This window comes from Actinoplanes sandaracinus, from assembly GCF_030009775.1.
Classification (GTDB): Bacteria; Actinomycetota; Actinomycetes; order Mycobacteriales; family Micromonosporaceae; genus Actinoplanes; species Actinoplanes sandaracinus.
On record NZ_JASCTH010000048.1, the window covers coordinates 1 to 42,796 of the forward strand.

At 70.4% G+C, this 42,796-nt stretch carries 44 protein-coding genes and 3 pseudogenes; 21 read left to right on the forward strand and 26 right to left on the reverse strand.

What is annotated here, in order from left to right; all coding sequences use genetic code 11:
• Positions 1-195 precede the first annotated feature (195 nt).
• A pseudogene (locus QLQ12_RS43890) lies at positions 196-366 on the forward strand (ISL3 family transposase); the annotation flags it as partial.
• Positions 367-552: 186 nt separating this feature from the next.
• Here the strand turns inward: QLQ12_RS43890 and QLQ12_RS43895 are convergent.
• On the reverse strand, positions 553-984 hold the full coding sequence (locus tag QLQ12_RS43895) for a hypothetical protein (protein ID WP_282767014.1): 432 nt from the start codon (positions 982-984) through the stop codon (positions 553-555).
• Positions 985-1,281: 297 nt separating this feature from the next.
• Here QLQ12_RS43895 and QLQ12_RS43900 point away from each other — a divergent pair, with 297 nt between their 5' ends.
• Complete coding sequence (locus tag QLQ12_RS43900; protein WP_282767015.1) at positions 1,282-1,830, forward strand: hypothetical protein; 549 nt, start codon at positions 1,282-1,284, stop codon at positions 1,828-1,830.
• Positions 1,809-2,423: a hypothetical protein gene (locus tag QLQ12_RS43905; RefSeq protein ID WP_282767016.1), complete on the forward strand. Its 615-nt coding sequence runs from the start codon at positions 1,809-1,811 to the stop codon at positions 2,421-2,423. The genes QLQ12_RS43900 and QLQ12_RS43905 overlap by 22 nt, the downstream gene beginning before the upstream one ends.
• A 130-nt stretch (positions 2,424-2,553) precedes the next feature.
• Here the strand turns inward: QLQ12_RS43905 and QLQ12_RS43910 are convergent, their stop codons facing one another.
• Positions 2,554-3,456: an NAD-dependent epimerase/dehydratase family protein gene (locus QLQ12_RS43910; protein WP_282767017.1), complete on the reverse strand. Its 903-nt coding sequence runs from the start codon at positions 3,454-3,456 to the stop codon at positions 2,554-2,556.
• 96 nt (positions 3,457-3,552) lie between these two features.
• Here QLQ12_RS43910 and QLQ12_RS43915 point away from each other — a divergent pair, with 96 nt between their 5' ends.
• Both QLQ12_RS43915 and QLQ12_RS43920 read left to right on the forward strand, forming a co-directional pair.
• A complete protein-coding gene (locus QLQ12_RS43915; protein WP_282767018.1) occupies positions 3,553-4,452 on the forward strand; it encodes a LysR family transcriptional regulator in 900 nt (299 codons plus the stop codon).
• A 47-nt stretch (positions 4,453-4,499) separates the two neighbouring features.
• A complete protein-coding gene (locus QLQ12_RS43920; protein ID WP_282767019.1) occupies positions 4,500-5,114 on the forward strand; it encodes a hypothetical protein in 615 nt (204 codons plus the stop codon).
• Positions 5,115-5,360: 246 nt separating this feature from the next.
• Here the strand turns inward: QLQ12_RS43920 and QLQ12_RS43925 are convergent, their stop codons facing one another.
• The 3 genes from QLQ12_RS43925 to QLQ12_RS43935 all read right to left on the reverse strand — a co-directional run bounded on the left by QLQ12_RS43925 (position 5,361) and on the right by QLQ12_RS43935 (position 7,643).
• Positions 5,361-5,918 carry a hypothetical protein gene (locus QLQ12_RS43925; RefSeq protein ID WP_282767020.1) on the reverse strand — a complete coding sequence of 186 codons (558 nt, stop codon included), beginning with the start codon at positions 5,916-5,918 and terminating at the stop codon, positions 5,361-5,363.
• Positions 5,919-6,078: 160 nt separating this feature from the next.
• A complete protein-coding gene (locus QLQ12_RS43930) occupies positions 6,079-7,074 on the reverse strand; it encodes a hypothetical protein (protein ID WP_282767021.1) in 996 nt (331 codons plus the stop codon).
• 11 nt (positions 7,075-7,085) lie between these two features.
• Positions 7,086-7,643, reverse strand: a complete 558-nt coding sequence (locus QLQ12_RS43935; protein ID WP_282767022.1) for an RNA polymerase sigma factor — start codon at positions 7,641-7,643, stop codon at positions 7,086-7,088.
• A gap of 148 nt (positions 7,644-7,791) precedes the next feature.
• Here QLQ12_RS43935 and QLQ12_RS43940 point away from each other — a divergent pair, with 148 nt between their 5' ends.
• From QLQ12_RS43940 to QLQ12_RS43965, 6 genes are all read left to right on the forward strand, one after another.
• Complete coding sequence (locus tag QLQ12_RS43940) at positions 7,792-8,322, forward strand: hypothetical protein (RefSeq protein ID WP_282767023.1); 531 nt, start codon at positions 7,792-7,794, stop codon at positions 8,320-8,322.
• Positions 8,312-9,391, forward strand: coding sequence for a peptidoglycan-binding protein (locus QLQ12_RS43945; protein ID WP_282767024.1), 1,080 nt, complete (start codon positions 8,312-8,314; stop codon positions 9,389-9,391). Before QLQ12_RS43940 ends, QLQ12_RS43945 begins: the two co-directional genes overlap by 11 nt.
• On the forward strand, positions 9,388-10,080 hold the full coding sequence (locus QLQ12_RS43950; protein WP_282767025.1) for an ABC transporter ATP-binding protein: 693 nt from the start codon (positions 9,388-9,390) through the stop codon (positions 10,078-10,080). Before QLQ12_RS43945 ends, QLQ12_RS43950 begins: the two co-directional genes overlap by 4 nt.
• On the forward strand, positions 10,077-11,261 hold the full coding sequence (locus tag QLQ12_RS43955) for an ABC transporter permease (protein WP_282767026.1): 1,185 nt from the start codon (positions 10,077-10,079) through the stop codon (positions 11,259-11,261). The genes QLQ12_RS43950 and QLQ12_RS43955 overlap by 4 nt, the downstream gene beginning before the upstream one ends.
• A gap of 650 nt (positions 11,262-11,911) precedes the next feature.
• On the forward strand, positions 11,912-12,709 hold the full coding sequence (locus tag QLQ12_RS43960) for an AfsR/SARP family transcriptional regulator (protein ID WP_282767027.1): 798 nt from the start codon (positions 11,912-11,914) through the stop codon (positions 12,707-12,709).
• Between the two features lie 599 nt (positions 12,710-13,308).
• On the forward strand, positions 13,309-13,641 hold the full coding sequence (locus tag QLQ12_RS43965) for a hypothetical protein (RefSeq protein WP_282767028.1): 333 nt from the start codon (positions 13,309-13,311) through the stop codon (positions 13,639-13,641).
• A gap of 313 nt (positions 13,642-13,954) precedes the next feature.
• Here QLQ12_RS43965 and QLQ12_RS43970 read toward each other — a convergent pair whose 3' ends face one another.
• Entirely contained in the window at positions 13,955-17,473 is a 3,519-nt protein-coding gene (locus QLQ12_RS43970) for a hypothetical protein (protein WP_282767029.1), read from the reverse strand.
• A gap of 830 nt (positions 17,474-18,303) precedes the next feature.
• On the opposite strand from QLQ12_RS43970, the gene QLQ12_RS43975 reads away from it, so the two are divergent.
• Entirely contained in the window at positions 18,304-18,789 is a 486-nt protein-coding gene (locus QLQ12_RS43975; RefSeq protein ID WP_282767030.1) for a GNAT family N-acetyltransferase, read from the forward strand.
• Between the two features lie 141 nt (positions 18,790-18,930).
• Here QLQ12_RS43975 and QLQ12_RS43980 read toward each other — a convergent pair.
• From QLQ12_RS43980 to QLQ12_RS44000, 5 genes and pseudogenes are all read right to left on the reverse strand, one after another.
• Positions 18,931-19,749, reverse strand: a pseudogene (locus QLQ12_RS43980) (IS5 family transposase); the annotation flags it as partial.
• Positions 19,746-19,946 carry a hypothetical protein gene (locus QLQ12_RS43985; RefSeq protein ID WP_282767031.1) on the reverse strand — a complete coding sequence of 67 codons (201 nt, stop codon included), beginning with the start codon at positions 19,944-19,946 and terminating at the stop codon, positions 19,746-19,748. The gene QLQ12_RS43985 and the pseudogene QLQ12_RS43980, both read right to left, overlap by 4 nt.
• A complete protein-coding gene (locus tag QLQ12_RS43990) occupies positions 19,943-20,347 on the reverse strand; it encodes a hypothetical protein (protein ID WP_282767032.1) in 405 nt (134 codons plus the stop codon). Before QLQ12_RS43990 ends, QLQ12_RS43985 begins: the two co-directional genes overlap by 4 nt.
• A gap of 10 nt (positions 20,348-20,357) precedes the next feature.
• The gene (locus QLQ12_RS43995; protein WP_282767033.1) at positions 20,358-20,711 is read right to left on the reverse strand and encodes a DUF6192 family protein; all 354 of its coding nucleotides are present in this window, start codon (positions 20,709-20,711) and stop codon (positions 20,358-20,360) included.
• A gap of 112 nt (positions 20,712-20,823) precedes the next feature.
• The gene (locus tag QLQ12_RS44000) at positions 20,824-21,363 is read right to left on the reverse strand and encodes a hypothetical protein (protein ID WP_282767034.1); all 540 of its coding nucleotides are present in this window, start codon (positions 21,361-21,363) and stop codon (positions 20,824-20,826) included.
• A gap of 206 nt (positions 21,364-21,569) precedes the next feature.
• On the opposite strand from QLQ12_RS44000, the gene QLQ12_RS44005 reads away from it, so the two are divergent.
• Positions 21,570-21,920, forward strand: a complete 351-nt coding sequence (locus tag QLQ12_RS44005; protein ID WP_282767035.1) for a hypothetical protein — start codon at positions 21,570-21,572, stop codon at positions 21,918-21,920.
• A 111-nt stretch (positions 21,921-22,031) separates the two neighbouring features.
• Here QLQ12_RS44005 and QLQ12_RS44010 read toward each other — a convergent pair whose 3' ends face one another.
• The 5 genes from QLQ12_RS44010 to QLQ12_RS44035 form a co-directional block, all read right to left on the reverse strand.
• Positions 22,032-24,458, reverse strand: coding sequence for a tyrosine-type recombinase/integrase (locus tag QLQ12_RS44010; protein WP_282767036.1), 2,427 nt, complete (start codon positions 24,456-24,458; stop codon positions 22,032-22,034).
• Positions 24,455-24,784 (reverse strand): site-specific integrase, encoded by a 330-nt coding sequence (locus tag QLQ12_RS44015; protein ID WP_282767037.1) that lies wholly within the window; start codon positions 24,782-24,784, stop codon positions 24,455-24,457. Before QLQ12_RS44015 ends, QLQ12_RS44010 begins: the two co-directional genes overlap by 4 nt.
• Positions 24,781-25,500 (reverse strand): hypothetical protein, encoded by a 720-nt coding sequence (locus QLQ12_RS44020; RefSeq protein ID WP_282767038.1) that lies wholly within the window; start codon positions 25,498-25,500, stop codon positions 24,781-24,783. The genes QLQ12_RS44015 and QLQ12_RS44020 overlap by 4 nt, the downstream gene beginning before the upstream one ends.
• Positions 25,501-25,589: 89 nt before the next feature.
• On the reverse strand, positions 25,590-26,114 hold the full coding sequence (locus QLQ12_RS44025; protein ID WP_282767039.1) for a DUF6192 family protein: 525 nt from the start codon (positions 26,112-26,114) through the stop codon (positions 25,590-25,592).
• Between the two features lie 321 nt (positions 26,115-26,435).
• Entirely contained in the window at positions 26,436-27,437 is a 1,002-nt protein-coding gene (locus tag QLQ12_RS44035; RefSeq protein ID WP_282767040.1) for a hypothetical protein, read from the reverse strand.
• Positions 27,438-27,743: 306 nt separating this feature from the next.
• Between QLQ12_RS44035 and QLQ12_RS44040 the strand changes: the two genes are divergently transcribed.
• The gene (locus QLQ12_RS44040; RefSeq protein WP_282767041.1) at positions 27,744-27,887 is read left to right on the forward strand and encodes a hypothetical protein; all 144 of its coding nucleotides are present in this window, start codon (positions 27,744-27,746) and stop codon (positions 27,885-27,887) included.
• A 52-nt stretch (positions 27,888-27,939) separates the two neighbouring features.
• Here the strand turns inward: QLQ12_RS44040 and QLQ12_RS44045 are convergent, their stop codons facing one another.
• The 3 genes and pseudogenes from QLQ12_RS44045 to QLQ12_RS44055 all read right to left on the reverse strand — a co-directional run.
• The gene (locus QLQ12_RS44045) at positions 27,940-28,509 is read right to left on the reverse strand and encodes a hypothetical protein (RefSeq protein ID WP_282767042.1); all 570 of its coding nucleotides are present in this window, start codon (positions 28,507-28,509) and stop codon (positions 27,940-27,942) included.
• A complete protein-coding gene (locus QLQ12_RS44050; protein ID WP_282767043.1) occupies positions 28,506-29,216 on the reverse strand; it encodes a hypothetical protein in 711 nt (236 codons plus the stop codon). Before QLQ12_RS44050 ends, QLQ12_RS44045 begins: the two co-directional genes overlap by 4 nt.
• Before the next feature lie 8 nt (positions 29,217-29,224).
• Positions 29,225-29,476: pseudogene (locus tag QLQ12_RS44055) on the reverse strand (ATP-binding cassette domain-containing protein); the annotation flags it as partial.
• A gap of 137 nt (positions 29,477-29,613) precedes the next feature.
• Between QLQ12_RS44055 and QLQ12_RS44060 the strand changes: the two are divergent.
• The 3 genes from QLQ12_RS44060 to QLQ12_RS44070 all read left to right on the forward strand — a co-directional run bounded on the left by QLQ12_RS44060 (position 29,614) and on the right by QLQ12_RS44070 (position 31,193).
• Entirely contained in the window at positions 29,614-30,549 is a 936-nt protein-coding gene (locus tag QLQ12_RS44060) for a histidine kinase dimerization/phosphoacceptor domain-containing protein (protein WP_282767057.1), read from the forward strand.
• The gene (locus QLQ12_RS44065) at positions 30,501-30,662 is read left to right on the forward strand and encodes a response regulator transcription factor (RefSeq protein ID WP_282767044.1); all 162 of its coding nucleotides are present in this window, start codon (positions 30,501-30,503) and stop codon (positions 30,660-30,662) included. The genes QLQ12_RS44060 and QLQ12_RS44065 overlap by 49 nt, the downstream gene beginning before the upstream one ends.
• A 66-nt stretch (positions 30,663-30,728) precedes the next feature.
• Complete coding sequence (locus QLQ12_RS44070) at positions 30,729-31,193, forward strand: DIP1984 family protein (RefSeq protein WP_282767045.1); 465 nt, start codon at positions 30,729-30,731, stop codon at positions 31,191-31,193.
• A 287-nt stretch (positions 31,194-31,480) separates the two neighbouring features.
• Here QLQ12_RS44070 and QLQ12_RS44075 read toward each other — a convergent pair whose 3' ends face one another.
• Entirely contained in the window at positions 31,481-32,101 is a 621-nt protein-coding gene (locus QLQ12_RS44075) for a hypothetical protein (RefSeq protein ID WP_282767046.1), read from the reverse strand.
• A 171-nt stretch (positions 32,102-32,272) separates the two neighbouring features.
• Here QLQ12_RS44075 and QLQ12_RS44080 point away from each other — a divergent pair, with 171 nt between their 5' ends.
• From QLQ12_RS44080 to QLQ12_RS44090, 3 genes are all read left to right on the forward strand, one after another.
• Entirely contained in the window at positions 32,273-33,559 is a 1,287-nt protein-coding gene (locus tag QLQ12_RS44080) for a hypothetical protein (RefSeq protein WP_282767047.1), read from the forward strand.
• A gap of 320 nt (positions 33,560-33,879) precedes the next feature.
• Positions 33,880-34,560: a lytic polysaccharide monooxygenase auxiliary activity family 9 protein gene (locus QLQ12_RS44085; protein ID WP_282767048.1), complete on the forward strand. Its 681-nt coding sequence runs from the start codon at positions 33,880-33,882 to the stop codon at positions 34,558-34,560.
• A gap of 110 nt (positions 34,561-34,670) precedes the next feature.
• Entirely contained in the window at positions 34,671-35,249 is a 579-nt protein-coding gene (locus QLQ12_RS44090; RefSeq protein WP_282767049.1) for a hypothetical protein, read from the forward strand.
• Positions 35,250-35,334: 85 nt separating this feature from the next.
• On the opposite strand, the gene QLQ12_RS44095 is transcribed toward QLQ12_RS44090, so the two are convergent.
• Both QLQ12_RS44095 and QLQ12_RS44100 read right to left on the reverse strand, forming a co-directional pair.
• Positions 35,335-35,697: a PepSY domain-containing protein gene (locus tag QLQ12_RS44095; RefSeq protein WP_282767050.1), complete on the reverse strand. Its 363-nt coding sequence runs from the start codon at positions 35,695-35,697 to the stop codon at positions 35,335-35,337.
• 220 nt (positions 35,698-35,917) lie between these two features.
• The gene (locus QLQ12_RS44100; RefSeq protein ID WP_282767051.1) at positions 35,918-36,613 is read right to left on the reverse strand and encodes a response regulator transcription factor; all 696 of its coding nucleotides are present in this window, start codon (positions 36,611-36,613) and stop codon (positions 35,918-35,920) included.
• 88 nt (positions 36,614-36,701) lie between these two features.
• On the opposite strand from QLQ12_RS44100, the gene QLQ12_RS44105 reads away from it, so the two are divergent.
• A complete protein-coding gene (locus tag QLQ12_RS44105) occupies positions 36,702-38,039 on the forward strand; it encodes a sensor histidine kinase (RefSeq protein WP_282767052.1) in 1,338 nt (445 codons plus the stop codon).
• A gap of 116 nt (positions 38,040-38,155) precedes the next feature.
• Here QLQ12_RS44105 and QLQ12_RS44110 read toward each other — a convergent pair whose 3' ends face one another.
• From QLQ12_RS44110 to QLQ12_RS44125, 4 genes are all read right to left on the reverse strand, one after another.
• Positions 38,156-38,935, reverse strand: a complete 780-nt coding sequence (locus QLQ12_RS44110; protein WP_282767053.1) for an MBL fold metallo-hydrolase — start codon at positions 38,933-38,935, stop codon at positions 38,156-38,158.
• 154 nt (positions 38,936-39,089) lie between these two features.
• The gene (locus QLQ12_RS44115) at positions 39,090-39,683 is read right to left on the reverse strand and encodes a TetR/AcrR family transcriptional regulator (protein ID WP_282767054.1); all 594 of its coding nucleotides are present in this window, start codon (positions 39,681-39,683) and stop codon (positions 39,090-39,092) included.
• Between the two features lie 119 nt (positions 39,684-39,802).
• Positions 39,803-41,338 (reverse strand): methyl-accepting chemotaxis protein, encoded by a 1,536-nt coding sequence (locus tag QLQ12_RS44120; protein ID WP_282767055.1) that lies wholly within the window; start codon positions 41,336-41,338, stop codon positions 39,803-39,805.
• Between the two features lie 23 nt (positions 41,339-41,361).
• Positions 41,362-42,796: glycoside hydrolase family 26 protein (locus tag QLQ12_RS44125; RefSeq protein ID WP_282767056.1), on the reverse strand; the 1,435-nt coding region annotated here is incomplete at its 5' end.

The following is a 42,796-nucleotide window of genomic DNA, read 5'->3' on the forward strand; positions in this document are numbered from 1 at the left end:
CTGGTTCAGCGGCACCACGGAAGAAGCCCTCGACTTCGTCTGCGACGTCCTCATCAGCCCTATCATCAACGGGCCCCAGCGAAGCCCCGAGCCGTCAACCCCCGAAGGACTTATGAACTGAAGCACTAAGCCACCGTCAGTGCGGGAGGTGACCGGCTGGATCTGCCGCCACCCTGATCATCTTGTCCGGCAGGCTTCGCTACCGGCCTGGCCAAAGACCTGGAGGCCGTCACCGCCGGCCTGACGCTGCCGCATAGCTCCGGCCCGGTCGAAGGTAACGTCAATCGCCTCAAGATGATCAAGCAGCAGATGTACGGACGAGCGAGGTTCGACCTGCTCCGCGAACGAGTGTTACTCGCTTCGTGATGCTCAACAGCTGAGTCAGGTCGGCTGCCGGCCGACGAACTCGAAGACTTCGCGACGCAGAAACGCCAGGCTACACAGGGCCGCTGACTGCCTGTCAGAAAGATCGAAGGGTTCACACTTCGTGCGCCAGTACCCACACCAGGGGGTCGGGGCCGAACGGCGATCTTGTCGCGTTGCTGATCAGCGTCAGCTGAAGTAGATGTAGGCGCCCGGGCACGAGTACGGGCAGTGAAGTTCGGCCCGGTAGTACCCGGCGGAACCGACTGCACCCCAGAGGTCATGTTCTTCACCACGCCACCTGAGTTGACGGATCACCTCCGGTTGGCTCGACGCGGTCATGGTCCGGAGCACGATGAACGAGGACGCTGCCGGCCACGGCGCGAAGTCGGGGATGCCCCCCGTGACGAGATGGAAGGTGTCACCGGCGTTCAGCCAGATCCACGGGGTGACACAGCTCTGTTGCATCCCGACCTGGCACGATTGTCGGGCCGCCACCCCCGCTCCGCTCTCGCTCCCGGCCTTCACCGTGCTGGCCGGCGCCGCGACTGCCGATTGTGCTCCCAGCAGCGTGACGGCCAGCGTCGCCGCGGCTATCCCGATGATCTTCAGCCTGTTCACGGTTCCTCCATTTCCCGGGCAGGTGCCCACGCGACTTCGTGGAGTTCGTCATCAAGCGTCGGACGTCGATCTCCCGCCTTGGTGAGATTTAGACGAATTCGGACGCCAGTTTCAGGAACGGCGCTGGCGAGCCCGTTATGGATGGGCATGTTGTGAACGCGGCCCGATTCCTCGTTGGCACGTCGAGGCTGTCCGGGTTACCTCGGGCCAGTTGGCGCAATTGCACGCCGTCGGCCTCCGGTATGGCATGACCCTGCGGCATGATCATCGCCGTGCTTCCGTTCCGCTTCGATCACCGTGGATTCGCTGCTGGCTTCGGCCCTGGCCGAGGAGCGGTTGTGGGATCGCACGCACGCGATCGTCGACCTGGTGCCTCATCTCGATTCCGGACACCTGGACCGGGTCTTCGCGCTCGCCACGGAGCCGTCCGACGAGCATTGCCGCCAGATCCTGATCGGTGAGTTGCTGCCCCACCTGGATGCGCGACGCCTCGCCGCGGTCACCGACCTGGCCGTCACCCGAACCCGCCGAAGTTCGCGGCGCCGCTCTGGCGCTCGTGCAGGCGGCCCGCCCCGACGACTGGGCGCTGGCCCGCGTGCTGGAGGACGATTGATCGCGCATCTGAGTCCGGACGAGGGCCGGCAACTGCTGCCGGTGGTGACGGCCCTGGACCGCAACGCTCGCGCGGAGGTGTTGCCGGCGCTGACCGCCGTCCTGCCGGAGGTCGCCCCGGTCGCCTTGGACGCCCTGCGGCACGGCCGGAGAACGGGCCGTGGCCCGGCCGGACATCCGGAACCCGTGCGAGGCGGCCGCGTCAAATGTCCATGCGCAACCATACGGCTCTGACGATCGTCGCCCTGGCGTTGCTCGCCGGGGCCCTGGCCGCCTGCAGCCCGGCCGGGCGGGCCACACGCCCGCCCGGCCCGCCGGGCGGATCCGCGTGTGCGCTGCCGGCCGACGCGAACGCGCCGAACAGCGAGTGGGCCGCCTGTGCCCGCGTCGCCGCGGCCCTGTCCCAGCCGCCGGCGCGGGGCGAGACGGTGACGCTGAGCGTGGAGGTGACCGTCGCAGTCGATGCCGCCGCCCGGATCGAGATCGACCTGCCCGGCGGCTTCGCCTGGGCGGGCGCGCCGGCCGGCCTGACCCTGACCGACCATCCGGTGCCGAACCCCGCGGACGGCGGCTGCCTGCATCGGGCGGCCGGTACGATCACGCTCGGCGCCGGCCAGAGCGTGCGGCTCACCGGCACGGTCACCGCGGTCGCCACCGGCTTCGCGACGCTGCGGGCGCGTGCGGTGCTGCCCGGTGGCGGCGACGGGGCGAGCAGCGTGTTCGTCACGGTGGGGGAGACGCCGGAGGACTCCACCCTCGGCTACCGGCCCGGGACCGGTCACGCACGTGCCGTACCCCCGTCGGCCGGTCCGTCCGCCGGGTGCTGATGTCGCCCGCGGACGCCTTACCTACCAGCAGGCCGCGCTGACCGCGGCCGGCTGCACCAAGTGCTTCTTCGACAAGGCCACCGGCTTCGCCCCCTGATACGGAAGCGCCCCCACGGGCGGATCACTCCGGTCAGGCCGGGTCGTAGGCGCCAGCGGCGAACTCCTCGACCAGCGACCGGCGGGACGGCTTCCAGCCCAGCTCGCGGCGCGCCTTCTCGCCGGTGGCCTGCTGATCGAGCAGCAGGGCCTCGCCGAACCCGCCGAGCCGCTCGACCAGCGCGGCGGCATCCTCGGCCACCACGCGGCCGTCGAGACCCAGCCGGCGGGACGCGGCCTCGCCCAGTTCGCGGGCCGTCGGGTTGTCGCCGCTCACCCCGAGATACACCGAGCCGCTCTCCGCCCGCTCGAGCGCCGCCACGTACAGCTCCGCCAGGTCGTCGACGTGCACGCTGGTCCAGTGCTGGGTGCCGGGGCCGACCAGGCGCAGCGCGGCCGGATCGCCGACCCGCTCCCCCGCGAACACCAGGGTGGGGATGCCGGCGCCGTTCCCGTAGACGGTGCCCGGCTCGATGAGGATCGACCGGATCCCGGGCGCGGCCAGCACGCGGGAGTCCAGCTCCTCGCGCCACGCGACCAGAGCCGGCGCGTTCCGCGGGGTCTCCTCGGTGATGTCCGGCGCCGAGCCGTGCACCCAGACACCGCCGGTGCGCAGGAACGTGGCGCTCGGCCTCAAGCCGTCGAGGACGGCCTCGGCGAACGCCGTCTCGACCGAGCTGCTGGTCGCGTCACCCGGCGACGCCGTGGCGATCACGGCTTCGGCGGCGGCGGCCAGCCGGCGTACGAGATCGAGGTTCTGCATGTCGCCGACGGCGACTTCGGCGCCGGCAGCGCGTACGGCGGCCGCTTTCTCCTCCGAGCGCACCAGCGCCGTGACGGAGTGGCCCGCGGAGAGCAGGGCGGGCAGGACCGCCGAGCCGATGTGGCCGGTGGCGCCGGTCAGGAAGACGTTCATGGTGACAAGCTCCTTGCTCAAGAAAAGGATGTCTCGCCAAGACTGCCGTGGCCGGGCGTTCGCCACCAACGAATAGTTCCGATGTGTCTTATCGCCCCGGACGATTACCATTCTCGCGTGGAGCAGCGTCAACTGCAGTACTTCGTGGCCGTCGCCGAGGAGCTCAACTTCACTCGCGCCGCCCAGCGCACCCATGCCGTGCAGTCGACGGTCTCGGCGAGCATCCGGGCGCTCGAGCGGCACCTCGGCGCACCCCTGTTCGAGCGCAGCACCAGCAAGGTCGCACTCACCGAGGCCGGTAAGGCGCTGCTGCCCGAGGCGCGTCGGGCGCTCGACGCCCTCGACCAAGCCCGCGCCGCGGTCGCCGGCCTGCGCGAGGGGCTGACCGGCAGCCTGCGCGTCGGCACGCTCTCCGGCCTCACCGCCGTCGACCTGCCGGGGCTGGTGAGCGACTTCCGCGGCCGCCACCCCGGCGTGCGGCTGAGCCTGAGCATGGCCGCCGGGGGCACCGACGGGCTCCTGGCAGCCCTGCGCGCCCGCGAGCTCGACGTCGCGTTCGTCGCCGTTCAGGCCGCGAGCGTGCCCGACCTGCACCTGGACCCGATCGCCGAGTTCCAGCCACGCCTGCTCGTCCCGGCCGGCCACCCGCTGGCGGAGCGGAGCACGGTGAGCCCGGCCGCGTTGGCCGACGAACCGTTCATCGACCTTCCGCCCGGCTTCTGCAACCGCATCCGCACCGACAACGACTTCCGCCGGGCCGGCATCACCCGCACGATCGCCGTCGAGGTCAGCGACATCACGACCATCCCCGGCTACGTCGAGTCCGGCATCGGCCTGGCCCTGGTGCCGCCGCTGGCCGCCGAGGACGGCCATCGGGTCACCCCGGTCGGCCTCGACCCACCCGCCGCCTCGTGGACTCTGGCCGCGGCCAGCCTCGGTGGCCCCGTGCCGAGGCCCGCCGTGCGGGCGTTCCTCGACCTTGTCGACGCGCACGTCGTGCGCCGGGATCGCTACTAGAGCCCGGCCGGTCGATCACGCAGATGCCGGGCGCCGTCGGACGGCGTGTGACCATCTCCGCGAGCCTTCGTGATCCGCGGGACTGGACCTTGGCCACGGGCCGCGGCGCGCTCACCGACCAATCCGACGTGCTCCCCCTGCGGGAACTCCCCGTCGAGGCGGCCCGGCTACTCGAGGCACTGCAGGCGCCGCCTCGCTTGGCGGCACACCTGCGTCTGGTCCACGACGTCGCCGCCGCACTCACCGGGCACCTCGAACGCCGTTACCCTGACCTGCCCTTTGACCGATCGGCGGTACTGTTCGGCGCGGCCACTCACGACATCGGCAAGATTGTCCACCCGCAGGAAATCACGGGCCCCGGCTCGGCACACGTACCCGACCGGCTCGCCCGCTTCGCCGGCGCCCACGGCACCTGGACGGCCCCGGACCGGACCATCGACGACTTGCTCGCACTCTGGCCGACAACGTGTGGAAGGGCCGACGAGAAACAGACCTGGAACACCTTCTCGTCGACTACATCGCCACCGCCACAGGGCGGCCAAGCTGGCAGGCATTCCTTGAGCTTGACGAGATCCTCGGCGATCTCGCCGCCGACGCAGACCAACGCTTGGCCTTTCAGAGCACGTACCCGGTCTGACGTTGACGGCAATTTCTGTGCATGAACAGTGGCTCGTTCAGGAGCGCGGCGGGTAGGCCACGATCGGCTGATATCGCAGCGCCTCGGCGATGACCTGCTCATCGGACAATTCAGGCTGCTTGAGGAACAACAAATCGCTGGCGTACGGACACACCAAGGGCCAACGGCTGCAGGTCGCTGCCGGCCCGCGGGTATCGCCACGCGGTCACATCTGGGCGATGCCACCGACCACCGACTCCGTCCGGTTCTCCAGAGGAGATCGTTTCCGGGTTCAGTCAGCGCGGTCCGCGCGTGGCAGGATGGCCGTGTCGTCGGACGATCGCCATGACGCAAGTGCAGCACCTCGTGCGGCGGCCTCGGCGACGACGTCGAGCACCGTCGTGATGACCCACCGCACGCCCTCCTCTCCCGGCCCTCCGAGCGCGCTCATGGAACGGGTGACCGCCGGAATTTCGGCGATCATGGCATCGATGTCGGTGTCGCGCAGCACCTCCGCGCAGGCGGCGACCGCATCGGGGAGCAGAGCGTAGGGACGGTCTTCCCCGACGCGGTCGAAGTGGATGATGCCGGGCGCGCCGGTCCGGTACGGGCTTTCCAGCACGAGGGAGAAGGCGTCCCGAAGCTCCCGGGTCGGGGCGAGCCGTGGCAGCGCCACAGCGACCCAGGACAGTTCGACTCGGTCATCATCGGGAACCAGCTGGAACGCGTAGAGCCGGCCGAGCGCGTCGGGTGATCGCCGGCACAGGTCCAGCTCTTCCGGCGAGAGGATCGCGATCTGCCTCAGAAAGCCGAACCTCTCCCCCGGCCTCCGCTCGGTCCGCAACGGCATGTCCTCGCTCCCTCCATGCTGTCCGGTGAGAAGGATAAACGTGTCACCCTGCCGCGTGAGGATCGGCATTCGGATCCGCCGACATCCCGCTCGCTCTATGCCCGCGAGGGACGGAAGCCCGCGGGCACCCACCTCGGCCGCCGCCTATGAGCCACCGCTGTCAGGAACCGGGAAGCAGCATCTCCGTCCTGCCGGTGGCGGCGTCGGTGATGGTCAGGCGGCGCAGGGCGCCGGTGGCCGGGTCGAACGTGAGCTCGGCCGGGACCGGCTGCGCGCCCGTGAAGCCGGTCTCGCCCGGCGGGAGGTAGGGCACGCGCAGCGTCGCACCGGCTGTGCTGAGCGGCTGGGCGGCGGCCGCGGCGTGGCGTACCGCGGTGGCGCGTTCGGTCGATCCCGCCGCCGGGTCGCTCAGCAGTTCCACCGCCAGGGTCCAGGTGAGCGCGGCGCAGTCGGCGGTGGACGCCGCGCACAGCTTGCCGACCATGGTGCCGTACGCCGCCGGGTCCTGGGCCGTCTCGCGCGGGGAGCCCGTGGTGCGCCGCAACGCCGACAGCACCGCGACCGGGTCGGCGGCGCGGGCCAGGCGGGGGTCGGCGGCGACCAGGTCGCGCCAGGTGCGGGCCAGATCGTCGGAGGGCCCGTCGTGGGTCGCCTTCGCCGGCTCGTTCGTGGCACACCCCAGGCCGGCCGGGGGCCGCGCGGGGCGCACCCGCAGTGTCCCCGCCGCCGAGCGTGGGGCGCCGGTGCTCGCCGGTGTGGCCTCCACCTCGGTCGCGCTGATCCGGCACGCGCCCTCGTCGCGCGAGATGACGACGGTGAGGGCGCGGCGGCGCACCTCGGAAGTGGCCGGCTCCGCGGCTCGGGTGAGGGCCGTGACCAGTTGGTCCACCGTCCAGGCCGCGGAGGTCGTCGTGGCGGCGGGTGGGCCGGCGGGGCGCTCGGGACGCGCCTGCAGGGCGATCAGCGCCGACCCGGTGGTGAGCAGGACGACCGCCGCCGCGACGGACAGATAGGACGCGCGGCGGCGGTGCGGCGTGACCCGCGGCAGCGGCGCCGCCAGTTCGGCGCCGGCCGGGATGCGGGCGTGGAGCTCATCGAGGATGCGCTGCTCGGCGCCGGTCAGGTCGGTGGCGTAGTGCCGGTTCCGGGTGCCCATGGTGCTCCTCCTCAAACTGCCCGGGGCGCAAGGCGTGCCCGGGCCCGTGCCAGTCGCATCCGTGCCGTGCCCGGGCGGATGCCCAGGACCTCGGCGGCCTCGCCGACGGTGAGCTGGTCGTGCACGACGAGCGCGAGCAGTTCCCGCTCGCTGCCCGGCAGGCCCGGCAGGGCGGCCAGGATCGGCTGCGCCCGGCCGCGGGCGTCGAGCCGGTCGTCCGTACGGTCGAAGTCGTCCTTCTGCGCTGTCTCCCGGCGGCCGTGAAGCCGGGCGACGGCACGCGACTCCGCCTCCCCGCGCCGCCAGCGCATGGCCATCACGTTGCCCGCTATGCCGTAGAGCCAGGCGATCGGCTTGCCGCGGCCGGCGTCGAAGGCGGCGCTGGACTCCATCGCGGCCAGGAACGTGGAGGCGACGACGTCGGCGGCGTCGTGCGGGTCGCCGAGCCGGCGGGTGACATGCCGGGTGAGCGGCCGCACGTGCCGGCGGTAGAACTCCTCCAGCGCGGCGGGGTCGCTGGCCAGCAGCGGCACGAGCCGGCGGTCGTCCACATCGGCGAGGTCCTTCACTCCCACATCCTGGCTCTTTGCACGACCGCGAAAAAGCGTCACATGTGACGCCTTCCCCACCCCGCGCAAAGACATTCACGACCGCCGGAGAGTACGGCGTAATGATCCATATGGAATGCACCGATCTCGCCGCGGAAGAGGGGACGACATGCGCCGGCTGATAGTGCTGTTCGCAATGATCGCTATTTACTCGGGATGTGCGAAGGAGGCGGAAGCGCCGCCGGTGGCCTCGGCGGGAAAGCCGTCCGGGGCCGCGGCTTCTCCAGCGGCCTCCGCGACGACCGATGCCCGCGATGCCGCGCTGCGCTATGTGCGGTGCGTCCGCGCCGAGGGCCTCGAGGTGAACGACCCCTCCCCCGACGGCCGCTTCGACTTTCCGCGTGGCGACAAGACCGATCCCGCCTACCTCAACGCGATCACGAAGTGCCAGCCGCTGCTGCCGCCGGGTGGCGGGCAGGCGCCGCCCGCGCCGCTCACCGAGGAGCAGCTCGCCGCGATGCGGGAATATGCGAAGTGCATGCGCGACAACGGCCTGCCCGACTTCAAGGACCCCACCGCGCAGGGCTTCACCGACGACAGCGGCCCGCAGTCCGGCACGGCCGAGTTCGACAAGGCGTACCGGGCCTGCGTGCGGATCGTGCAGCCGGGCGCGGACCCGGAGGAGCCCGGTGTCGGATGAGTCCCGCCGGCGAGCCCGGCGCCTCCCGCGAGTCGCCGGGACCGGCGTGGCGGTCGCGTCCGTCGTGGCCCTGGCGGCCGCGGCCGGCGCCGCTGCGCTCGGGTTCGGGCGTGAGACGCCGGCGGAGAGCGACTCAGGGCCGGAGCCGCCGGCGGCCACCGCCGAGGTCACCCGCCGTGACCTGGTCAACGAGGCCACCGTGGACGCCAAGGTCACCTTCGGCGGCGCCACCGCGCTGGTGAGCGCCTCGGCGGGCATGGTGACCTGGCTGGCGCCGGTCGGCACGGTGATCGGCCGCGGCGATCCGGTGCTGCGCGCCGACGAGCGGCCGGTGCCGCTGTTCTACGGCTCGGTGCCGCTGTTCCGGCCGCTGGCCGACAAGGCGGAGGGCCGGGACGTACGGCAGATCGAGCGCAACCTGCGGGCCCTGGGATATGTCGGCTTCACCGCCGACGACCTCTGGACGCCGGAGACCACCAAGGCGGTCAAGCGCTGGCAGCGCCACCACGAGCTGCCGGAGACCGGCACGATAGAGGCGGGCCAGATCGTCTTCGCGCCGGAGGCCGTGCGGGTCGCCGGGCACACCGTCCGCCCGGGCGCGAGCGCCGCAGGCGAGCTGATGACCGTGACCGGCACGAAACCGGTGGTGGTCGCCGAGCTGGAACCCGGCACGGACGGCTGGGCCCGGCCCGGCGTCGAGGTGACCGTTCAGGTGCCTGAGGGCCCGGCCCTGACCGGCAAAATCTCCTCGGTCCGCAGTGCCGCCTCCGGGTCCTCCGACGATGCCGATCAGACGAAACAGGTCACCGTCTCCGTGGAGGATCCCGGCAAGCTGGGCCGCACGGCCGACGCGCCGGTGCGGGTGCGCCACGTGGTGAGCCAGCGCGAGGACGTGCTGACCGTGCCGGTGGCGGCGCTGCTGGCACTGGCCGAGGGAGGGTACGGCGTCGAGGTGGTCGAGCCCGCCGGCACCCGGGTCGTCGCGGTGGAACTCGGGCTGATCAGCGACGGCCAGGTCGAGGTCAAGGGCGAGGTCGAGGACGGGATGACCGTGGGGATGCCGGCATGAGCGGGCAGGCCGTCCGGCTCGACGGGGTGTCGAAGACCTACCCGGGCGGGGTGCACGCGGTGCGCGACGTCAGCCTGAGCATCGGGCACGGCGAGTTAGCCGGCATCGTCGGCCCGTCCGGCTCCGGCAAGTCCACGATGCTGCATCTGCTCGGCACCCTGGACCGGCCGTCCGCCGGCACCGTGGAGATCGACGGGTACGACGTCGCCGCGCTCTCCGACCGGGCCCTGTCGGCGCTGCGCGCCCGCCGGATCGGGTTCGTCTTCCAGCAGTTCCACCTCAACCACGGCCGGTCCGCCGTGGACAACGTCGCCGACGGGCTGCTCTACTGCGGGGTTCCGCTGCGCCGGCGGCGCGCCCGGGCCGAGGAAGCCCTGGCCCGGGTGGGTCTCGCGGAGCGGGCGGGGCATCGGCCGCACCAGTTGTCGGGCGGTGAGCAGCAGCGCGTGGCCATCGCCCGGGCCGTGCTCGGCGAGCCCGCCCTGCTGCTGGCCGACGAGCCCACCGGCAATCTCGACTCGGTCGCCGGCGCCGGGGTGCTGCGGCTGCTGCACGAGCTGCACGCGGCCGGGACCACAGTGGTGCTGATCACCCATGACACCGACATCGCGGCGTCGCTGCCCCGGCAGATCCGGATGCGCGACGGGCAGCTCTCGGGGGACCGTCAGGACCAGGGAGGCCAGCGGTGAACCCGCCGTCACGGCTGCGCGCCGCCGACGTCGTACGGGTCGCCGGTGCGGGCCTGCGCGGCCGGCCGCTGCGGACCGTCCTGTCCGTCGCCGGGATCGCCATCGGCATCGCCGCGATGCTGGCCGTGGTCGGCATCTCCACGTCCAGTCACGCGGAGCTGGACCGCACACTCGACGAGCTGGGCACCAACCTGCTCACCGTCCGGCCCGGCACCCGGCTCAACGGCGGCGATGCCAAGCTGCCGACGGACGCCACCGCCATGGTGGCCCGGATCGCGCCGGTCACCACTGCGGCGGCGACCGGCGCCGTGCGGGCCTCGGTGTACCGCAACGACCACATGCCATCGGGGGAAACCGGCGGGATCGCGGTGCTCGCCGCCGGCCCCGGCCTGCTGGAGACCGTCGGCGGCCAGGTACGCGCCGGGCGCTGGTTCGACGCGGCGACCGCCGAGCATCCGGCGGTGGTGCTGGGCGCGGACGCGGCGCGGCGGCTGGGAGTCCGTACCCCGGGCACAAGGGTATGGCTCGGCGGGAGCTGGTTCGGGGTGGTAGGCATCCTGCGGCCGGTTCCGCTGGCCGCCGAGGTCGACGCCGCGGCGCTGGTCGGCTGGAGCTCGGCCGGCCGCTACCTGGGCTTCGACGGCCGGCCGACGATCATTTACACCCGCTCCGCCGAGACCCGGGTGGAAGAGGTGCGGGCCGTGCTCGCACGCACCGCCAATCCCACGGCGCCGAACGAGGTCAGCGTGTCCCGGCCGTCGGACGCGCTCGCCGCCCAGCGCGCCGCCGGGTTCACGCTCAGCGCGCAACTGCTCGGCCTCGGCGTGGTGGCGCTGTTGATCGGCGGGATCGGCGTGGCGAACACCATGGTGATCGCGGTGCTCGAGCGGCGTTCCGAGATCGGTCTGCGCCGCGCCCTGGGCGCCACCCGCGGGCACGTCGCCGGCCAGTTCCTGGCCGAGTCGCTGCTGCTCTCGGCGCTCGGCGGCCTCGTCGGGGTGGCCTTCGGCCTGGCCGCCACCGCCGCCTATGCCGCGGCGCAGGGCTGGCCGGTCGTCGTCCCGGTCTGGGCGACGGCGGGCGGCGCCGCGGTCACGGCGCTCATCGGGGCGGTCGCCGGGCTGTACCCGGCCGTGCGGGCGGCCCGGCTGGCCCCGACCGCCGCGCTGGCCGCGCAGTGAACGAGGCGGGGGGCGGGGGCCCCCCGGGGGCGCGGCCCCCCGCCCCCGGGCGCGGGCGAGCCCGAAGTTGGAGCCGAACCCGGAGAGGAGGCTGTCGTGCACCCAGCCCTGCACGCCGGTGGAGGTGTTGCGGACGTAGGTCCACGTGCTGGTCCCGCTGACGGTGTCGCCGATGTCCCAGCAGAAGTAGGCCGCCCCCTGACCTTGCTGGCCCTGACCGTCGGACGTGCAGCTCAGTCCCGGCGGGTTGTGCGGGCCGCGGCGGATGTTGACGAAGGTGCCGGTGAAGCTGCCGACGGTGGCGTCCCGGTCGGGGTGGGCGTGGCTGCAGCTGCTCGCCAACGCCGGAGCCGCCAGCACGGGTGCCACGACCGCCGCCGAGACGGCCATCCCGGCCAGTCCGATGCTCGCCATGATTCTACGTTTCGCGTTCATTTTTCCTCCTTTGGCCCGTTTCGAGCTCGCCCCTGCCCGTGGCGGGCCCGCACGAATGTCGATGCCGAGACTGCCGAGAGGCGCTGAAGACACGGTGAAGATTTGCTGAGGCTTCCGCCTCTCAAGGTGTCGCATCGCATTCATGGTCTTGCATGGATCTCGCCTTTTCGGTAAGCATCGTGAGCGGACCCGAACGGGAACGGGGGAATGCTGCGATGCAAGGCAGGCGACTGGAGATTCGGGTACTGGGATCATTTGAATTGCTGGTGAATGAACGGCCGCTGCCACTGGGGCAACCGAAGCAGCGCGCCGTGCTCGCGGTCCTTGCGCTGCATTCCGACCGGCCGGTCTACATCGGCGAGATCATCGACGCGGTCTGGGGAGAGGTTCCACCCAACGGCGCCCGCAACCAGATCCACGTGTACGTCCGCGGCATCCGCCGCAACCTGGCCGCCGCGGGGCTGCCACCCGGCATGGTGGAGACCCTGCCCGACGGATACCGGCTCGTCACGCCGCCGCACACGGTGGACCTCGGCGTCTTCCGGCAGCGGATGGCCGAGGGCCGCCGGCTGGTCCGCGACGGCCAGCTCTCGCCCGGCGCGGAGGCGATCCAGGCCGCCCTGGCCGTCTGGCACGACTCCCCCCTCGGCGGGCTGCCCGGCGCCTACTTCGAACGCGCCGCGACCGCCCTGGAACAGCAGCGGCTCGCCGCGCTCGAACAGCACATGCGGCTGCAGCAGGTGCTGGGCCGGCACGCCGAGTTGGCGGTCACTCTGCGCGCCGCGCTGGAGGACCACCCGTTCCACGAGGAGCTGCGCTACGGCCTGATGTTCTCGCTGCACCACTGCGGCCGTACGGTCGAGGCGCTGGCCGTCTACCGCGAGGGCCGCGCCCGGACGGTCGACGAGTTCGGCATCGAACCGGGCCACCGGCTGCAGACCCTCGAACGCCGCCTGATCCGCAACGAGCCCGTCCCACCGGCCGTCGATGTTCGGCGAGAGATCTCGCGGTAACCGGGGAGCGCCCGGCCGGCGGCCGGGCCGACGTGGACGCGGCGACGGCGAGACCCCGACGGAATGCACCGGTCGGGTACGGGCACGGAGGCGCAGCGCACCCACGATCGGGTGGTTGTCGACGAGGTCGCCACGGTGCCCCGGCTCGGGATTTCCGCTGCGGCAAGGGTCGGCGGCACCGCTCCCGCCGATATCGGCCGTCGGAAATGCGGCGGATGGGGGCGCACGAGAGCCGCCTCGCATTGGCGGATCATGCTCGCGGAGCGCGATCCACCGGCGGTCCCGATCGCCGCGACCATTGCGGCTGACCTGCATCGAAGGCGGGCGTGCGCGCCGGCAGCGCCGGATCACCCGCCGGCCGGCCGGGCTGCCGGGGTCACCGTGGCGATGTCCAGCCTCAGCGATCAACCGGCGCACTCACCGGGGCGTGGGCACTGTGGTCGCGGCCCATGCCGCACCACCCCTTCGCCGCGATCACCAGGTTGCGATACGCCGCCGAGCTGTTACCTTGGCCTCCATATTCATTTCACTCTCCGTTGATATACACCATGCGGAGAGTGACTGTCAGCACGGGCATGGCTGCAACGAGAGGTAAGGGCATGGCTGACGAAGAGACCTACGGCGAGTCGTCCAACTGGCCGTTCGAATCAAAGCTCGGCAACGCGGCCGCCGTGGGCATGGTCGTTCCGCTCGGGGCGACAGCCGCCCCGGTCGCCATCGCGCGCGGACTTTACACCGCCGCGAGAGGCCGAGGTTTCGAAGCCGGCTGGGAAGCCCACTTCGAATGGTGCGGCGAGAGAATAGTTGCCGCCGGCGAATGGATCGACGAGCACCCCGAGGAGGCCAAGGAGAACCTCAAGAAGGCCGGTAAAGAGGTGATCAGCTGGATTGGACCGATCGTGCTCGGCCGCTGGTTCGGCGGCAAGAAGTAGCGACAGAATGCGATATGAGCCTGCTGCTTCCGCAATGGCCTCCGGTATCGACTCGCCGTGACTCGGCCATCCCGTCGGCGACGGTGTGCGACCGTCCGTCGTGGCTCGATGGGCGGCAGCAGTGCCGAGACTCCTCGCCGCCGTAGCGTGAGGCGATGTCGGAGGAGCGGCCCCGAAGCCCGACGGCCGCAGCGGTATGCGTGAACGGCACGGCTGATGGGGGTCCCTGCCAGTACCCCGGTTCTACGCACTCGTTCGTTCAACGCGCCGTCGCTGTTTCGTACGGCTCGTGGGCCGCGATCGTGTCCTCGGTTCAAGAAATGGCGAGGCGGCGCGCCACCTTGGCCTCCACCCGCTCGGCCAGTTCGGCGAGGGATGGCACGATACGGGCCGCCCAGGCCAGTAGCTCACGGGAGTGTCGCACCCGGCACGCGTTGGTGGCGCTTTCCCGCACGCGCGCCGTCCGGCCGTAACGGCCGAGTAGGTACACGGCTCGAGGCACCACGAAGCAGGCGTACGCGCGCCGCCAGCGCTCGGTCCCGGGCTCGGGCAGGCGGTCGGCCACGGCCGGCCACAGCGAGGCCAGCGTGCGCAGGTAGTGCCGGGCCAGCTCATCGCGTTCAGCGAATCCGGCCTCGTCGACGGGGAGCAGCGGCATGTCCTCGAGGAACTGGGCGATCTCGTAGCCGACCGGAAGGAAGCCGCGATCACCCACGTCGAGCGCGACGATCTCGTTGTGCTCGGACACGATCCAGTTCTCGGTGTGCGCGTCGCGCTTGCCGGCCAGCGGTAGACCGTCCGGTACCGCGCTGCAGACGAGCCGGGCCAGCCGGTCATGGCCGCGCAGGTCCATGCTGCGCAGATAGGTGGTCAGCCGGTTCTCCATCCCGTCCGGGGCGTCGGGCTCGCCGCGCCAGGCGTGCACGTGGGCCAGCAGCGTGAGGCAGCGGCGGACCGTCTCCCGGGCGGCCGGATAGTCGACGCCGCCTGCGGTGACCTGCTCGTCCAGGGTTTCGAACAACGTGCGCCCGGTCGCCCGCCAGGTGAGCAGGACCTCGTGTCCATCAGTGGGGTCGGTGACAACCGTGACCGTGCGCACGGCCCGCGCCCAGCTGCCCGGCGAGCGTTCGTCGAGCCAGCGGGCGAAGCTGTCGGTCCGCGACTTCTCCCTGCCGGCGTCCCCCGGGCGGGCGTGCGGAGGGCGGAAGGGCTTGAGGATCATCGTGGAGGACAGCAGGCGATGGGGGTCGGCGATGGTGTACACCTTGGAAACACCACCGAGCACCCGGTGCGCGGCGCTGCCGACTCCGGCCACCCGATCGCCGGCCGCGAGCAGTAACGGAAGCGTTTCGCCGGCCCGCAGCAGCCGCCACGCCTGCGGATCCGCCCGCACGTCGGTGGCCGGATGCACCGGCGTCTCCTCAGCGAGCCGGCCGCGCACTGCCGCAGTGGCCTCGGCGAGTTCCGCCGCCTGCAGCAGCGGCCAGGGCCAGTCCGGGGCAACGGCAGCGGCCCACCCGGCGAATCGGGCAGCCTCGGCGAACCACTCCGGGGCGCCGGTCGCCCGCCACAGCCAATGCGCCATGGAAGCGGAAACGCTCCAGGACTCTCGTGCGGGCATGCCGCCGAGAGAGCGGGCCTGCTCCTTGAGTTCGAAGGCCCGACGCACCGAGGGCACGTGACGCAGCCGGCGGCCGCGGCGCAAGTACGCATCGGCGAGCAGTCCGAGCACCTCCGGGCCGGCGTTGCCGAGTGTGATCGACCGTTCCAGACAGGCGATTGCCTCGCCCAGGTCGGCCACGTCACCGACGTGCGTGCCGCGGCGCAGCAACGCGTCGCCGAGCATGCTGCTCAGCGTCTGCTCGTCAGGTACGACGAGGACCGGCGCCGCCGTCCCGTCCGAGTCGATGACGTCAAGCCCTAGTGGGTCGACGCCGTCGCCCGTCTCCCACGTCGGCGCGGCAATCTCGGCGACCCTCCGGAACGTGGCCACGGCCTCGTCGAACAGGGGATCGGCGCGCCGGGCACCGGCGAGCGCCTCCTTCGGGTCGTTGGCGGTGGCCGCTCCGGTCGCGACCGCACGGGCGTGCCACAGCGCAGCGCGTGCGAGTTTGGTGAGCAGCAGCGGCGGCGGCGCCGGGTCGCCCGCCACGGAGAGCTGAAAGAGCCGGTACAGCCGTTCGGTGGGCCACGACGTGAGGGGTTCATCGGGCAGGGTCCGCTGCCGCATCATCAGAAGGGAACCAGCGTGCCCAGCCGCGTACCGGGCCGCGCCCTCGTCGGCGGACTCGAGATGCCGGACCAACCATTCGACCACCTCGGTGGCGAGCTCGGTCACGGCCGGTTCAGCGGGAGCGCCGCCGAGCGCCGGTTCGAGCAGGTCTCGGCATCCGTAGATGAGGGGCTTGGCGGCCAGCCCGGTCGCAGCGGGGCGGCGTACCGCGTCGCGCACCGCGTCGAGGAGTTCCGCGTGATCGGCGCCTGCCCTGGCGCGGTGGATCCGGCTCTCGGCGAGCCCGGTGAGTGCCCGGTCGAGCATCGCCTGCGCCTCGGGCGTGCGCCGCCGGATGAACCGAAGAGCCTCGGCGAACGCCATATCCGCCTGGCCAGGGCCGAGGCCTTCACGCTCGCGCAATGCGGCCTTGCCGTACTCCAACAGCGCCCAGGGCAGGTAGTCGCTGCAGATGGGGCTGTCGTCGTCGTGGCACAGCCGCAGGTCCTCGAGTGCGGTCTCGAGCACCGCGAGATACGGCCGTTCGGTCAGCCGGCGGACGTGCACGGCCCGAAGCAGCGCTTGGCCGCGGCGGATGCGGATGATGACCGGGTCGGTTCGTCCGCTGGCCGGGACGGTGAGCGCGTGCCCGTACCAGGCGGCGGCCGCTACGAACGCGCTCTCGGCCGCGGCCATGGCCGCGCCCGCGGCCGGGGCCGGGGCCGTGTCGTCCGACGGGTCATCGATCGTATCGATGTCGTCCAGCAGGCAGTCCAGCTCCCGGGGCGCGTCCGGGGCGGTCACCGTGGCCACGCGGACACCGCCGACGAGCAGCGCGTGCAGGCCGCGGATGCGGAGCAAGTCCGCCATCGCGGTGGCCAGTTCCCGGGTCGGCTCCCGTCTTCGGCCTGCCCGCAGAGACTCTTGGGCATGGTCCAGGCAAGCCGTTTCGCCGCTTGCCTGGTACAAACGCAGGTATGCCTCGCCGAGCAGGGCGTAGTGCTGCGGAGTGTCATCGCCGTGATCCTCGGCGATACGCAGGTCCTCGATCGCGGCACGCAACTGCGGCAGCGCGTCGGGCGCGCGCCTCGCCAGGAACAAGCGGGTGACGCCGCGCATCCCACGCCACTGCCGACGTTGATCCGGCTTGTCGCGGTGGGTCTGCGACTCGACCACGGTCCAGCACTGCAGGGCGGCCCGTAACGCGGTGACGGCCGAGTCGTCGTCGCCGAGGCGGCTGCGGTGCAGGCCATGCCGGTAAAGCTGGTCGGCGAGCCGGATGTTCAGCTCACGCCAGCTCCCTTTCCAGCTCAACTCGTGCCGATACAGCGACCGGCCGATCGCAGGACTGCGGTCGGTGAAAGCCGCCGCAATGTGGATCATCGTGGTCAGCAGAACCTGGTTCACCAGCCGCCCGAAGTCCTTCACCTCGGAAAGTTCGCGCATTCGGTCGAGGCAGCCCCGCCAAGCTGGACCCACCACGGCGGCCCGCACACCCGGCGTGCGTAGGTCCTTCCAAACATCGGCGCCCACGATGCCGCCCGCCGCGTTGTCGAAGCCGTCCTCCCCGACGTTGATCTGCAGAAGATCGATGAGACGTTCGGGAGTGGTGTCCAGCAACGGCTGCGGTGGAGCGGGACTGTCCGCGTCCGACCGACTGACTGGTGGCACCGGGCCCGGCCGGCGCCGGCCGGCCAGTAGCAGAGGCGAGGGCGGATCCACAGCCATGGCTCCCTCTCAGTGGAGAGTGTCGTCGACCTATACACCATCACGGCGACCGCGGTGACAAAACCGTAGGTAGATAATCCGCCGGGAAGCATGCGTACGAGGTCGGTCGAAGGGGCCATTGCCGGTACCGCGCTTCGCGGCTATCGACCCGGCGCCGGCGAGGCCGCCCGCCGGCAGACCATGGGCGCCGGTCAGCGAAGCCGCCGCGGCACAGGATCAGTTGATCATTGCTTAGGCAGTCGGCCACATCGACCTGATGCTGCGCCCGCAAGAGGGCGTCGCCGGCATCTGCTCGTCTACTCCCGCATCACAGCAGACGCCCCACGCTGACGTCCCTCCCGAGTAAGTGGCTGTCTCGCAACCCATTTCCGCAGGTAGCGCGAATTTCGGCATGCCCGCGTGGAGCTGCGGCGTTCGGATTGCCGTCACGGTGACGGTTTGACGAACGCCTGCAAACCCAAGATCGACGGGCGGGCGGGCGCCGATGACCGCGATCATCGGCGGCCTGGAGACGCTGGCTGATTCTGATGGCCCACGCCGGTTCTGAGGCCCGCCGGACGGCGCTATCGGCGACCACGAAGCGTTACTGCAATGGCGCCAGATGCGGACGTTTCCAAGCGCCCTGTCCCGTCAATGATACGGTTCCCGCCTGGTCAAGATCGACCGCGCGGCCCGCCTTGATCTTCATTGCTTCAGTCGCGCTCAAGGGAAGGGACGAGCGGATGCGTCCGACTCTGCGCCGACTCGGGCCGAGTGACTGGCGAACCTGGCGTGACGTGCGATTGGCTGCGCTGGCCGAGTCGCCGCGCGCCTTCGCCTCCTCACTGGCCAAGGAGAGCGGCTATGTCGAGAGCGACTGGCGTGACTGGCTCGATCCCGCTCGCGGCTTGAAGGCTGTGGCGGAAAACGGGACAGGCTTGGTCGGTGCCTGGGTTCCGGAGGACCGCCACGGCGCGGTGGAGCTCTACAGCATGTGGGTGCACCCTGAATGGCGTGGCCAGGGGGTCGGTGACCTGCTCATCGAAGATGTTCTGGCCTGGACAGCCGAAAACGGCCACACCCGCGTCGATCTCTGGTTGGCCGAGGGAAACGTGGCAGCCGAGCGCCTGTACGAGCGTCACGGTTTCTGCATGACAGAGGAGTCCCAACCGCATCCCGGCCATGAGGGCGTGCTCGAACACGTTATGACGCGTCAGCTCAGCGGATAGCCAGAGGACTCGCTCACGAAGCTTGGGAAGCCTTGCATCTCGGCCAAGATCGAATAATCCGTCAAGGGCGTCGTGACGTGCCTGCTGCTACATCTAGGCCGCGATCGGCGGTGGCTCAGCGGCTTGACACTGGTCTTTGCGCCGAGCGAGCCGACGGGTCATGAGGGTGATGTTTGCCCAGGTGATGTGGGCTTCGGAGTGTTCGGGCAGGCGTTCGTAGTCGCGGGCGTTGCGGCGGGCACGCATGAGCCAGGACAGCGATCGTTCCACGATCCACCGGCGGGGCAGCACCTTGAAGCCGACCTGGTTCGGTGGCTTCTTCACGACCTTGAAGGTGAGACCGAGGTCGGTGCGGGCCCAGTCGGCCAGACCGGTATAGGCGTTGTCGGCCCACATCAGAGTCAACTCCGGATTCCGCTCGCGGAGCTCGGGCAGCAGCTCTCGGGCGGCGTCGCGGTCGGTGACGTCCGCCGGGGTCACCTTCACCGTCATGAGCAGGCCTTTCGTGTCCACGATCAGGTGCCGCTTCCGGCCATTGATCAACTTCGCGCCGTCGAATCCCCGCGTGTCCCGGCTGACGGTTTCTGCGGCCTTCACGCTCTGGGAGTCGATGATCGCGGTGACCGGGCGGGGGCACCGGCCGGCGGCGACGCGGATGCGGCGGCGCAGCTGGTCACGGACGTGCTCGAGCACGCCAGTCTTGGCCCAGCGGGCGAAGAACCCATAGACGGTCTGGAAGGGCGGAAAATCGCTCGGTAGGGCACGCCACTTGCAGCCGTTGTCGACCAAGTAGCGGATCGCGTCCACGATCTCCCGGCGCGGATGCGCCTCGGGGTGCCCGCCGGTCGGAGTGCTGCAGGCCGGGGCCGGCAGCAGCGGCGCGAGCAGCTCCCACTCGGCGTCGGTGGTGTCCGACGGGTAGCGCCGCCGCCGGGGCAGGACCGTGATCGTGGCGTTCATTCGCCGCGGGCCAGCAGCTCAAGAGCAGTTTTGACGCTGGTGAGCTGGCCCAGCACCAGCTGGGCCCACTCGTCGTCGGGATGGCCCTGCAGGTGCGGGATGATCACCGTGTCCAGCAGCCGGCCGACGCGGGTCAGCTCGTCACGTACGCAGTCACGTTCGTAGGTGGCCCAGTCGGCGCCGTCGATGGTGGTCATGCGCCGCGCACCAGCAGGCCGAGGGCGGACTTGACGCCGGTGAGCTGGCCCAGCACCAGCTGCACCCACTCGTCGTCGGGCAGTTTCTGCGCGTGCGGGATGACCGTGCTGCTCAGCAGCCGGGCGATGCGGGTCAGCTCAGTGCGCACGCAGGCCCGTTCGTAAGCGATCCAGTCGGCCGGGTCGGTCGACAGCCGGTAGCCGTCAGCGCGGGTCCAGGTCAACGGGGTCAGGTTCTGCGCCGCGAGGACCTCCCGCAGGAACCGGATGCCGGACTGGACCTGATACGCGGTCATCTCGGTCGCCGTCACCAGCTGCCGGGTGGTCAGCCCCGCCGGCCGGGCTTCCATCAACGCGACCCGGACCAGGTCACCGGAGACGTTCGCGGGCACCCGCGCCATGACCGGCGGCCTACTCGCCGCTCAGGAGGCGGGCCAAGCCCTCCTCCGGGGTGACCTGGCCGGTGGCCACCGCTCCCTCGATCCAATCCGCGGCCGCCCGCACCCTCGCCAGGTTGCGCTGCACCGTCGCCTTCTCGTCGTCGGTGTAGTTCTGTCCACGCAGGCCCGGGACGATCCGGCCGGCCGAGGCCACGAACTGGGCGCACGCCCCGACCAGGTCCAGGAACTCGTTGGTGTGCTCGATGTACTGCAAGGCCGGGGTGCGCTGCCGCACGATCTCCACGCCCTGACGGGCGTGGTCGGCCTGGGCGCGGTTGACGGCGTGCCGGGCAACGTCGTCGTTTTCCGGATTACGATCCGCCACTCACGCTGAGTTATCGGTAGAGCACGACTGGCGCGCGCATCGCGGCATGTGAGTGAACTGCTGAGCCGGACGATGACGCCGAAGGGATCTCATGCCCTTCAATCGGACGCCACTACTGCCACCACACCTTGAATCCACCGATGCTCCCCAGGTCTACAGTTCGGCCTTCGGCGTGTAGAAGCGCCAAGAGTCGATTGCCGCGCATCAGGTGCTCACGTGAAACCTGTGCGATCACGTCGATCGCGCTGGTTGCCCAGCAGGCATCGGCTTCGAAGAATTCGTCGAAGTCCCGCAGGACGAGGACCCACCCGGTCACTCCGGAGAAGTCGATGTAGCGCAGCGTGTCACACAACGCATAGAGGTTGTTGGCCGACCATCCGCAGTAGCGCATCGAGACCTGGCTGAGCAGGTCCGTCACAAGGTTGGCCTGCGAGTTGTGCGAGCTAGTCGGTGCTGGGTGCGATTGGATGTCAACGGATCGGGCCGATGATGCCAAAGCCGACACCTCCGCGATACCGTAACCCCGTTCGCGCAAGTTACTAATCGCGTCGTCGAGCGTCTTCGCTGCTTGAAACGCGCCAACGCCGCCGTCGTGAAAAAGCTCCCAGTCGATGCACCCGCGTTCCTCTTCTTCCTCCGTGAAGACCGCCATGTCCGTACTATCCCCTACCATCTGGCCGGGCGGTGCAGGGGCATGCCGTCTCGGCGCCGCCCGCCGAGAAGGCGCCTGTCTACGGCTGGCGCCCTCTCGGCGGCAGAACAGTACGCCGCCGCACGCGGATGGGGCTGCCAGATGGTCTCCGTAAGCTCGACGTTCGATCCCAGCAGAGACCTAGTCCACGCAGGAAGGGTTTGAGCATGTCTACAACGTCGGGTGGCACACCCAGCTCGAAGCTTGCTGCTGAGCTCGCCGCGTTGGACAACAACGTTTACGGGTTCATACACAACGCCTTGGACCTGGAGTCGCTTGCGCGCTCATTCGCGCAGCAGAGCTGGGCCTCCCGCAGGTCGGCATGGGACGAGTATGAGATCACCTGTTCGTGGTGCCAACTGAACCTCTTCGATTCCGGCGGGATGCCGAAGTTCGCCGGCGTGGTGGAGCCCACCCGCGTCGATGAGCTGGCTGACACGCTCCGCTCATTCGACGTCGACTATGAGATCGAGCTTTATGACGTCAAAGGCGAACTCATCCGAACGCTTCTGCCCTGAGCACGGCAACCTATTCGCTGCGGTTCAACGCGCACTCTCATCGACAGGCCCGGATGCCCGCCGCAGGATTGAACATCACCCTGCGTGCTTAGTCCTGCCTGCCGATATCGGCTATCCCGTGATGATCGGCATGCCAAGGTTGCCGGGGCCGCCTGCGGAGCGGCCGCGTGCAATGCTGCGGTCCAGGCTGGCGAGCTTCTCCTGGGCTTTGGTGAGGCTGGTTTGGAGGCCCTGGACCTCACCGAGCCAGCCGTTGATGCGGGCTTCGGCGATGCGGTCGGTGAGGTTGTGGATGATCTCGATGAGTCGGCCTCGTTGTCTGGGCGAGACCCGGAGCATCGGACATCTCAGACACGAGTGTTCATGCTGGCAAGGGGTCCGGTAGGGGCGGGCGCAGTCACCCAGCTCCAGTTTGCGGGCGTGGAAGTGCTGCTGGAACTCGCGCCACTCCTCGTCGGTGGGCTCCCGGTATTCCTCGGCCAGGCGGACACCTCGACGTTTGTCGAGGAAGGCGCGGTAGGAGCGGATCAGGTCCTCTTGGAAGACCGCCAAGTACGTCTCGGTCGTGGTGATCGAGGCGTGGCCGAGCAGCCAAGCGGCGATGTGGGCCGGCAGGCCGCCTGTGACGGCTTCGGTGGCGAAGACCCTTCGGAAGTCGTGAGGGGTGTAGCGCAAGGGCTGGCCGGTTTGGTTGGTGAGTGCGGCGCGGGCGAGGGTGTCGTTGAGTAGCTGGTAGACCATGTTGGTGCTCATGACGGTCCGTCTCCAGCCGATCCGGCGCTGGAACAGGTGCGGCAGGGCGGGGCCGGTGACGAGTTCGTGTGGGTCGTAGCGTGCCACCAGGGGGACGGTGCCGTCGTTGTCGCCGCGGAGCCGGGTGATGATCGTGGCGAGGACGCTGGCCAGTTCGGGGCCGACGAGTAGCAGCCGTTCCTCGTTTCCCTTGGAGGGAACGATCTGCAACAAGGGGACGATCTCGTCGGTGTCGGGCAGCCGGTAGGACACGAGCGCCAGGTGCGTGAGCTCGAGGAGTTCCTCGAGGCGAACGCCGGTATGCCGGAGCGTTTCGATGATCGCCCAGGCCCAGAACGCGTCGTCTTCGTCGCGTGTGACATCGAAGTGCTCACCGGTGGAGACGTCCTCGGTGAGCACCATGGTAGGCCGGTAGTGCAGCAGTCGCCGGGCGCGATGCTCCTCGCGGCTGATGCGCCGATATTGGCGGCCGGTCTGGGTGAAGGAGGTGCCGATTGGTGTGGCTTGCGCGCAGGCCAGCAGGCGTTGCTGGTCGGCGTGGTGCTGCTCGGTGGCTTCGACCAGGTCCGGAAGGCGTGGCAGCCGTTCTCTGACCCGCTGGTGCATCTTGGCCTGAGTCTTCTTCTTGACCTTGGTGAAGCCGCCGGTGTCGGAACGGCGGACCGGGCTGGGAACGGCCCAGGCTGCCCAGCTCGGGTCCTCCAGCGCCCACTCGGCGATGTCGAGGTGGAAGGAGCGGACGGTGGCCATGACGCTCGGCCAGTTCTCCCGGGGTACCGGCTGCTTGCCTTCCCGGCTGATGACCTTCACGCGATGTTTCCACGCCTCGGCCACCTCGGCGGGCAGATGGATGGTGTCGATGACTGGATGATGCCGCTCAATGTCGGCCCAGAAGGCGCCGACCAGTTGGCTGGCCAGGCTCGCCAACGAGCTGTAGTCCAGGCTGGGCCGGCGCTCGTTGAGGTAGCGGACGAGCAGGTCCCGCACGGGGCGGCACTGGACGTTGTGCCGGTCCACCATGGCGGCCGGAGACAGCGGGCCGCGCGCCAGCGTGCGATGCAGCGGCAGCCGCTCGGCAAGGACTCCCACGTCGCGGAGTAGATCCCAGGCGGCGTAGAGCCCCGCTGGGACGCCGCCGGCGATGTCCTTTCCCCACGCGTGATAGGCGAGCAGGTCTTCGGCGGTGAGGTCGACGGGATGGTGGCCGGTGTGAAAGGAGATTTTCACCAGACAGTTCTCCGCTGCGCTGAGCTGGCTCGCGACCATGCCGCGGACGTGCCCGGCCCGGGCGACCTGCTCGAACAGTTCCGCGCCGAACTCCTGCTTGGCGTAGCGATGCAGGCCCGAGCTCCGATAGTTCTGGAGGAACTCGTAGCTGGGCGACAGCACCCGCTTGAGCAGCAGGGCCGACAGCCCCTCCGTGGTCACCTCACGGCGGGTCGGTTCGATGCGTCCGAAGCCGTTCGTGACGGTGTCGATCCACTCGGTGGAGACGTCGGCTCCTGCGGCTAGCCATCGCTGCTGCCATCCGTCGCCAGGGTAGGTGGCCAGCCAATCGAGGATGCGGGACGCGCCGCGCCGCCACCGCGCTGCCTTGGCCCGGCTGCGTTTGGTCAGCGGTGAAGGCCAGGTCGACAGTTGCGGCAGAGTATCGAGGATGGCCGCAGCGGCCATGCCGTCGAACGGCCCGGTCCTGTGCTCCGGCGGTGTCGCCGGGCCCGTCTCGCTCCCGGTGGCCGCGTCCGATGCGGCGGCGAAATGTGCCCTTGTGGTCGTCGTGGTCATTGCGGTAGCCGGCCGAATAGAACGGCCAGATCGGCGGCCTGATAGCCGGCGGCCACCGGCGGCGGAGGCTGCCGGGCGCGATCTTCGCGTTCGGCGAGGTGCTCGGCCACCCGGCGGATCACCCAGGCCTCGTCCTCGACGAGGTAGATGTCGCCGGTGGTGCTGAGGTGAACGTGACCGAGGATGGTCTGCACGTCACGCAGTGACAGGTTCTCGTCGCGGCTCATGCGCAGCGCCGCCGTGTGCCGAAGATCGTGCATCGTGTAGTTGGTGCCCAGCAGGGCGTTGACCCGGCGGAACACCGCGCGTAGCGCCTCGTAGTTCATCGGCTGGCGCCGTAGGCCGTCGCCATGGTCACGGCGCCGCAGGGTCCACCAGACCCGTTCGTTAGGCCCGAGTACGGCAACGCGCCGAACAGGTCCTTCCACCGCTCGTCGGGGATCTCCCGGGGCCGGGTCTTGGGCACCCGCGGGTTGTAACGGATCCGGTCCTCAGCACGAAAGGGCTCCAACGGGTTGTGATGGGCATGCGGCCGGCGCCCGCGCCGGTCCAGGGACACCGGGTTCACCAGAGGCCCTTCACCGGACTCGATCCAGAACTCGTAGAAGCTGCGGATCACCGCGTTGCTGTGCCGAACGGTCCGGGGCTCGTAGCCGTCGCCGAGATGCCGCTTGCGGGTTACCGGGTTGATCGTGCCGGCAGTGACGGCCGAGCCTGTGCGTGGCGCGTTGCGCAGCTTGTCCGCCTGGCCGAGCCACAACACCAGGTCCCGCACCTCGACCGAAGTCGCCTTGTCCCAGCCGACGTCAACGGCCTGCAACCATCGCCACCACCTCAGCAGGCCATAGGCGTAGCTGCGTACCGAACCGGGCCGGTTACGCGCCGCAAAATCCCGAAGGAATCGACGGACCGGCACTACGGGCATACCGTCCGGGTCGATCACCAGCCACGGCACGACGCCCTCGGTCTGAGCCACCCGCCCCCACCGCGGCAACCGAATCGCCGTGATGTCCCGCTCTACGGCATCCAGCTCGAACCTCATGCAGTCTCCTCCAGTCAGGCTGCATGAAGGTCTATTCGCCAAGCGTGATCAGTTCAGCTCTCGTGACGGCGTGTCGCCTGGTAGTCCGGTCAACAGGCAGTCATGGCCTTGGACGCCACTTCCGGCCGGCGCAGCAGGTCCTGAGCGACCCGCGACGCGACTTCCTCGTCGTTGACCAGCGCGTGCACCGCCACCACTTTCTCTTGCACCGTCTCCGGGCGCTCGACCTGGCGGCCCATCAGCCGTTTCGCTGCGTCCGGTGTCCACCGACGGGCACCGGTGCGCTGGTCGACCGGCGGGTCTGCGAGGGTGGCGAACCGTTGCCGCTCATCCTGGAGCGGCGCGAGGATCTCGTGGATGTAGTGCGGCACCTCATCGCGGCGATGCGCCGTCGGCCAGCGCGACGCCACCCACCGCCACTTGTTCACCGAGCTGAGCGACATCCCGACGTCCTCGGCGAAGCGCGCCAGAACCTGCGACACCAGGGTGCCGAAGATGGCGTCGCTGCTGGAAGCGCCGCCTTGCCTGCGCATAGGCTCGATTTCCAGGGCGAGGTCACCGATGCGGAATTGGATTCGGGTTCGCTGCGTGATCAGCTCGCGGGTCTCGGCCATGTGCCAAAACCGAGCCGGCCCGGTCCCGGGCGTCCGCCCGGTTCCCGCAACCGGCAGACCGCCACCCGCTACGACGTGGGACTCATGCTGGTCACTGGCCATGCACACCAGCGACCGGCCCACCACAAGAAGGGCACCAAACCCCGCCGAACTGGTTAAAGCACAAGCTAAGAGGTCGTCGGCGAGGTTGCCCGCGCCACCGCGGCGTGGGCAGTTCCGGCGACGGCGCTGCGAAACTCGTCAGCCATCTCTCCCCGTCGTCGCCCGCCCGAGCATCCCACCGATGCTCGGGCAGGCGACGCCCGTCGGAAGCGGTGTGGATCAGAGGTAGAGGTACGCCTCACCGGCATGCATGTCGTCAAAGCCGCCAATCAGGTCCCCGTTGTCGTTCAGGTCCTTGATCAGCGGCGCGCCGACACCAACCGACTTCGGGTCCACCTGGACGCCGTCCACCCATATGGTGGGGTGGGATTCCTCCGGTCCCCCGAACGTCCGACCGATGATCAGACCGGCGTTATTGATCTTCAGCGCCGTAGCGCTATGACCGCCGGCGACCGGCAGCACGGAACTCTTGTCGCCATCGGCGCTGAACGCGACAGTGACGTCACCCATACCGCCGTTGCTGGCCTGGCCGACGGCAACGCCGTGGTCGTTGATCGCGTGACCCCAGCTCACCGTGGTGCCGGCCACGACGCCGAGATCGGTGAGCGTGCCGTTGGCCTCCCAACGGGCGGCGTGGCGGCTGGCGCCGAACGGCGCCGTCCCGACCATCTGACCGGCACCGTTGATGCCGGAGGTGCTGACGTCCCCGGAGAACGCACCCAGGTCGGTGACGACCCTGTCGTCCCAACGGACGAAGTGCCAGCGGCTGTCCGCATCCATCGCCTCGCCGAGGATCACGCCGTGTTCGTTGACCTGACGAGCGACGCTGAACGGGCCACCCAGGCCGGGCAGCTCCCACACCGAGCCGTCGGCCTTCCAGTACACCGCGTGCTGAACGCCGTCGGTCGTCGTCGACGCGCCGACGATGTGGCCGCTGTCGCTGATGTCGAGGGCCTCGCCCGTTGATCCCATGGTGAGGACCGCCAGGGTCTCCACCTTGCCGGAACGCCACAGGAACGGCTGGCTTCCCACCTTGCCGACGACGTCACGGTGGTTGTTGAGTGCCGACGGCTCCAGGAAGTCGCCCTGGTAGGAGCCGAGCCCGACGGCCTCGTACTGCCGCGCGGGCGGCGTCCCGGTACCCGGGCTCGCCAGTGCAGGTGTGGCCGTGGCCATTCCCATCAGGGCCCCCGCCGCCAATGCCACCAATCTTGTGTTCACACACAACCTTCCCTAGAAGAGCTTCGATGTCCACATCCAAGCAGGACGGTGCAAGACTGCCAGCCGGCAGCGGATGCGGTGGCATTCGCGGAAGGTAGCGGGTGAGGTCGGCGAGGTCGTAGCCCTCGAGCGTCGGGCCGGTACCGGTGTCGCGGACGGTCTTGGAGCGCACGCCGTAGTCGCGAAGCTGCTTTGCCCAACTCGTGGGGGATCAGCTCCGTCCACGATGCGTCGGGTAGGCGGCGGAGGTCGGGGGAGCTGTCCCTGAACCGCGAGCGGCTGACCATCGACGCAACCGATGGCCTGATGCGGGTCGTGTACCACCCGGACGCCGGCACCGGTGACGCTGACAAGCTGGCTCTCCTGGCTTCCGCGGGTCTGCCCACTTCCCGCCCCAACCGGGACTTCCGGCGGACCGACACCTTGACGGGCAGCGGCGCATCCGGCTGAGCCGTGGAGGCGGATCGGGGCAGGCCGCGCTCGGAGACCGTGGGCGCCTCGGTCAGCTGATCCGGCGGGGGCCGCGGATCACGTACCCGGCGACACCGGTGAGGGTGAAGATCGCCGCGGTCGTGAGGGCCGCGGAGCTGCCGGGCGGCTGGCCCACCCAGGTGAGCAGGTGCAGCGCGAACGGCTCCGGCACGGCAGGGATGCCGGCGGACACGCAACCCGTCACGACCGGCAGGGTCCAGGCCAGCCGCCGGCCGAACAGCGTCGCGGCCAGGGCGGCGAGTCCGGTGAAACCGGCCGCGTCCCGCAGGACGACGCCGGCCGGGACGCTGGTCACGACCGTCACCACGGTGGCCGCGAGTACGCAGATCGCGGCCAGGTGCAGCGCGCGGCGGGGCGCCCACCGGATCGCCGCGGTCGTGTCCGGAGTGCTGTCCGGCCCGCCGAGGCCGTGACCGAGAACGGCGACGCCCAGAGCCAGGGCGAGGGCGGCGGCCGTCACGGCGTGCCGCGACCCGGTCTGGCCGGCGCCGAGCCAGGCGACGGCGACCATGGCGGATACCGCGCACAGCGTCCCGCCCGGCACCTCCCGGGAGCGCAGGAACAGCAGGAGCGCCGTCACCGGCCGCCTCCGATGCCGAGGGCGGCAGCCTGGTCACCACAGGTCAGGCCGGCAGGCGCCAGCCCGAGCGCCGGCGGGACGACGGCGAGCAGCCGTGCGAGCCGGCTCGTCGCGAGATACAGCACCACTCCCCCGGCGGCCAGCCCGCCGAACCACCAGGCCTGGCCCGAGCTGACGGAACCGGCGACCGCCTGGAACTCGGAGAGCGTGCTGGTGAAGAAGGGGAGCAGCAGGGCCGGCCCGGGCACCGTGGCGTCGTCACGCTTGGTCGCCTCGATCGCCGCGAGGAGCGCGGCGAGACTGCCCGCGCCGAGCACGGCCGGGGTGTACGCGTACGGCAGCAGCCGGCCGAGACCGAGGCCGAGCCAGCCCGCGGCGACCAGGGCCAGCACGCCGACGAGGGTCACCGCCGGCCAGCCGTCGCCCGGATAGCCGGCGACCTTCGCCGCCCCGGCGGCCAGGACGAGCAGATAGCCGACAGCCAGGCAGAGCGCGGTGGCCACGGCGGACGGCCGCATCCGCCGCCATCCGCGAGCCGGGGTGGTGCCGAGCAGCTCCTCGATCCGGCCGCGCCGGTCCCGGCCGGCCTGCCAGGAGCCGGCCGCCAGCGCCAGCGGCCAGAGGATCACCAGCATGACGCGCTGGAAGACGGCGAGTAGGTTCCACTGCTGGTCCCACAAGGCGGTCTGCCCGGTGAGCGCGAGCACGTAGAGGCCCGCCGTACCGTGCGCAGGTCGGGCCGCCCGTCCATCGGCTGCCCGAGCAACCGGAGCCGGCCGTCGTGCGGGCGCAGCACGGTGGCCAGCGCCCGGATCAGGGTGGTCTTGCCCGCGCCGTTCGGGCCGAGCAGCCCATGGACGCCGGCGCCCAGGGCGCGGTCGACGCCATCGACGGCCACATGCCGGCCCGTTCTCACTCGCAGGCCCTCGGCCCGCGCTGTCGTCGCCACGATCAATTCTCCGCTCATCGGTTCCGTGCGGCTTCGATCCTGCGACGGCACGGCAGGGGCACGCCTCAGCCGCGCTGCCGAGCGGAACGGCGCGGAATCAGTCGAAAGAACTACGCCGTTCGCGAGCCTGTGTCGTACCGTGGCCTCCTGTGTTGATGATCTTCCCGGGACTCCGGGGACCGCAGCGGGTGATGGTGGGTTCGTTCGCCGTCGTGGTGGCGGTCCTCGTCGTCATCGAAGGACTGGACGGCCCGACGCTGCCCGCCGAACTCGGCATCGTCGCCAGCGGCCTGCTCGCGGTCGCCGTGGTGCTGCTCGCCGAGGCCCGCCCGGCCGCGGTCGCCCTGGCCGCGGCCGTGTCCGTCACCGTGTCGGTCGCCTGCGGACTCGTGCCGGCGATGCGCCCGGAGAACACGTTCGGTGTCGTGGAGTTCGCCGCGCTCTCGGTGGCGGTGATCCGTCTGGTCATGCAGCACCCGGTCCGGCGCGCGGCGGGCCCGGCCGCCTTGACGATGCTCGCGATCGGACTCCTCCCGATACGGGTCTTCCTTCACCCCGTCAATGTGCGGACGATGTCGCAGGACGGTGGCCTGGTCGCCATCGTGCTGACCGCCTGGGTGCTGTTCGTCGCGCTGCTCGGCCTCTACCTGCGCCTGCTGGAGCGCCGCAGAGCCGACGCCGACCGGCTGACCCGGCGGGCCGAGCGCCTGACCAACGCCCGTGACCTGCACGACTACGCCGCCCATCACGTGACCGCGATCGTCGCGCAGACGCAGGCCATCAGGTTCGTCCCGAGCTCGGGGGCCGCGCCCTCCCCGGAGGACCTGGACGCTCTGCTGGCCGACGTCGAGCAGGCCGGCGGTCAGGCCCTCACCTCGATGCGCAGGCGTGCGCGCGGCCGCCGCCGGAACCACGCTGATCTCGCTGCCGTGACCGTGCGCCTGCTGGCTCATCTCGCTCCCGCCGCGACGCCGCAACGGAGACGCCGGAGGCGCCACCCACCGAGCCGCTCACCGAACGCGAACTCGCGGTGGTACGCCTCGTGGCGCACGGGCACACCAACGACGAGATCGCCGGGCGGCTCTACGTGACGCTGTCGACGGTGAAGACGCATCTGGCCAACGTGCAGCGCAAACTCGTCGCCCGCAACCGGGTCGAGATCGCGGCCTGGGCGTGGCGCAACGACGTCTGCTCTCCGGGCTGACCGAGCCGGCAACGCGCCGGTGGCAAATCGGAGGCAGTGCCGATCTCGGATGGCCATACTGCTTCCATGAGACTTGCCGAGGCTCTCGCGCTGCGCGCGGATGCGTCGCGCCGCGCCGAGCAGCTCCGCTCGCGCATCACCGGCAGCGCGCGCTTCCAGGAAGGCGAGACGCCGGCTGAGGACGCCATGTCCCTGCTGACCGAAGTCGGCGGCGTGCTCGAGGAGCTCGAGTCGCTGATCCGGCGGATCAACCGCACCAATGCCGCCACTCCGGTCGGGGGCGGCACCCTGACCGACGCGCTCGCCCGCCGGGACGTCCTGCGCCTGCGGCACAGCATCCTCACGGCCGCCGCCGACGCTGCGGCCAGCGACGGCCAGCGCGGATACCGTCAGCTGCGCTCCGAGCTGACGATCATCCCGGCGCTCCCGGTCGCCGAGGTGCGGCACCAGGCCGACGATGTCGCCCGGCAGGTTCGTGAGGTCGACACCCTGATCCAGCGCATCAACTGGGAGGTCGATCTACTCGACTGACCGACGCGGAGCAGGTAGCCGACGTGGAGGCGGGCACAAAACCCGAGGGGCCGGCGGGCAATCCAGCCCACTCATGGCGCGCCGGGGGCAGGCGCGGGGGTTCGATTCCCTGACGCACATCGCACGCCCAGCACGCAACACAGGTGATGGCGCACATCGCACAGCACACCACCGGGTGCAGATCCACGACGGTGAGGGCGGGATCGGGGAATTCCGCGTCCCTTCACGAACAGACGATCGTGCGGGTGAGTTCGAGCGCCACCTTGGTGGCGTGGCCGTCGGCGTCGTCAGTCGAACCAGGCGACGAGCCGTACGTTCTCGTCTCCGAAGCGTTGCGCCAGGGTTCGCATGACGGCGAAGACGTGGTCCCATCCGGTTCCGGGTCCGAGGACGTCGTTGCGGGTGACCTTCTGGTACGTGAGGGTAGCGCCGCCGCTCTGCCAACTGCCGTACGCGGCGCCGACGGGTGACTCGCCGGCCGGGGGCGGCCCGTACTCAGCGACGACGTCGGCGGGCCACTCGTCCTCGACGCGGTAGCAGTGGTGAAGGCTGGATCCGTTCTCGTTGACGTCGAGGACGCCCCGGGCCAGGGGTGTGACGGTCATGTCGAGGTCGCGCAGTTCAGGCCAGGAGACCCAGGTGGCGGCACCGATCGCCGCATCGATTTCCTCGAGGTGGTCGTAATCCTTGCGAACGGGATCCGACACGTCGGCCGGAAGTCCGCGGCCTTCGGCGACCGGCTCCCAGCCGTTCCAGTTGCGAATGCCGAACAAGCATCCGAAGGCTGAATAGTCGCTGCCGGGATAGAGCGGATAGAGATCCATGCAGTGCACCCACGACGCCTCACGGTCGGAGGCCGCGTCAATCAGGTCACGGACCTCGATGGCGCCATAGATGTCGGTCCCCACGGCACGGGATCATACGGCTCCGTCGGGTGCCGGCTCAGCGCGCGGATGTTCGCCATCGTGGTCGCCGTGAGGGGGTCCGCTCCGGCGGGCCTTCACCATGTCGCACCGATCGGCCGTTCCGGGGCTGCCCACGGGCGGACACCATGGTAGGCATAGAGGATGGTCGATCACTTGCCGGGTCGGATCGCCCGGAGCGCCCTCGCCCCCATCCTGCTGGCCGGCGCGCTCGGCGTGCCCGGCACCGGCCCGGCCACGGCCGCCGCGCCCGCCGTCCGCGCCGAGATGCTGCCCGTCCCCGTCGCCGGCCCGGACCGGCGGATGTCCGTACGGGCGGTCGACGTTTCGCCGCTCGGCGTCGTGGCCGGCAACGCCCTGGAGACCAGCACCGCCCCGGACGGCTCCACCTCGTACGTCGAGCGGCCACAGCGCTGGGCGTACGCCGGCCCGGCGGGCTGGCTGCGCCAACCGCTCGCCCTGCCCTCCGGCGCGACGTCCGGCAGCGTGGACGGGCTCACCGACCTGGGCGAAGCCGCCGGATCCGTGTCGCTGGGCGGTTCCCGCGCGGTCCGCTGGTCGCTCGACGGCCGGTCCACCACCGTGCTCAGCGACAGCCCCAGCAACGTCACCGCGGTCGGCCCGAACGGCCCGTGGGGCGTCTCCACCTTCAACCCCCAGATCCCCATCCAGGGCGACGCCGAGTTGGTGACCCGCGACGGCACGCGCACACCGCTGCGCGGAACACCAGACCTCGACACCGGGACCAGCCGCTCGGTCGGCTCCGTGGGCGGTCCCGACACCGCGATCGTCTGGGTCGGCGAGGGGATCGGCCAGGGCCGCACCTCACGGCCGGTGCTGTGGCGGGCCGGCGCCACCCTCCGGTTCCCGGTCTTCTCCTCCTACTTCCTCGGCGCCGCCTGCGTCTCCCGGGTCCACGCCGACGGAAGCGCCGTGTACAGCGGGTACTCCACCAGCGGTGGCCAGGTGGCCTGGGTGCTGGTGCGGCATGCCGGCGGCGTTCCCGGAACCGACGTCACCCTCCTGCGTGCCACCGGGTCCGATCAGCCCATCGCCGGCCTCACCTGTTCGCCGGGATCGGACGCCGATGTCTTCGCGTCCGACGGCGGCGTCGCCGGGTACCTGACCGACGACGGCCAGCGCGCCGCGTACTGGGACGCGGCCGGCACGCTGACCGTCGTCCCGCTGGAGGCCGGGGAACAGTCGGCGTCCGGCGTCGCCGTCGCCGACGGGGGCCGGATGGTGATCCTCGCCCGGCACGAGGACGGCAGCAGCCGCCTGTCGCTGTGGGACGACGGGGCCCGCACCCGGCTGTCCACCCCCCGAGGATGGGATGTGACCTCGATCGTCGAGCTCACCGACGCCGGCCTGCTGGTCGCCAACGTGCAGAACGCCGAGGGCGTCGTCCGCCCGGCGGCGTGGAACCTGGCCGGCCGCGCCTGACCGTCACCCTCCCCGCGGCGGCCTCCACGACCAGCACCTCCTCAGCGGCCGAGCCGGCGTGTAGCAGGGGCGGCACAGGCCGCTTGCCGACGCCGGCCCGCACAGGCATCTGCACCGCCGCCGATACGTCCGGCGATGTCGCGGCACGACATGCGGGCACCTTCGCGCCTTGACGCCGAAAATTTCGGGGCTGAGCTCCGGCACTTTCGCTGCCAATGCGGTGCTGGTGATCGACAGAGGTTGATATCTCGAAACTTGGGTGTAACAGTGTTTCGGGAGCGCTCCCATCCTCGTGACAGCCGAACAACGGAGGACAAACCGTGCCCCCACACGAGTCCCACCAACCTGGCCGGCGCCCCCGCTCGGCCCTCCACCGGCCCGTCCAGGTTCTCGTCGTCGCACTCGCGATGCTGGTCAGCATGCTGCCCTGGACCGGCGCCGCTCAGGCCCACGGCACCATCGTCAGTCCGCCGACCCGCGCCTACCAGTGCTGGCAGGCCTGGGGCAGCCAGCACATGAACCCCGCCATGCAGCAGCAGGACCCGATGTGCTGGCAGGCGTTCCAGGCCAACCCCGACACCATGTGGAACTGGATGAGCGCGCTCCGCGACGGTCTCGGCGGCCAGTACCAGGCCCGTACCCCGGACGGGCAGCTGTGCAGCAACGGCCTCGCCCGGAACGACAGCCTGAACCGGCCCGGAGCCTGGAGGACGAGCAACATCGGCCGAAACTTCACGGTCCAGCTGTACGACCAGGCCAGTCACGGCGCCGACCACTTCCGGGTCTACGTCAGCAAACAGGGGTTCGACCCGAAGACTCAACGCCTGGGCTGGGGCAACCTCGACTTCATCACCCAGACCGGCAGGTACGCGCCGTCGCAGAACATCTCGTTCAACGTCTCGACCTCGGGATACACCGGGCATCACATCCTGTTCGTCATCTGGCAGGCCTCGCATCTGGACCAGGCCTACATGTGGTGCAGCGACGTGAACTTCACCTGATCGGCCACGACCAGCCGCGCGGCGGCTCTCCGGCCCAGGACGCGACGCGCTCCTGGGCCGGAGGTCCGGCCCATCCCCCGGCCCCAGGACCGACGACGAGGTGGAGATCGATGACGGACAGCCTCCCTGCCTGGTACCGCCACCGCTACGTGTGGGTGGCGACGATCCTGCTGGTGGTGACCGCCGGCGCCGTCGCGCTCGTCAAGGCCGACAACTCGAAGGCCGAGCCGGTGGACCTGCGGGGACAGATCATGAGCCGGATGCGCGGCACGCTCGAACAGTCCAGTCCCGAGCAGCACCAGCACGCCGGGCACAGTGCCCCGCCGGCCTCGGCCGCGAAGGGAACCGGGCCGTCGGTGATCTGCGGCGTCCACGTCTTCGGCCACGAGCCGGAGCAGGCCACCGCCCTCACCGACGTGCGAACGGTCTACGGCTTTCACATGTGTGGCGTGGCCGAGCCGAAACGTCCCTGGGACGTGGCGGTCAAGCTGGCCGGCCCGGTCATTCTGGACATGTCCACCGACCCGCCGGGCATCCAGGTGGTCGAGGCGACCGTCGACGTCAGGTTCGTCGACCGGCTGCGCGAGATGTTCCCGGACCGATACGCGCAACTGGCGCTCACGCAGGCGCTGACAGAGGCGGAGATGGCCGACCTACGCCGACGGTACGACGCCGCCGCCGGTCTCTGAGGCGACAGCGAGCACGGGGTGGCGGCGGTGCCGTAGGCGCGACGGCCGTCTCCACCGGACCGCGCCTACGGTTTCACGGAGAGGGTCAGTCGTCCTCGCGATCGCCGCCGCCCAGAACGGCGCCGGTCACCGCGTCGACCTCCACCTCGTTCTCGTTGCCGCGCAGCGCGAACTTCATTTCCCAGATCGGCCCGCCGGCTTGCTCGTCGAGCTCGGCCTCGATCACTCGCGCGCCCGGGAACCTGCGGGTCACGATGTCGGCCGCCTGGACGGCGTTGACCGGCCGCGGACCGAACCTCGCGTCCAGTTCCGGGTCGATCTCGATCTCGAATCCGGCTGAGGTGCTCCGCCGGTCCGTGGAGTCGTCGGCCATCGCCAACGCGGTACCCGCACTCAAGGGCACGGCAACGCCGACGACGGTGACCGCGACCAACAGACTTCTGCGCATCGATTCCTCCGATTGCTGGGCCGCCGCTTCGCCGGGCCGTGGACGCCCCCGTGCGGCGGGTGACGTCGGGCAGTACGGGGGATCGGATCATTCAGACGAGGTCCCGGCGCAAGCCTGGCTGTTCCCTGGCTGATTCCTGGCTTTCGCGTCCGTCGGCCCGGTAGGCGGCCGGCTGTCCGCACCTCCGGTGTAAGGCGTCCGCCGGACGGCACACGCGGCGTCAGCGGCCCGGCGGACCCTGGACATCGCCGGCGGGCACGACCAGCCGGAACCCGATGCCGCGCCGGTTCTCGATCCATCGCGGATCGCCGAGCTTGCGCCGCAGCGTCGCGACGTGGAAGTCCAGGGTCTTGCCGCGACCGAAGAAGTTCGGCTCCCAGACCGTCTCCAGGATCCGGCGCCGCTCCACGACCGCCCCGGGGTCGGCCGCCAGCAGGGCCAGCAGGTGGTACTCCTTCGGCGTCAGCGCCAGCGGGACCCCGGACAGCATCGCCTGCCGGGTACGGTCGTCGATCGTCAGCGGCCCGAGCGGGTTCTCCGGGGCCTGCGCCCGCGGTGCGGCCGCGCGAGTGCGGCGGCCGATGGCCCGCATCCGGGCGACCAGTTCCCGGGTGCTGAACGGTTTCGGCAGGTAGTCGTCAGCCCCGATCTCCAGCCCGAGGACACGGTCGGTCTCGTCGCCGCGGGCGGTCAGCATGATGATCGGGACGTCGCTGACCTGCCGCAGCCGCCGGCACACGTCGATGCCGTCGATGTCGGGCAGGCCGAGGTCCAGCAGCACGAAGTCACCGAGCGGGGCTTTCAGCGCCGCCGCGCCGGTGCCCACCCGGTCCGTGGTGATGCCGTACCGGCTCAACCCGTCGGCGAGGGGCTCCGCGATCGACTCGTCGTCCTCCACCAGCAGAACCCGCACCATGCCTCCTCGACCAGCGATATCCCCGCGGCAACAGATACGCGGCGAACCGTCTCCCGGTTGAACCCGGCCGGCCGGACCATCCGTACCGATGCCTGTGATCCGCCGCCTGCTGTTGACGTATCTGTCGCTGACCCTGGTGGTCCTGGCCGGCCTGGCTCTGCCCTTCGGCTACGTCTACCAGCGCGGCGAACAACAACACGCGCTCGCCCAACTGGAACACGACGCGGAGACTCTGGCGGCGTTCATCGACACCGCCCTGCGCACCGCCCACGAGAACCAGATCGGCGCCCTGGTCCACGACGCCGCACAGCGGTGGACCGCCCGCATCGACCTGATCGACGCCGGCGGACGCCCGGTCATCACCACACGGACCGACGGCTCCGCCGCGCCGGACCTGAGCCGGGTGCTGGCCAGCCACACCCCGGTGATCAGCGGCATCGGCGACGGCCGGATGACGGTCGCCGTACCGATCCATCCGGGCCGGCCGTCGCAAGGCGCTCTGCAGGTCAGCGTGTCCAGCGCGCCGCTCACCGCCCGGATCCACCAGTTCCACCTGGTGCTCGCGGGTGTCAGCGTGGCCGTCCTGATCTGCGGAGCACTCATCGCCCTGGCACTGGCCCGCTGGATCGGCCGGCCCGTACGGGAACTGGAACGCGCCACCCGCCGCCTCGCCGATGGAGCCACCACCCCGGCGCCGGCCACCACCGGCCCGCCCGAGCTGCGCCGGCTGGCGGAAACCTTCAACGTCACAGCGGTACGGCTGCAGGAGCTCATCGCCGCGCAGCGCTCCTTCGTCGGACACGCCTCCCACCAGCTCAAAACACCGCTGACGGCACTACGACTACGGCTGGAGAACCTGGAACCGGACATCACCGCCGGCGGGGAAGCCAACCTGCGGGCGGCGCTACGCGAGGCCGACCGGCTCGCCACCCTGGTCGACACCCTGCTGGCCATGACCCGCAGCGAGCACCGGACGACGCCCTGCGAACCCGTGACGATCAGCGCCACGGTCGCCGCCCGGGCCGCCGTCTGGGGACCGGTGGCCGAGGACCGCGGCGTCACCCTCACCACCACGGGACCCGGCGACGTCACGGCCCAGGTCATCCCCGGCGCGCTGGAGCAGATCCTCGACAACCTGATCGCCAACGCCCTCGACGTGGCCCCGCCCGGCACCGCCGTCACCATCACCTGGCACAGCGACGGCGCCACCGCGGAACTTCATGTCATTGACGCCGGGCCCGGGCTCAGCGACGAACACCGGGCGCAGGCACTGCGACCCTTCTGGCGCGCACCCGACGCACGTCAAGGCGGCACCGGACTTGGGCTCGCGCTGGTGGAGAAGCTCGCCGAAGCCGGCGGCGGGCGCTGCCGGCTCGACGGCGCCGAACCCACCGGCATCGACGCCGTCGTCGCCCTGCGCACCTGACGGCCGGCAACACATCGCCGCTGGAAGCTCGGAGCCGCCCGGCCCGGAACCCGGCGGCACTCCCCCGCACCCGGTGTGGACGCGTCCCGTGCCGTACCGTCGCCGCGGTTGGTTTCTCAGCCCGGTTGAGGCTCGCCGGCGCGCCGGCGGATCCGGCCGCGTGCGGCGCGCCGGTCCAGGCGCCGTTGTTCCTTGTCGGCCCATCTGGCGACCCGGCGGGGGTCGAGCCGTCCGCCGTGGCCGACGTGGAGCGCGCCGGGTTCGAGGTCGAGCATCGCTCGCAGGCTGGCGAGGTTGGCGATCGGGTCGTCGTGGAAGGGTGGGTTGGCCGGCCTGCCGGTGATGGATCCCATGAACGAGCTGGCGATCAGGTCGCCGGCGACCAGGTCTCCGTCGTCGGTGAGCACGGAGACCGATCCGGCGGTGTGGCCGGGCGTGGGCACGACGCGGGCGGCGACGCCGAGGTCGTCGAGTCGCCGCGCGCCGTCGAGGACGAGGTCCGGTTCGACCGGCTGGACGGTGGCGTGCAGGGCGGGCATCCGGCTGAGCAACGAACCGAACGGGCCGGTGGGCAGGTACGGCTCCCGGACCCGGCCAGCCCGGTACGGCTCGAGGTCGGCACGGTGGGCGGCGATCGGGGCGCCGGTCAGCCGGCTGACCTGGGCCGCGGCGCCGAAGTGGTCGATGTGGGCGTGGGTGAGCACGATCAGCGCCAGGTCCGCGGGGTCGACGCCGTGGGCGGCGATCCCGTCGACGATCTTGCGGCCGCTGCCGGGGATGCCCGCGTCGACGAGGATCGGCCGGCGGCCCAGCAGCAGGTAGGCGTTGATGGAATGCCGGCCCGCGACCGGGATCGGCCGCACACTGACCTGGCCGCGCCCGGCTCGGGCCCTCATCGTGCGACTCCGATGGCCACGGCGGCGTTCGATGCCGTCCCGGCTGCGGTGACCGCCGGGGCGGCCGGTGTCGATGACATGTCATCCTCCTGAAAGATTTGACTGATCGGTCAACTCTGGTGGCAGGCAAAAGCAGGCGCCTTCTGAGCGATCCTCAGCGAGACGCCCGCAGCAGCAGACGGATGTCGGATCTGGCGAGCAGGACGAGGCCCGGATCATCGTGGGCCTTGGCCAGCAGCGCCAAGCCCTGCATCAGGGCCAGCACCCGGGTCGCGGCCTCGCCGGGGTCCACGTCCGCCGGCACGTCACCGCGCCCTTTCGCCTCACTGATCGCCGTGGAGAAATAGCCCATCCAGCCGCTCAGGACCCGACCGGCCTGGGCCCGAGCCTCGCCGCCGTGCGCGGCGACCTCGGACGCCAGGGTGCCGAGCGGACAGCCCGGCGTGACGCCGAACCGCTCGCGCATCAGCGTCAGCATCCGCACGAAGCTCTCCACGAACCGGTCGATGCGGTCCAACGGGGCCACGTCGTCGGCGAAGGACTCCTCCAGCACCGCCCGCATCATGTCCCAGTTGTGCTCCAGGACCGCCCCGCCCAGCGCTTCCTTGGACGGGAAGAAGTGATAGAGGCTGCCCTTGTGCACACCGGCGGCACGGCAGACGTCCTCGGTGCTGACCTCCGCCAGCGAGGCGCCGTGAACGAGATCGCGCGCCACCGCGAGGATGCGCTCCCGAGTGTCCCGTGCCATCGGACCTCCAGTTGACTGTGCGGTCAAATCTACGCACTGATTGACCGCTCGGTCAACTCGGTGATCGTGAGTATCACTGTCCCCCACGTGTGTCGCGCCCTGACAGTCAGCACCCAGCTTCAGTAGCGGAAGCGTTGCACCAGGGCTTGCAGGTCGCTGGACATGGTGGCCAGTTCGGTGGCTGCGGTGCGAGCTTCTTCGATACCGGCGTCGGTGACCCGGGCAGCTGATGCCACGGCGTGGACCGAGACGGTGATGTCAGTGCTGCCCGCCGCGGTCTCGTTCACGCCGCGGCTCATCTCCCGGCTGGTGGCGCTCTGCTGTTCCACGGCGGCCGCGATAGCGGACTGCTGTGCGTCGATGATTTGCACGACCTCGCGGATACGGTCGATGGCTTCCACGGCGGCCTGGGTGCTGGCCTGGATGGCGTTCACCCGGTCGATGATCTCGCCGGTGGCTCGGGCGGTTTCCTGGGCGAGGTCTTTGACCTCACTGGCGACCACGGCGAAGCCCTTTCCGGCGTCGCCGGCCCGGGCGGCCTCGATGGTGGCGTTGAGGGCGAGCAGGTTGGTCTGTTCGGCGATCGAGGTGATCACTTTGACGACGTCACTGATCTGCGCCGACGCGTCGCCGAGTTCGGCGACCGTGGCGCTGGTCGCCTCCACCGCGTGCACGGCGTCGACGCCGACCTGCGCCGCTGTGGAAGCGCTGCGGGCGATGTCCGCTATCGCCTGGTCCATCTCCGCCGAGCCCTGCGTAACGGCCTGGATGTGCCGTGACACCTGGGCGGCGGCATCGGAGGCGTGAACGGCTTCGGCCGCGGTCGTGGCCGAGCTGTCGGCGAGGCGGCCGCTGGTTGCGGACAGCTCGGTGGAGGCGCGGGCCAGGGTGGCGGCGCTGCCAGCCAGAGCCTGCACGGTGGTTCGTAGCTCGCCGGTCATGGCGTCCACGGCCTGGCCCAGTTGGCCGGTCTCGTCTCGGGTGGTCAGCCCGGTGGCCGCGGTCAGATCACCGGCGCCGACGCGGTGGAGCACGGTGATGCTGTGCCTCAGCGGGCGCACCACCGACCGGGTCACCAGACGGCTGAGCAGCAACGCCAGCACGACGGCCAGCAACCCGGCCGCGACGACGGCGTTGATCACGAACCGGCCGACGCGGTCCACCTCGGCGGTCAGGGCGGCGACCCGTTCGGCGACCGAGGCGAGAATCTTCTCGGTGGAGGCCAGCAGGTCGCTCCACGCGGTGTCAAGTGGCTCGTTGAGGATCTCGTAGGCCTTGCTCATCGCGGCGGGGGTGCCCGCGGCGATGAGCGCGACCATCTCGTCGTCGTGGCGGAAGTAGGTGTCCCAAAGACCTTGCTGCCGGTCGAGTTCGGTACGCTCGGTGGCGATCATCGCCCCACGGTCGATCTTCGGGAGCAGGTCGTAGACGGCGGACTTCGACGCCAGCAACCCACTGCGGTTGTACGCGTCCGGTTCGACGGCCTGAGCGCCGCCAGCGACCATCGCCTCCGCATAGATATAGCCTTGCCAGCCGCTGATGTCAGCATCCAGATACCGCAACTGCTGTATCTGGTCGGCCACCGCCCGCAGCCGCGACAGGTCGGCCTGCAGGGACCGCTGCCGCTGCGCCCCCCACGCCCCTGTGCCCGCCACAGCGCCGAGCAGAACACACACGATCAGGAACGCCCCGCCCAGACGAGTCCCGACACTTCTGTCCAGCAGCCCACTACGCACAACCTTGAAATCGGACAGCAACCGCCGGAAATGAGCACTCCGTCCCAGCAGCACCTTCCCGTCGACCGCTCGCAACGCTTGCGCTCAAGGCAACGACAAAGCGCCGCCCGGTGGGGGACCGGGCGGCGCTTGTGTTCGGGGTGGGTCAGCCGATCTTCACCTTGAAGATCGGGTTGGCGGCCAGCTTCTGGAAAGCGGCGAGGCCGGTCTTGGTGCTGTCGATGGAAAGCGGCGAGGCCGGTCTTGGTGCTGTCGATGCTGATGTCGCGGTCGCCCTGGTCGTCCTTCTTGGTGTCGAAGTGCACGATCGCCTTGATGGCGGGGCGCTTCTTCAGCTCGGCGACGACGCCGTTGTAGACGGCGGACTTGTCAGTGATCTTGCCGACGCGGTGGTAGGCGCCCCACTCGGCGACCATGACCGGCTTGCCCGCGTGCTTGGTGGTGGCCCAGTCGTAGAAGCCGAGGCCGCCCTTCTTGGGCTTGCGGTCGAGCAGGTCGGCGAAGGTGCCGTAGTGGTAGTAGCCCTTCTCGACCGAGACGTAGGAGTCCAGGCCAATCCAGTCGACGACCTCGTCGCCGGGGTAGAGGTCGGCCCACCAGGACTGCGACATCCACTTCTCGTTACCCATGTAGGCCATCACGTTGACGACGTTGGTCACGCCCTGCGCGCGCAGGCGCAGGATGGTGTGCCGGTACATGGCGGCGAAGTCCTTCGCCTCCCAGCCGGAACCGGTCCGCGCGATGACGTCGTTCTCCGGCTCGTGGTTCAGCACGAGGAAGAACTTCTTGCCGTACGCCTTGGCGCGCTTGGCGAAGGCGTCGATACGGGCGTCCTGCTCACCCTTGGCGACCTTGGCCCAGCTCGAGCCGTAGGCGATCTTCCAGTTCTCCAGCAGCACGCGCGGGTTGGCCGGGTCGTTCGTCATGGCGATCTCGGCCTTGGTCGGGAAGACCTCGTTGCCCTTGTGGTACTGGTGGAAGATCGAGGCGGTCCGGCCGCTGGTCTTCTCCCAGCCCTTGAGGGCCAGGTCACGGGGCGCGGAGGTGAAGCCACCGGCCGCGCCGCCCCAGAGGACGTTGCAGGTCGGGACGAGCTTGGCATCGGTGACGCAGGTCTTCGATGCCGGAGCGGCGTGAGCCGCGGACGGCGCCACCACAGCGGCGGCACCGGCGAAAACGGCGGTCAGAGCTGTCAGGAACTTCGGCAGCTTGGCCAGACGCAAATTAACTCCCCCAGATTGTCCGGCGCGTTGTCGCACCGGGCATGTGAAAGAGATTCCAGGGCGGCGGGTGCCAGGCCAGTTCCCGTGCAGGTGCCACCCGGTTGCGGTGAATCGGACACCGGAACGGGCTGATCCGCTTGCACCGGACAGCGGC

Coding starts and splice junctions, on each gene's coding strand:
- QLQ12_RS43905 (WP_282767016.1), top strand. CDS start 1,809: ATGCGCAACCATACGGCTCTGACGATCGTCGCCCTGGCGTTGCTCGCC.
- QLQ12_RS43925 (WP_282767020.1), bottom strand. CDS start 5,918: ATGCCGTTGCGGACCGAGCGGAGGCCGGGGGAGAGGTTCGGCTTTCTG.
- QLQ12_RS43930 (WP_282767021.1), bottom strand. CDS start 7,074: ATGGGCACCCGGAACCGGCACTACGCCACCGACCTGACCGGCGCCGAG.
- QLQ12_RS43940 (WP_282767023.1), top strand. CDS start 7,792: ATGCGCCGGCTGATAGTGCTGTTCGCAATGATCGCTATTTACTCGGGA.
- QLQ12_RS43950 (WP_282767025.1), top strand. CDS start 9,388: ATGAGCGGGCAGGCCGTCCGGCTCGACGGGGTGTCGAAGACCTACCCG.
- QLQ12_RS43960 (WP_282767027.1), top strand. CDS start 11,912: ATGCAAGGCAGGCGACTGGAGATTCGGGTACTGGGATCATTTGAATTG.
- QLQ12_RS43965 (WP_282767028.1), top strand. CDS start 13,309: ATGGCTGACGAAGAGACCTACGGCGAGTCGTCCAACTGGCCGTTCGAA.
- QLQ12_RS43975 (WP_282767030.1), top strand. CDS start 18,304: ATGCGTCCGACTCTGCGCCGACTCGGGCCGAGTGACTGGCGAACCTGG.
- QLQ12_RS43985 (WP_282767031.1), bottom strand. CDS start 19,946: ATGACCACCATCGACGGCGCCGACTGGGCCACCTACGAACGTGACTGC.
- QLQ12_RS43990 (WP_282767032.1), bottom strand. CDS start 20,347: ATGGCGCGGGTGCCCGCGAACGTCTCCGGTGACCTGGTCCGGGTCGCG.
- QLQ12_RS44000 (WP_282767034.1), bottom strand. CDS start 21,363: ATGGCGGTCTTCACGGAGGAAGAAGAGGAACGCGGGTGCATCGACTGG.
- QLQ12_RS44005 (WP_282767035.1), top strand. CDS start 21,570: ATGTCTACAACGTCGGGTGGCACACCCAGCTCGAAGCTTGCTGCTGAG.
- QLQ12_RS44010 (WP_282767036.1), bottom strand. CDS start 24,458: ATGACCACGACGACCACAAGGGCACATTTCGCCGCCGCATCGGACGCG.
- QLQ12_RS44015 (WP_282767037.1), bottom strand. CDS start 24,784: ATGAACTACGAGGCGCTACGCGCGGTGTTCCGCCGGGTCAACGCCCTG.
- QLQ12_RS44020 (WP_282767038.1), bottom strand. CDS start 25,500: ATGAGGTTCGAGCTGGATGCCGTAGAGCGGGACATCACGGCGATTCGG.
- QLQ12_RS44025 (WP_282767039.1), bottom strand. CDS start 26,114: ATGGCCGAGACCCGCGAGCTGATCACGCAGCGAACCCGAATCCAATTC.
- QLQ12_RS44040 (WP_282767041.1), top strand. CDS start 27,744: ATGCGGGTCGTGTACCACCCGGACGCCGGCACCGGTGACGCTGACAAG.
- QLQ12_RS44060 (WP_282767057.1), top strand. CDS start 29,614: ATGATCTTCCCGGGACTCCGGGGACCGCAGCGGGTGATGGTGGGTTCG.
- QLQ12_RS44070 (WP_282767045.1), top strand. CDS start 30,729: ATGAGACTTGCCGAGGCTCTCGCGCTGCGCGCGGATGCGTCGCGCCGC.
- QLQ12_RS44090 (WP_282767049.1), top strand. CDS start 34,671: ATGACGGACAGCCTCCCTGCCTGGTACCGCCACCGCTACGTGTGGGTG.
- QLQ12_RS44095 (WP_282767050.1), bottom strand. CDS start 35,697: ATGCGCAGAAGTCTGTTGGTCGCGGTCACCGTCGTCGGCGTTGCCGTG.
- QLQ12_RS44100 (WP_282767051.1), bottom strand. CDS start 36,613: ATGGTGCGGGTTCTGCTGGTGGAGGACGACGAGTCGATCGCGGAGCCC.
- QLQ12_RS44105 (WP_282767052.1), top strand. CDS start 36,702: ATGCCTGTGATCCGCCGCCTGCTGTTGACGTATCTGTCGCTGACCCTG.
- QLQ12_RS44110 (WP_282767053.1), bottom strand. CDS start 38,935: ATGAGGGCCCGAGCCGGGCGCGGCCAGGTCAGTGTGCGGCCGATCCCG.
- QLQ12_RS44115 (WP_282767054.1), bottom strand. CDS start 39,683: ATGGCACGGGACACTCGGGAGCGCATCCTCGCGGTGGCGCGCGATCTC.